Origin of the sequence: Rothia kristinae NBRC 15354 (assembly GCF_001570865.1) — a bacterium.
Classification (GTDB): Bacteria; Actinomycetota; Actinomycetes; order Actinomycetales; family Micrococcaceae; genus Rothia; species Rothia kristinae.
Genome location: NZ_BCSM01000002.1, coordinates 167,080 through 222,091, shown reverse-complemented (window position 1 = coordinate 222,091; position 55,012 = coordinate 167,080). Strand labels below are relative to the sequence as shown.

Sequence of the window (55,012 nt, the reverse complement as noted above, 5' to 3'; positions counted from 1 at the left end):
CAGGATGCCGACGACGAGGCTGGCCTCGAAGCCCTCGCGCAGGGCGATGAGCAGATTGGCGATGAACATGGACGCGACGATCCTCGAGGGAAGAGGGGATGTGAACTCGCTCGCCGCGTCTCCGCGGGGCACGCCGATGGACGGCGGCACGACGTCGGGGGCCCAGGCGGGCGGACTCAGTATAGCCTTACCTCGCCCTTGGCCGCCCCTGCTCACCGCACCGTTACGCACAACGGGAGATGCGTGACATTCCGGGGTGCTGCACGCCCAGGAATGTCACGCATCTCCAGTTCTGCGGGAGAAAAGAGGGAGGCTGGTCAGGTGCGGATCCAGACGTCGCGGCGGGCGCGCAGGCCCAGGGTCAGCCCGCGCAGACCCATGAACAGCCCGGCATATGCCGCCCAGAGCCACACGAATCCGGCGGGATCCGGCCCCGCACCGGTGCCGCTCGGACCGGCGGCCCACCCCACCGCCAGCAGACACGGCAGGTAGCCGAGCAGCGCGATCAGCGAGGCCACGGCCAGATACCGGACATCCTCCGCGCCGATCAGCACGCCGTCGAGGATGAACACGTAGGCCGCCAGCGGCTGACCCACCGCGACCACCAGCATCGCCAGCAGGAACAGCCCCCGCACCTGCGGGTCCTGCGTGAACGCCGGGCCCAGCACCCACCCGATCAGCGGGCACAGCAGCCCGGTCACCACCCCGAAGCCCAGGGACCAGCGGATCAGCCGGCCCATCAGGCGCCGCACCTGCGCCCGGTCCTGCGCCCGGCGCAGGTCCCGCGCCCCCATCTCCTTGCCGAGCATGGCCTGCGCGGCGATCGCCAGGGCGTCCAGGCCGAAGGCGAGGAAGCTGAACACGGACATCGTCAGCTGGTAGGCGGCCAGGTTCGCCTCGCCCTGGCGGGTCGCGACCACGACCGTCGCGAGGATCGCGATCCGCATGGACAGGGTGCGCAGCATCAGCCAGGACCCCACGGACAGGATCGCACCGAGGCGCCGCGGCGTCGTCGTCAGCGCCACGCCGTGCCGGCGGGCCCCGCCCACGATCATCACCAGGTACACCGCGGCCATGCCCCACTGCACCAGGGAGGTGCCCAGGGCGGAGCCGGCGATGCCCATCCCCAGCGGATAGACCAGCACCCAGTTGATCCCGACGTTCGCCGCCGCCCCCACGGCCGCGACGTACAGCGGGGTCCGGGTGTCCTGCAGGCCCCGCAGGATCCCCAGGGCCGCCAGGACCACGAGCATCGCGGGCAGGCCGGGCATGGACCAGCGCAGGTAGGCCACCGCGTGCTCCAGGGTGGGCCCGTGCGCGCCCACCGCGGCCAGCAGCGGCCGGGCGAAGCTCCAGCCCAGCACGGCCAGCACGACGCCGAGCCCGGCCGCCGTCCACAGCCCGTCCCCGCCCTTGCGGTAGGCCCCCGCCAGGTCCCCGCGCCCGTAGGCCCGGGCCACCGCGGGGGTCGTGGAATAGGAGAGAAAAACCATCAGCCCGACGACGGTGGTGACCACCTGGGAGGCCGCGGCCAGGCCCGCCAGCTGCGGGGTGCCCAGGTGCCCGACGATGGAGGTGTCCGCGAGCACGAACAGCGGCTCGGCGATCAGCGCGCCGAAGGCCGGCACCGCCAGGGCGAGGATCTGCCGGTTCAGGGAGCGGGGGTCCGCGGCCACAGACCCGGCCGGGGCGCTCGAGGCGGCGTCTGCGGCAGGGGCGGCGTCGGGCTGCTGCGGGGACTGGCGGGAGGTCACCGGATCAGTCTAGGAGCCGAGCGACACCCGGGCTGGCTCGGACTGCCCGGCGTCGGGAGAGATCAGAAGCTGCCGCTGGCCCCGCCGCCGGAGAACCCGCCGCCCCCGCCGAAGGAGGAGCCGCCGCCGGAGGAGGAACCCGCGTAGGACCCGTACGCGGGGGTCCAGGAGGATCCCCAGGCCGGACGGCCCGAACCGCTGTAGAGCCGGGGCACCTGCTGGTACAGGGCCAGCCAGGCGGGGAAGGTCGCGACCCAGATGGTCCGCACGGTGGGATCGACGGAATCCTGATCCCCCGGCCTCGGCATGTCGATGTAGTACGTGCGGTATCCCAGGTAGGCCTGGCGCGTGGTGCGCGAGACCCGCACCCCCGGGTGCTCCCGCTCGAAGCGGTCCATCTCCGCCATCGCGGTCTGGCCGCCGTCCGGGGTGCGGCGGGCCGGGTTGCGGTACCGGCGCGTGAGCACGACGATCGGCCAGATCAGGATCGCCGCGAGCATCCCGCCGGTGCCGAAGGCCATCACGCCGACCACGACGGAGGCGGCGGTGCTGCGGGGGTACGGGATCGGCGAGCCTTCGGCCCGGCGGTAGATCTGCTGGATCGTGGAGGACAGGGCCTGCCGGTAGCGCTCCTCCTTCAGGCCGGGGCCCAGGACGTCGTCCAGCAGCTCCTCGGCCGCCCGATCCGGGAGGATCTCGCGGGCACCGTCGGCCACCTCGATGCGCGTCTTGCGCCTGTCCATGTCCACGGCGATCAGCACGCCGTTGTCCCTGCCGGCATCACCCACGGCCCAGCGGGTGGCCAGCTCCCGAGTCCACTGCTCCCAGTCGCCGCTGGACTTCTCCACGATGGCGACGGCGACCCGCACCCGGTCCGTGGTGCGGTTGCCGTCTTCGATGAGCCGGTTCAACTCCCGCAGGTCCGCTGCGGAGATCACGTTCGGCTGGTCCAGCACGTTGCCGCCGGGCGGCCGCTGGGGCAGATCACCGGGCTCCCCGCCGCAGCCGCCCAGGGCCAGGATCAGCGCGGCCAGCAGCAGGGCGATGAGGGCCCTGAGTCTCATACCCATCTCCACCGCCCCTTCCCGGTCATCCGACGGTGCCCCACGATCCACAGGATGGGCCCGAGGATCAGCAGGAGCAGGGCGGGCAGGAGCAGCACGGCCGCCGTCTCACCGAAGACCCCGGGGGCGATGCCGTGGTCCGCGGTCCACATCCGGTGCGGCCCGGCCGCCGTCGCCTTCTTGCCGTCCGGGCAGGAGACCCGGTACGTCCCGGCCTCACCGGTGCGCACCGTCGCGACGGGACGCAGCAGGGCCTCCCCGTCCCACCCGGTGCTGGCGGTGTCCAGGGGCAGCGGGCGCACCCGGCCGTCCCCGCCCGCCTCCACCGCCTCCACGGTGCACTTCTGCGGATACGGTCCGGACATCCATTCGGCCCGGTAGATGCTGATCTCGGCATCCGCGGGCAGGGTGATCTCGCGGGACCCTGAGAAGCTCTGCCCGCCGGGGATCCCCGCCGAGGGGGTGAGCATCGCCAGCCCGATCGCGGTGAGGATCATGGCCCCGCCCAGCACGGTGAGGTTCCGGCCCGTCTTCTGCCGGCCCTCCCCGGGGCAGCGTCGACGTCGCGCGGAGCCGACCCCGCACAGCACCGCCCCCAGCGGCAGGCCGAGGAAGGCCCCCAGGAGGACGGCGACGTCCGCGTCGTTCTCACCCATCACCGCGGTGTTCTGCCGGTGCTGATCCGGGATCTGCTGGGGATCGGCCAGCAGCATGGGGTGCCCGGCCTCGCAGGAGAGCCGATACTCCCCGGCCGCGCTCACCCGGAAGGTGAGCACCGGCACCCAGAGGGCTTCGTCCTGCACCACGGCGCTGTCCAGGTCCAGGTCCTGGCGCAGCACCGCTCCGGTTCCGCCCTGCGGGGTCACGGTGCAGGCGTCCTCCAGCAGCAGCACCTTGCTGTAGATGTCGTAGGTATGCCCGGACTCCAGCCGGTAGGTCTGCGCGGAGCGGAACTGGGCCGTGGCGCTGCTGGGCGTCTCCCACGGCATCCGGCCCACCAGCGTGCCGGCGACGACGCCGAGCACGGACAGCGCCAGGACGAACAGCCCCACGGGCACGTGCCAGGAGGACCTCCACCGGGGCGAGGCGCGGACCGGGCGCGAGCGCGCCTGGCCGCCCGCGAGCCGGCGGTCTTCGGTCTGCGCGGACGGGTCCGGCGGGTTCCGCGGTCCTGGTCGTATCCGCCGGAAGCGGGATCGGGTCGGGCGGAGGGACCCGGGCGGTCCTAGGCTGGAGGATATGAGCGGACACCATGCTGAGATCAAGGTCCCCGGCGGCAAGCTCGTCGTCGCGGACGTGACCACCGACGCCGAGCGCATCACGGCCGCGACCATCTCCGGGGACTTCTTCCTGGAGCCGGAGGAGGCCTTCGAGAGTCTGGCCCCCGCCCTGGTCGGCGCCTCCGTGCACGAGGACGGCGCGGCCCTGACCGCGCGGCTGGATGCGGCGCTGGCGCCCTTCGGGCAGGAGCTGCACCTGCACGGCTTCTCCACCGCCGACGTCGCCCTCACGGTGCGCCGGGCGGTGACCGAGGCGCAGGACTTCTCCGACTTCTCCTGGGAGATCCTGCGCCCGGGGACCCTGCCGACGGCGCTGAACGTGGCCCTGGATCAGCACCTGCTGGAGCAGGTGCAGGCCGGGCGGCGCGGGCCGACGCTGAGGTTCTGGGACTGGGAGGACAAGGCGACCGTGATCGGCTCCTACCAGTCCTACGCCAACGAGCTGCACCCGGAAGGGGTGGCCGAGCACGGGATCGACGTCGTGCGCCGTATCTCCGGGGGCGGGGCGATGTTCATGGAGGGCGGCAACTGCGTCACCTACTCGCTGTACGCCCCGGATTCCCTGGTGGCGGGGCTGAGCTACGAGCAGTCCTACGCCTTCCTGGATCAGTGGGTGCTGCAGGCCCTCGGGGAGCTGGGGGTGCAGGCCTGGTACAAGCCGATCAACGACATCACCTCCACCGGCGGGAAGATCGGCGGAGCAGCCCAGAAGCGGGTGCCGGGCGCGATCCTGCACCACGTGACCATGTCCTACGACATCGACGCGGACAAGATGATGGAGGTGCTGCGGGTCGGGCAGGCGAAGATCTCCGACAAGGGCATCCGCAGCGCCAAGAAGCGGGTGGACCCGCTGCGCCGGCAGACCGGGGAGTCCCGGGAGGGCATCATCGCGGCGATGACGCGGGTGTTCCGCGCCCGCACGGGTGCCGCCGACGGTCAGCTGAGCCAGGAGGAGCTCGACGCCGGGCGCCGCCTGGTGGAGGAGAAGTTCGGCACCGAGGAGTGGACCCACCGGGTCCCCTGAGGCTCAGGCCGCAGCCCCCGTCCACCGAGGGCGGGGGCCGGGTCGGGTTTCGTGCTGAGATGCGGAGATCGTGCTTCAGATGCGTCCCGCCGTGCGGTATCTCAGCACGAACCCGGTATCTCAGCGGGGCGTCAGTCCTGGCGGGTGCTGGACAGCGCCCAGTCCACCAGCACGGGCTGGAAGAGCAGCCGCGCGGCGCGCTTGCGGTCCGTGTCCAGCCCGAAGCCGTCCCGGCGCTCCACGAACTGCGCGATGTTGCCGGGGAACACCCCGATGAACAGGCCCGTGGCCAGGTGACCGAACATCTTGGGCCGCTTCCCGGAGATCAGGCCCAGGCCCAGGGCGATCTCCACGACCCCGGAGCCCAGCACCACCAGATCCGGGTCCAGCGGGACCCAGGAGGGCACCTGCGCCTGGAACTCCTGCCGGGAGAACGTCAGGTGCCCGATCCCGGCGAAGGTCAGGAACCCGCCGAGGGCCACCCGCGCCAGACTGCGGCCCGGGTGCCCGGGCACCACGCGGTCCTCCCCCTGCGGCACTCCGGCGGCCTCCTGGAACCGCTGCAGCCGGCGCTCCTGCTGACGACGCTGACGACGCTTGCCCATCATGTTCGTGCCTTCCCTTCTCTTCTCGTGAACGGACCGCCGCGCGCTCGTCGTGCGGCCGATCCTGTCTCGGCTGCGATTCTTCTCCACACCGGAGCGCGGCGTCGGCCCCGGACCCGCCGATTAAGCTCTCAGCCGTCCCGGCACGGCAGAGGGCCACACGCCACCCTCGCGGTCGTGCGCAGGGTCCCGGTGGCCACGGGGATGACGGCTCGCGGAGGACGCGCTGCGGTGCCAGCTCCCTCCGCGGCTCAGCGAGCCCGCAGCCGATCCAGCTCGCGCCGCTCCTTCTTGGTGGGCCGCCCGGCCCCGCGCTCGCGCCGCGGGACGGGGGCGGTGAGCGCGCTGGGTCTGGGCGGGGAATGGTCCACGTAGCATTCCCGGGCCACGGGCGCCCCGACGCGCTTGGCGATCAGCCGGGTGACTTCGAAGACCCGCTCCCAGCCGGGCTGGCGGACCTTCACGACGTCGCCGACGCGCACCGGCTGGGAGGCCTTGACCGGCTGGTCGTCCAGCCGTACGTGCCCGGCCCGGCAGGCGGCGGTCGCGGCGGAGCGGGTCTTGAACAGGCGCACGGACCACAGCCACGCGTCCAGCCGGACGCTGCCGGGACCCTGCGGGGCGGGGTCGGTGGTGCTCATGGCGACCACTCTATCGACACCGCACCCGGGCCCCCGGCCCCCGGCGGCTCAGTTGGCGACGGTGAAGCGGCGGCCGGCGTGGGCGTCGGACTCCGCCTCGTCCACCAGGGCCACCGCGAAGTCCTCGGCGGAGATGCTCTCCCCGGCCGGCACGTCCAGCTCGGTCCGGTAGCTGCCGGTGCGCTGCCCGGGAGCGATCATCGGCGCGGGGGCGAGCATGCTCCAGTGCAGACCCTCGGATGCGCGGTACAGGTCCAGCACGTCGGAGAAGGTCTGGGCCTCCGTCCTGAACTGCTCGGGGAAGTCCGGGGTGTCCTTGAGGCGGGTCTGGGCATCGGCCTGCAGGGCCCCGGCCCCGCCGACCACCACGAGCCGACCCACGGGGGCGGCCTCGATGAGGGCCCGGTGGTCGGCCACGTTCTGGTCCATCTCCCCGCCGCGACCGGAGACGGCGGCGATCAGGGTGACGTCGTGCCGGCCGATCACGTCGATGACGGCGGCGGTGTCCGCGAGGTCCAGCGCCGCGGAGGCGTCCGCGCCCTCGACGGTGCGGCCGCTGCGGCTGTAGGCGTCCACGACGTGGCCGCGGCGCACGGCCTCGGCGACCGTGCGGGATCCGATCATGCCGGTGGCTCCGATGACGGCGATCTTCATGGCTTCCTCCTCGTCCCGGCCCTCACGGCCGATTGCTTTACGGATCAATCAACTCGCGGGGCGGGGACTCTATTCCCGGACGCGGCGGGGGGTGCGCGCAGGAGCGGGTCCCGCAGACGCCGACGGCCCGGACGCCGCGTCGTGGGAGACGCTGCGGCCGGGCCGTCGGTGGGAGCGGATTCGCGGTCCGCCCCTCATCAATCACTCGCACCTTCATGAGGTACTGATGACGATAGGGGCCGATCCTGTGGCCGCACCCCCAGGGACCTGGGAACCACCTGACAATACTGAGCTTGCCGAAGCATCCGGGGTCGGCGCGCACCCGACACGCACCCCCGGCTCGCCCCGTAGGCTGTCCCCATGAGCACCGAGCAGCACAGCACCCTCTCCGCAGATCTCGACGCCATCCAGGACGCGACCCAGCGCTCCGACCTGCCAGTCGTCGTCGTGACCGGCGCCAGCGGCGGCATCGGCTCGCGCATCGCCCTGGACCTGTCCCGGGACCGGCTCGTGGTGGCCGTCGGGCGCCGCCGCGAGCGCCTCGAGGAGCTGGCCGCCCGCGCCCAGCAGGGCCCCCGGCGCCCGGAGGCCGCCCCCGGGGCGATCCTGCCGCTGGTCGCGGACCTGACGGACCTGGAGGGCATCGACGCGGTGTTCTCCCGGCTGCCGCGCTCGGACGCCCTGGTGCACGCCGCGGCGATCGCCCCGCGCGCCACCGTGGCCGACGCCGACGTCCCCCACTGGCGGAGCATGCTCGAGACCAACGTGATGGCCCCGGCGGAGCTGACCCGGGTGCTGCTGCCCCTGCTGCGCGAGGCCGCGGCCCCGGTGGAGGCGGACGCCCTGCCGGGCACCGTGGTGTTCCTGGGCTCCGGGGCCTCCCGGGCGGTGAACCCGTACAACGTGGCCTACGCCGCCTCCAAGCACGCGGTCCAGGCCCTGGCCGACGGGCTGCGGCAGGAGACCGCGCAGACGGGGCTGCGGGTGGCGACCGTGGCCCCCGGGCCCGTGGACACCCCGATGGTGCAGTGGGATGACGACTACCCGAAGGCCGCCCCGGCCCGGCTGATCGAGCCGGAGACCGTGGCCCGGTCGGTGCGCCACGTCCTGGACGCCCCCGCGGACACCCAGCTGACCGAGGTGTGGGTCCGCCCGCGCGTCGAGGCGAAGTAGCGGACCCGGTCATGGCGGGAGGGCTCGCGGCGCTGCTGGATGACGTGGCGGCGCTGGCGAAGATGGCCGCGGCCAGCACGGACGACGTCGCGGCGGCGGCCGGACGGGCCAGCGCGAAAGCGGCCGGCGTCGTCGTGGACGACACCGCGGTGGCTCCGCGCTACGTGCAGGGGGTCAGTCCCGCGCGGGAGCTGCCGATCATCTGGAAGATCACCAAGGGCTCTCTGCGCAACAAGATCCTGTTCATCCTGCCGCTGGCGCTGCTGCTGAGCCAGTTCGCCCCGTGGGCGCTGACCCCGCTGCTCATGATCGGCGGCGCCTACCTGTGCTTCGAGGGCGCGGAGAAGATCTGGGAGAAGCTGACCGGGCACGCCCCGCAGGAGGAGCCGGCCGCGCACCAGGGTCCCGATGCGGAGCGGCAGGTGGTCTCCGGGGCGGTGCGCACGGACTTCATCCTCAGCGCGGAGATCATGGTGATCTCCCTGAACGAGGTGGCTTCGGAGGGGTTCTGGTCCCGCGCGGTGATCCTGGTGATCGTGGCCGTGGTGATCACGGTGCTCGTGTACGGGGTCGTGGGGCTGCTGGTCAAGGCCGACGACGTCGGGCTGGCGCTGTCCCGCCGCGGCGGGCCGACCTCCCGGCGCGTGGGGGCCGGGCTGGTGCGGGCGATGCCCGCGGTCATGACGGTGATCTCCGTGGTGGGGGTCTTCGCGATGCTGTGGGTCGGCGGGCACCTGCTGCTCACGGGCGCGGATGAGCTGGGCTGGCACACACCGATGGCGCTGGTGCACGCCGCGGAGCACCTGGTGCACGGCGCGGGGGCTGCGGCCGGGGCGCTGACGTGGCTCGTGGAGACGCTGTGCGCGATGGTCGCCGGGTTCCTCGCCGGCACGGTGGTGGTGGGCGCCGTCGCTCTGGTGCGCCGCACCCGCGGCTGAGGCAAGGCTGGGCACTGCTGACACGGAGCGGTTTCGCGGATATCGTCGGGACCATGAAGATGTCTGCAGATCTTGAGAAGAAGTTCCAGGCCCAGGTGACCATGGAGTTCGAGGCCTCCCTGACCTACCGTCAGCTGGCCATCGAGGCCGAGGAGCAGGACCTCCCCGGCATCGCCGCGTGGCTGCGCCACCAGGCGGACGAGGAGATCGTCCACGCCAACAAGTTCATCGACCACCTGGCGGACCGCGACAACCACGCCGCCATCGGGGACATCCCCGCCCCGGGCGTGAAGCGCGGGCTGTCCGTGCTGGAGATCTTCGAGGCCGCGCTGGCCCACGAGCAGAAGGTCTCCGAGTCCATCCGGGAGCTGTACCGCGAGGCCGACGCCGAGGGCGACTACGACTCCCGCCCGCTGCTGAACTGGTTCGTGGACGAGCAGATCGAGGAGGAGGCCACGGTCTCCGAGATCATCGGCCGCGTGAAGCTGGTCGGCGATGACGGCTCCGGCATCCTGCGCCTGGACGCCGAGCTGGCCCAGCGCCCCGAGGAGGGCACCGAGGCCGACGACTGATCCGGCCTCCCGAGGAGATCACCCCACCTCACCCCACCCGTTGAGATGCGGGGTTTCTGCTGAGATACCGCACGCCGGGACGCACCTCAGCAGGAACCCCGCATCTCAGCACATAGGCCGCATCCGGACCGCGAGAAGGGTCTCCAGACGCGAAGAACCGACTGACCGCCGAAGCGATCAGCCGGTTCCGACTGGTGCGCGAGGGGGGAGTTGAACCCCCACTCCGATTAAGGAACACGGACCTGAACCGTGCGCGTCTGCCTATTCCGCCACTCGCGCGTGGACCTTCGCAGCGACCCTGGAGGGTCGTCGCGAAAAGCAACGCTGTTGATCGTACCCAGCTCCCGGCGGCGCTGTCCAATCCGCGCGAGCATGAGCTGCGCCACCCCCGTCCCGGCCCGCACCATCCCGCGCCCAGCGGATCCCCAGGTCCGTCCCGGCACGGGGCGGCGCGGTCTCCTCTATCCTGGGACGAGGCCCGCGAGAGCCCTGCGCCGCGCAGGGCGCCCCCGACGGCGGCCCGGAGCGAGGAGGACTCAATGGGAGTCATCGAGAACATCGAGCGCGGCCTGGAGAAGGCCGTGCGGGGAGTCTTCAGCGCGGGCTCCAAGCACCGCCTGGAGCCCGTGGACCTGGCCAGCCGCCTGCGCGCGGAGATGGACAACAAGGCCTACGCGATCGCCGAGGGCCGCACCATCGCCCCCAACGTCTTCGTCATCGAGTTCTCCGAGACCGACTTCCCCCGCGCCCAGGACTGGGGTCAGGACCTCGCCGAGGAACTGTGCGACGTCGCGATCCGCCACGCCCGCGCCCAGGGCTACACCCTGCGCGGGGCCGTGCGGGTGAGCTTCACCCGGGACCGCACCGGCGAGCTGCGTCCCGGCGAGTTCGTGGTGACCTCCGGGCAGGAGCGCTCCGGGCGCCACCCGCAGGAGGCCTCCCGGGACCGGCGTCGGCCCCGCCCGGCCGCCGCGCGCCCCCGCGAGGACGGGACGCGCACCGCGTCCTCGGATCAGGGCCAGTACCGGCGTCGCGCCCCGCAGCCCCCCGACGCCGGGGCGCCCATCCCCGCGGAGGCAGCCCCCGCCGCCGCGGCCGCGGCCGCGGCAGGCTCCCTGCCCACCGGCTCCTCGCGCATCGCCCCGCGGGTGCCCAGCTCTCGGCGGGGTGCCGCCCGGGCCCAGGCCGCCGCTGCCGAGGGGCGCTCCGGTGCCGGTGCGGTGCGGCACCCGGAGGCGGCGCCCCGACCGCAGCCCGTCCTGGACATCAACGGGCAGCGCTTCACCCTGCGGGCCCCGTCGGTCGTCCTGGGCCGCTCCTCCACGGCGGACATCACCGTGGAGGACACCGGGGTCTCCCGGCGCCACCTGGAGATCCTCCACCAGGACGGGGTCTACCTCGCCGTGGACCTCGGCTCCACCAACGGCTCGACCGTGGACGGGGAGCGGCTGCGGGGGCGACGGGAGCTCACGGACGGGTCCGTCATTACAATGGGCAGGACCACGATCGTCTTCCGTCTGCTGACCCCGAGGAGTGGCACCGCATGGCCTCAGAGCTGACCGTCACCCTGCTGCGCTTCGGGTTCCTGGCCCTGCTGTGGGTCTTCGTCTTCGTGATCCTCGCGGCTCAGCGGCGGGATCTCGGCGTCGGGGAGGGTGTGCGCTTCACCGCTCTGCCGGGTCGCCGTCGCGCCCGCTCGGCCGAGGCCGCGCCCCCGGCGGAGAGCTCCGCGTCCGCCGGATTCCGCCAGCAGATGCCCCCGGCCCCCCAGCTGCCGGGCCAGCTGGTGATCGTGGACGGCCCGGAGGCCGGGCGGGTCGCGGCCCTCGGGCACGGCCCGGTGCTGCTGGGACGGGCCCCGGACTGCACCGTGACCCTGCAGGATGACTACTGCTCCGGGCACCACGCCCGCCTGTTCCCGCAGGGCTCCCGCTGGTTCCTCGAGGACCTCGGCTCCACCAACGGAACTTTCGTGGGCGATCAGCGCCTGAGCCGCACCGCCCGTCTGGAACCCGGGGAGCCGTTCACCGTGGGGCGCACCGTGCTGGAGCTGAGAGCCTGAGGCCCATGAGCATCGCCTTCCGCTACGCCGCCGCCTCGGACACGGGTCGGGTGCGGTCCAAGAACGACGACTCCGCCTACACGGGGCGCTACCTCGTCGTAGTCGCGGACGGGATGGGCGGGCACGTCGGCGGCAACGTCGCCTCCGCCGCCACCGTGCTGGACCTGACCCCCCTGGACCACCCGGGCTACCACGGCTCCGCCGGAACGTACCTGGCCGATGAGATCCAGACCGCCAACATCATCCTCAACCAGCTGGTGGAGCTGAACCCGCTGCTGGCGGGGATGGGCACCACCTGCACCGCGCTGCTGGTGGACGGGGACCAGATCGAGGTCGCCCACATCGGGGACTCCCGGGCGTACCGGCTGCGCGGGGAGGACTTCGAGCAGGTCACCACGGACCACACCTTCGTGCAGCGCCTCGTGGAGGAGGGCCGCATCCGCCCGGAGGAGGCCGAGCACCACCCTCACAAGAACGTGGTCATGCGGGTCCTCGGGGACACCGACGCCTCCCCCGAGCTGGAGCTGCTGCGGGTGGACGCCGTCCCGGGGGACCGGTGGCTGCTGTGCTCGGACGGGCTCTCCGGCGTCGTGCCGGAGGAGGAGATCCGCGCGGCCCTAGCCGGCGGCGAGGACCTGGACCGGATCTGCCGCACCCTGATCGAGCGGACCCTGGACGGCGGCGCCCCGGACAACGTGACCGTGGCGATCGTGGAGGTCATCCCGGACCCGGATGCCACGCAGCCCACGACCAGCCGCCTGCCCGCCCAGGATGCCCCGGCGCTGCCCACCGCGACCACCCGCACCCTGCGTTCCAGCCCGCCCGTGGACGCGGACCGGCGGGCTCCGGACTCGCCCGCCGAGGACGCCGCGACCGACACCGCCCGTCCGCCGGCCGAGCAGCCGGTCGAGCACTCAGGCGAGCAGCCGAGCGGGGACCCCGCCGAGCGCGAGGACCCGGAGACCGCGGAAGAGACCCCCGACACCGACGCGCAGCAGGCCGATGCCCAGCCCGGCGGACCCGAGCAGGCCCGGCCCCTGCGCCGGGTGGCCCCGTGGCGTCGTCGCCTGCCCCGCGAGCACGGAGCGATGGTCCGGCACACCCTGCGCCACGGCGCGTGGCAGGGCGACTCCTTCTCCGACGGCGTGCTCAACGCCATGACCCAGCGCTCCGGGATGGACCTGGAGGATGCCGGCACCCAGGAGCTCAGCTCCGCCTCGGCGCTGCGCACCGAGCTAGCCGAGCGCCCGCACGTGCTGGTGGGAGCGGCCTCGGAGGCCACCCGCACCGGTGCGATCCCCGCCGTCGCGGAGGTGACCGTGCAGCGTCGGGCCAGCCTGGCCCAGGCCACCGCGGCCGCCCCGGGTGAGGAGCTGCCGGAGGGACTCGTGGAGGAGACCCCCTCCCGGCGCCGACGCCGCTGGGTGCTGCCCCTGTTCATCGCCGCCTTCGCTCTGGTGCTGGTGGTGGGGGCGGCGTGGGCCGTGCTGCACTGGGTCAGCCAGCAGTACTACGTCGGCGAGTCCGAGGGCCACGTCGCGGTGTACCGCGGCGTGGATCAGTCCCTGGGTCCGATCCACCTGGACGACCTCGAGCAGCGCAGCGACGTGCTGGTCGCGGATCTGCCGGACTACGACCAGTCCCGGGTGCGCGCGGGCATCGCCGCCAGCTCCCGCGCGGAGGCGGATCAGATCGTGGGGGACCTGCGGCAGGAGGCCTCCGGTGCCGCGAAGCCCTCCGCCTCCCCCGCCCCGCAGGGCACGGTCTCCACCGCGCCCTCGTCCCCTTCCTCCTCCGCCAGCCCCTCCCGGACGGACGGTGAGCGCCCGTGAACGCGATGACCGCAGCCCCGAGCCCCCGCGCGGGCGAAGATCCGGACTCCGGCACCCCCTCGCGTCCACCGCGCCCGCGGCGGCTGATCGAGCTGCTCCTGCTGGTGCTCTCCTGGGTCATCGGCATCGGCGGGATGTGCCTGGTGGACCTGGAGCTGGCCGAGTCCCTGGACCATCGCATCGTCTCGGCCGCCGTCGTGCTGGTGGTCGGCTCCCTGGTGATCCACGTGATCCTGCGCGCCAAGGCCAAGTACGCGGACCCGTTCATCCTGCCCATCGCCGTCGCGCTGAACGGGATCGGGCTGGCCCTGATCTACCGGGTGGGCCTGACCACCTCCGCCAAGGTCATCGGCTCCCAGACGGTCTGGTCGGGACTGGGGATGGTGGTCTGCGCGGGCACGGTGTGGTTCCTCACCGATCACCGGGTGCTGCGCCGGATCACCTACATCTGCCTGGCGGCCTCCGTGGTGCTGCTCCTGCTGCCCCTGGTGCCGGGGCTGGGGCAGGAGATCAACGGGGCGCGCATCTGGATCTCCCTGGGCGGGCGCACCTTCCAGCCGGGGGAGATCGCCAAGATCACCCTGGCCGTGTTCTTCGCCGGGTACCTCTCCGCCAACCGGGACCTGCTGCTGCTGGCCGGTCGGCGCATCGGCCCGGTGCGCCTGCCCCGGTTCCGGGACTTCGCGCCGATGCTCGTGGCCTGGCTGGTCAGCATCGGGGTGCTGGTCATGCAGCACGATCTGGGCTCCGCGATCCTGTTCTTCGGACTGTTCCTGGCGATGCTGTACCTGGCCACGAACTCCCTGACGTGGGTCGGCATCGGGCTGGTGCTGGTGGCCGTGGGCGGGGTCTTCGCCTACCGGACCATGGGCCACGTGACCGTGCGCATCGACTCCTGGGTGCACGCCTTCGACCCGGAGGTGTACAACCGGGAGTTCGGCGGCTCCAGCCAGGTGGTGCAGGGCCTGTTCGGCCTGGCCTCGGGCGGGCTGTTCGGGCGCGGCCTGGGCAACGGTCGCCCGGACCTGGTGCCCTTCGCCAACTCGGACATGATCGTCTCCCTCATCGGGGAGGAGCTGGGCCTGCTCGGGCTGGGCGCGGTGCTCATGCTGTTCTTCCTGCTGGCCACCCGCGGGCTGCGCGCGGCTCTGGGCACCCCGGACACCTTCGGGAAGCTGCTGGCGGCGGGGCTGTCCGCGGTCATGGTGCTGCAGCTGTTCGTCGTCGTCGGCGGGGTCTCCCGACTGATCCCCCTGACCGGGCTGACCACCCCGTTCATGTCCGCCGGCGGCTCCTCGCTGCTGGCCAACTGGGTGATCGTGGGCCTGCTGTTGGCGATCTCCCACTCCGCCCGCGCCCCGCGGGTGGTCGACGACGCCGCCGACCCGGCGTCGGAGGAGCAGGGGCGCCCCGCCGTCACCGCCGAGGAGCTCGGGGCCACCGCGGCGATCTCCCACCTGGGCCGGACCCGCACAGACTCCCGCGGCGCTGACCCCACCACCTCCCCGCAACCGGATGGAGACCGTCGATGAACCAAGCGATCCGCCGCACCTGGCTGGCCGTGGCCGGGGTGTTCGTGCTGCTGCTGGGCTCCCTGACCTACGTCCAGTTCTTCGGCGCCGACTCCCTGGAGGCCAGCGCCTGGAACTCCCGGCGCCTGTATGACGAGTACGGCTCCGCCCGCGGCCCGATCCTCGTCGGGGGGCAGGAGATCGCCTCCTCCCAGCCATCCAAGGACGGCTTCAACTACCAGCGGGTCTATGCCGACTCCGAGACCTACTCGGATGTCACCGGCTACTTCTCCCTGGTGTACGGCGCCACCGGGATCGAGCAGGCCATGGACCAGGAGCTGTCCGGGGACTCGGACTCCCAGTTCTACGACCGCATCTCCCGGATCTTCTCCGGACAGCAGGCCCGGGGCGCCTCCGTGGAGCTGACCCTGGACGCCAACCTGCAGAAGCTGTCCACGCAGCTGCTGCAGGGCCACCGCGGGGCGATCGTGGCGATGGAGCCGAAGACGGGGAAGATCCTCGCGATGGCCTCCAGCCCCTCCTACGACGCCAACGCGCTGTCCTCCCACGATTCCAAGTCCACGATCGCCGCGTACAACGAGCTCAACGGGAACCCGGACAAGCCCCTGGCCAACCGGGCGATCGGCGGGGACCTGTACGCCCCCGGGTCCACGTTCAAGATCATCGACGCCGCCGCCGCCTTGGAGTCCGGGGAGTACGACAAGGACTCGGTGATCCCCAACCCGCAGAACCTGACCCTGCCGGATTCCACCACGACCCTGCCCAACTACGTCAACGGCCAGTGCCACACCCGCTCGGAGGCGACCATCGAGTGGGCGCTGGCGCAGTCCTGCAACGTGCCCTTCGCCCAGATCGGCATGAAGCTGGGCCAGCAGCGGATGCAGGAGGCCGCGGAGAAGTTCGGCTACGGCCAGCAGCTGGGCATCCCGCAGGAGGTCACCTCCTCGACGTTCCCGCAGAACATGAACGGCTCCCAGCTGGCGATGGCCTCGATCGGGCAGTACGACGTGCGCACCACCCCGCTGCAGGTCGCGATGATGTCCTCGGCGATCGCCAACGACGGCGTGCAGATGAAGCCGACCCTGGTCAGCAAGGTCCGCTCCTCCAGCCTGTCCACCCTGTACGACTTCAAGGCCCAGCAGCTGCGCCGCTCCACGACGGCTCCGGTGGCCCAGCAGATCAAGGAGTGGATGGTCAACGACGTGGACGACGGCATCGCCTCCGGGGCCAAGGTCCCCGGGGTGGAGGTGGCCGGGAAGACGGGCACCGCGGAGACCGGACAGGACGGGCTCAACGACGCCTGGTTCACCGGCTTCGCTCCGGCCGACGATCCCCAGGTTGCGGTTGCTATTGTCTATGAAGACGTAGATGCGACGACGGGCGCGCAGCTGACCTCGCCCGGCGCACAGAAGATCTTTGAGGCGGTGTTGGACAAGTGAGGCCCTCATCATCCACGACCCTGGGTGGTCGCTACGGGCTGACCGAGCGCATCGCCGTGGGCGGCATGGGCGAGGTCTGGAAGGCCAAGGACAAGGTCCTCGGCCGGACCGTCGCCGTGAAGATCCTCAAAGAGGAATACACCGGGGATCCGGGCTTCCTGGAGCGCTTCCGCGCCGAGGCCCGGCACACCGCCCTGCTGAACCACCCCGGCGTCGCCAACGTCTTCGACTACGGCGAGGAGGACGGCTCCGCGTATCTGGTCATGGAGCTGGTGCCGGGCGAGCCGCTGTCCAACATCATCGAGCGGGAGAAGACCCTGCCGGCGGATCGGGTGCTGAACATCATCGCCCAGACCGCCCGCGCCCTGGCCGCGGCCCACGCGCAGGGCCTGGTGCACCGGGACGTGAAGCCCGGCAACATCCTCATCACCCCGGACAACCGCATCAAGGTCACGGACTTCGGCATCGCCCGCCTGGCCGACCAGGTCCCGCTGACCGCCACCGGCCAGGTCATGGGCACCGCCCAGTACCTCGCCCCGGAGCAGGCCACCGGCCAGACCGCCACCGCCGCCTCGGACCTGTACTCCCTGGGCGTCATCGGCTACGAGTGCCTGGCCGGCAAGCGCCCCTTCACCGGGGAGTCCCAGATCGCCATCGCCCTGGCCCAAGTGAACGATCCGCCGCCGCCGCTGCCCAAGACGGTGCCGGTCCCGGCGCAGGCGCTGATCATGTGCCTGCTGTCCAAGGACCCCGCGCAGCGCCCGGAGAACGCGACCACCCTGGCCAGCGCCGTGGACTCGATCCGCCGCAACGACCTGCGGGCGGCCGTGAAGTCCGTGCCGGGGCTCGCCCCGTACCTGGACCTGGGCTCCGAGGATCCCACCCAGGCGATGACGGACCCCACCGAGGCCCTCGGGGACGCCCCCACCCGCACCTTCGGGTCCGGGGCCGCGGCCGGTGCCGCGACCCATCCGAGCACCGCCTCCCTGCCGGCGGTGGATCAGCAGCCGCGCTCCCTGGAGTACCAGGGCGGCTACGACGGTCCCGGCTCGACGGCCTCCGGCAAGGACGGGAAGCGACGGGGGCCCTGGCGGTGGCTCGTGCCCCTGCTGGTGCTGATCGTCGCGATCGCCGTCGGCGTGGCCCTGCTGCTGACCAACGGGGCCAGCGGCGACGACGACCCGGGCACCCAGCCCACCCAGGGCACGGTCACCTCCGCCTCCGCCGAGCCCACCCAGGCCCAGGAGAGCAGCTCGGGGCAGCAGACCGTGCAGGTGCGCTCCTCGGACTACGAGGGCCGCAAGCTCGACGTCGTCGTCTCGGAGCTGTCCGGGAAGGGGCTGAGCGTGAAGTCCTCCGGCCAGCGCTCCGACCAGGACGCCAACACGGTGCTCAGCGTCTCCCCCGAGGGCCAGCTGGCGGTGGGCTCGGACGTGACCGTCACCTACTCCACCGGACCCGGCTCGGTGACCCTGCCCTCCAGCATGGAGGGCCGGGACGCGGACACCGTGATCGATGAGATCACCTCCGAGGGGGTCAACGTGACCCGCCACGACGAGGCTTCGGACAGCGTGGGCTCCGGCAAGGTCATCCGCACCAGCCCGTCGGCGGGCAGCACCGTGGAGGTGGGCTCGAGCGTGGACGTGTACGTCTCCACCGGCTCCTCCTCCCGGGACTCCGGCGGCTCGGATCAGGACTCCGGCTCCGACCAGCGTTCCACCTCCCCCTCGGCCTCCCCGAGCCCGACCCCCACCGAGCAGGCCTCCCAGGACACTGACGGATGATGCACCCATGAACCAGCGCGTTCCCCGCATTCTCGATTCCCGCTACGAGCTGCACGACGTCATCGGCTCCGGGGGGATGGCCACCGTCTACGCCGCCGAGGACACGCGCCTGGGCCGGCAGGTGGCCATCAAGGTGCTGCGCCCCGAGCACGCGAAGGACCCGACCTTCCGTGCCCGCTTCCAGCGGGAGGCGGAGGCCGTGGCCTCCCTGAACCACCCGTGCATCGTCGCCGTGTACGACACCGGGGCCTTCGCCCCGCTGGACGAGGAGTCCCGGGATGACGGGGATCCCCAGGCCACCGCTCCCATGCCGGCGCTGAAGCCCGAGCTGGAGGGCGACCCGACCGTCGCCCTGGATGCCGGGGACGGGGCCGCGCAGGTCCCGTACATCGTCATGGAGCGCCTGCGGGGAACGACGCTGAAGGACCTGCTGGCCGAGCAGGGCGAGCTGAGCCTGGATGACGCCGTGAGCTACGCCGAGGACATCCTGGATGCGCTGGCCTACAGCCACGAGCACGGGGTGATCCACCGGGACATCAAGCCGGCCAACGTCATGGTCCTGGACCGGGACGAGGAGGATGAGTCCCTCGGGCGGCCCTCCCGCATCAAGGTCATGGACTTCGGGATCGCCCGCGCCCTCACGGAGACGGCGACCCCGCTGACCGAGACGCACACGATCATGGGCACCGCCCGGTACATCGCCCCCGAGCAGGCCCGCGGCGCCGTCGTGGACGCGCGCACGGACCTGTACTCAGTGGGCGTGGTGCTGTACCAGATGCTCGCCGGGCGCCCGCCCTTCGACGGGACCACCAGCGTGGAGGTGGCCGGCCAGCACCTGACGGAGCGGCCCGAGCTGCCCAGCACCCACCGCCCCGAGGTCTCCGAGGCCCTGGACGAGGTGGTGCTCACGGCCCTGCAGAAGACCCGCGCGGATCGCTTCCAGTCCGCCGAGGACTTCCGCTGGGCCCTGGACAACGCGGCCCGCGGACTGGTGGTGCGCGCCCCGGGCGCCTCCGCCGACGCCGCCGGGGCCCACGGCGCCGGGGCCGGTGCGGCCGCCGCGGGGCTCGCCGCGGCCGCGGCCTACGGCGGTCGAGCCCACGATCAGACCGCCGGCGGGTACGGCCCGGACAGCACCAGCATGGAGACCGTGGACGACCCGTACACCACCGCCACCGGCGAGCAGCCGCAGCTGGAGGAGGCCGGGGTCTCCGGGTTCTTCCCGCAGGCCCAGGACGAGTACTCCGAGGACGAGCTGTACGAGAACGAGCGCAACGAGGCCGTGGCCGCGAAGCGCCGACGTCGTGCGGCATGGAAGAACACCATCCTCGGACTGGTGATCCTGCTGCTGGCGGCCACCGCGGCCGGGGCCTGGCTGTACTACAGCCACGAGCTGAACAAGCCCGTGTACGTGGACGTCCCGGCGGTGCGCAACGTCGCCCAGGACCAGGCCGAGGAGTCCCTGCGCAACGAGGGCCTGAAGGTCACGGTCAAGAAGGAGTACGACGACTCCATCCCCTCCGGCTCCGCGATCAAGACGGACCCGCGGGAGGGCACGCAGGTGGAGAAGGACTCCACCGTCACCCTGGTCGTCTCCGAGGGCCCGGCGAACCTGACGATCCCGACGGACTTCGCCGGGCAGTCCGAGGCGTACGTGCGCTCCCAGCTGGAGAAGATGGGGCTGGTGGCCGGGTCCACGAAGACCGTGCACCATCCGTCCATCCCGGCCGGCATGGTCGTGGACACGGATCCGGCGCAGGGGCAGCAGGTGGCCAACGGATCCACCGTGAACCTCGTGCTCTCCGACGGCAAGGTGGCGGTGCCGCAGCTGGTGGGGCTGACCCGCGATCAGGCGGTCGCGGCCCTGACGGACAAGGACGTGCTGCTGAGCACCCAGATCGAGACGGAGCACTCCAGCCAGCCGGCCGGCACGGTGATCAGGCAGTCGGCCGCCGCCGAGACCGCGGTGGCCCAGGGCTCCACGATCACGATCACCGTCTCCCAGGGCCCGGCGGGCACCACCCGCACGGCCTCCCCGACGCCGTCGGCCTCGGCCTCCGCTGCAGAGGAGAGCACCGAAGAGGATTCCTCCGAGGACCGCAGCCCGGCCGGGGACGCCGCCCCCACCGCGAGCGCGACCCCCAGCCCGAGCGCCAGCCGCCGCGGCTGAGCCCCGCGGGACCGGGAACCGCCGGTCCGGCATCGATACGACGATGGGCCCGCCCCTCCTTCCGGGAGGGGCGGGCCCATCGTCGTCGGGTCCCGGTCTCGTCTGGTCCGGGCGGCGTCGGTCCGGCGGGTCAGGAGGCCAGCAGCGGGGACATGCCGCGGGCGCGGCCCGCCGCCCCGTGCAGCCCCGTCATCTCCAGCCAGTTGCCGACCATGAGGTAGCCGTCCTCGGTGAGCACGGACTCGGGGTGGAACTGCACCCCGTGGATCGGGGCGGTGCGGTGGGCGACCCCCATGATGATCCCGGATTCGGTCTGCGCGGTCGCGCGCAGCTGCTCCGGCAGGGTGCCGTCCTGGATGGCCAGGGAGTGGTAGCGGGTCGCGGTGAAGGGCATCCGCACCCCGGAGAACACCCCGGTGCCGTCGTGGGTGAGCACGGAGGTCTTGCCGTGCATCAGCTCCGGGGAGTGCGAGACGGTGCCTCCGTAGGCCTCCGCGATGGCCTGGTGGCCCAGGCACACCCCGAACAGCGGGGTCCCGGTCTGCTCGGCCCAGGGGATCAGGTCCATGCTGACCCCGGCCTCCGCGGGGGCGCCGGGCCCGGGGGAGAGCAGGACGCCGTCGTGCTCGGCGGCCAGGGCGCGGGCCTCGTCGGGGCTCAGCGCGTCGTTGCGGATCACGGTGGTCTCGGCGCCGAACTGCTGGACGTAGCCGACGAGGGTGAAGACGAAGCTGTCGTAGTTGTCCACGACGAGGATCCGGATGCTCACGGGTTCCTCCTGGGTCGGGGTGCGATGGGCGGGGGCCCGGCGGGCGGGTCAGGCGCCGTCGGGCTGGTCCACGGTGACGTCCGGGCTGAGCGGGCTGTACTCGGCCAGCCACGGGAAGACCCACTGCATCAGCGCGAGGACGACCGCCAGGATCAACAGTATCGCGAGCAGGATGCGCACCCACAGGGGTCCGGGCAGGTGGCGGAAGATCCAGGCGTACATCTAGCGCTCCTCGGCGAGGTGGTGGGCGATCTCCTGCGGCGGGCCGGCGGAGGCGGGCTGCCAGCGCTCCAGCACCGCGTAGACGATGAACCGCTCGGTGCTGCCGAAGCGGGGGTTGCAGCTGGTCAGGGTCAGCAGGCGGTCCGCCGGCTCCTTCCCGGGCTCGCCCGGTACGGGGGCGATCACGGAGGCGTCCGAGGGCAGCACGATCTCCCGGTTGCGCACGGCGTAGGTGTAGTACCCGTCCGCGGTGCGCACGTAGATGCGGTCCGCGGGGCTCAGCTCGTCGATGCGGTCCAGCACCTTCCCGTTGGTCTGCCGGTGCCCGGCCACGGCCACGTTGCCCACCGCCCCGGGCATGGCCGAGGAGTCATAGTGGCCCAGGCCCAGGGTGTCCAGCACGTCCTGGGAGGTGCCCTGCACCAGGGGGCGCTCGTAGTCCTCGCCGAAGCGGGGGATGTAGACGATGCCGAAGGGCTGCCCGTGGGCCGGGGCCTTCCCGACGACGGGCTCGCCCCAGTCCTTCTGCGCGTCCGGCTGCGGGGTGGTGGGGCCGCTGAACTGCTCGTTCAGCCGCTGCACGGCCTGCGCCTGGGCGCGGTCGGCGTCGATGTTGGTCCACCACAGCTGCCAGCCGACGAACAGCAGCAGCACCAGGCCCAGGGTGATCAGCAGCTCCCCGAGGATCTGCACGGTCCAGCCGACGACGCCGCGCGGGGCCCGCGGGGCGGCGGGACGGCGTCGGGAGGTCATGCGGCTCCTTTCCTGGGGCGCGGTACGCATCGGCGCCCCGGCGGCATCGGACGATGCGGTGGGTCCGCCCCGGTCGTGCGCCCGGGGCGGGGCCCGCGGGCGAGCCCGGTGCGGGTGCCCGCTCGGCTAGACTCGGGGCAGAGACGGGCGGGACGCTCCGCACGCACGGTCGCGCCCCTACGCCCCACCAGATTACCGTGCGCCGCGCCGTCGCCATCGGCCCGGCGCGTGATGCCCAGGAGGATCCGTGGCCCGACGCAAGAAGAAGCACGTCCCCGAGATGATCCCGGAGGAGGAGACCGCGGGATCGTCGTCCGCGGCCGAGGCCGAGCCCAGCGTCGACGAGCCCGCCGCCGGGGGGAAGAGCGGGAAGAAGACGATGACCGTGGCCGAGGAGCTCGAGGAGGAGCGCCTGCGGCGGATCGCGGAGGAGATGACCGCGAACGTCGGGGAGGTCTCGCGCACCCCCACCTGGTACCTGGCCCTGATGTTCGGGTTCATGGTCATCGGGCTGCTGTGGCTGATCACCTTCTACATCACCGAGACCGTGTACCCGGTGCCCGGCATCGGGTACTGGAACATCGGCATCGGGGTGGGGCTGATGATGATCGGGCTGATCATGACCACCAGGTGGCGCTGAGTGCCCGCCGAGCACCCTGAGCGGGCATCGGCCTCGGAACCCGAGGAGGAGCCCGCTGGGCCGGAGAGCGGGGAGCGCCCGAGCCCGGGCTGGAAGGGTCGCGACGGCTCCCGACGGGCCCGGAAGCGGGCCGACGGCCCGGTGGGCGAGCTGTCCGATCCCACCCCCGGCGGGGAGTCCGCGGCCCGCGCGAGCACCGGGGCGCATCAGCGGGTGCCCGAGGACCGTCCGGACATCCGCGCGGCGAAGCTGGAGACGCGGGTGCGCCGGTGGGCCCTGGCGCTGCTGATCGCGGTGCCGGCGGTGTGGTTCCTGGTGCAGAAGCTGACCTGAGGCGACGGCCGGCCGCCGGCTCCCGGCTCAGGCGCCGATGAAGCGGGTGATCCCGGCGTCGGCGGCCAGGTACAGCGGCACCAGCCAGGCCACGAGGATCTGCGCCACCGGGTATCGGCGGCGCCATCCCAGCAGGCTCGCCCCGACGGCGACGAGCACCGTGACACCGGCGCACACCACGGCGACCGGTCGCGGATCCAGCAGTACCAGCACGGGCAGGGGCAGCTTGGCCAGCAGCACCGCGCCGATGCCGCACACCACCCCGATGATGCCCAGACCCAGGGTGCGCCGCGCGAGGGTCTGCGCCCGCGGATCGGGCGGGGTCTGCGGGGCGGTCTCCCGCCGGTCCCGGACCGCCGGGTCCGCCTGGTCGGGGTGTGACTGCTCAAGATGGGACCGCTCGGGGCGCTGCGAGGCGGCCTCTCGACGTCGGGCCGCGGCCGCGCGCAGGGGCAGCGCGATCAGCCCCAGCAGGACGAGGCCGAGCAGGCCCCAGCAGATCAGGACGGCGAGGTTCAGCCGCAGCGGGGCGCCGAGGATCCACCCGCGCACGGCGTAGACCCCGACGAACAGGACCATGGCCTGCAGCACCACGGGCAGCAGGCCGCGCAGCAGCTCGGCGCGTCGGCGCTGACCCGGGGAGATCCCCAGGTTCCAGGCGTAGCCGGCGGCCGGGCCCAGCACCCGGGCCGGGTCCCCTCCGGCGGCCCGATCCCGCGCCGTCGACAGCTCCGCGGCGATGCGCTGGGGCGCCACCCGGGAATCGCGCAGGGTCAGGACGAACTCATCCGTCCACTCCCGATGCCGTGCCGTCCAGTCCTTCAGCGTGCTCACGCCGGCACCCTACCGCACCCGCCCCTATGTCCCGCACCGTCCCGACCGCCGCACCCTTCGACGCGGGGAGGCGACTTGGGAGCCCTCCGGTGTTTAGGGAGCACTCCCAGCGCTCCCGAAACACCCCGCGGCTCCCGAAACAGGGGGTGCGGCGGGGCGGCATGCGGGGAGCGGTGTCGGGCGTGGGCGACGATGCGGGCGGATGGGTGCGCGGCGTGGTTCAGCGCGGTGGGAAGATCGGCTGCATCCGGGCCACCCGGCGTCGGACCCGGTCCAGGTCCAGGGGTGGCAGCCCCAGGCGCAGCTGCTGGGCCAGCAGGCAGTGCGCCAGCTCCACGAGGAAGTCCCGCGGCCCGCGGGACTGCTCGTGCCAGCCCGTGCGCCGGATCAGCCACCCGACGTTCTGGATGCGCTTCTCCCGCTCCCTCTCGGCGATCAGCACCTCCTGGGTGGGACCGTAGTCTGTGTACTTGATCCGCCCGTCCACCTCCACGGCCACCCTCAGCTGCGGCCATCCCAGATCCAGGAAGCTGCGCCCCTGGGAGGTGCGCACCTCGATCTGCAGCTCGGGCTCCGGCAAGCCCGCCTCCCGGAGGCGCCAGCGCGTCAGGGTCTCCGCCGGGGAACCGGCCCGCGCATCCGCCGCGCTCACCGCGAGCAGAGCCTGCTGGTTGCCGTGGGTGCCGGGACTCGTGCGCAGCAGATGCGCCAGCCGCGCCAGGTCGACGCGGCGCGCAGCCAGGTGATCCAGTACCACCAGGGCGTCGAGCATCGGCAGGGTGCGGGCGCAGGCCAGGGCCGTCTGCTCCAGGGAGGTGGCCGGCAGATCCAGGTCGGTGCGCACCCGGTGCCTCGCGACGTCGGGAAGCCGGTGGGTGCGCAGGCTCCGATGCCGGTATCCGGGCTTGGGGTCCCCGGCCAGGTGCAGCTCTTGGGGCACGCGCAGCAGGGAGATGCCGTACGCCAGCGCCGCCGAGGTGTGGGAGTAGATGATGCGGGCGCCGGTCTTGGCGTGGAAGGCGTAGTGGATCGCGAGGGCCCTCTGCTGCGGGATGAGCTCCTCCCACAGCTGCGTGGGGATGTAGCAGGCGGGCCACAGGCGCGTCAGCCGCCCGGCGGCCACGGCGGCGCGCAGCGCGGAGGCGGGGGTCCCGAGGGCTCGCGCCTGGGCGGCGGTGCGGATGTCCTCGGCGGTGACGATGCGAGAGGGGTCCATGAGGACACCCTCCCCGCTCATCGGGTCGAGCGCACCCGCCGGCGGGGCGGCTGTGGATAACCCGCGCCGCCGTCGGGCGTGCCGCGCCCGGCCGACGCGGATGCGGCTCCCGAAACGGCCGGGGCGACGGCGTCGATCAGTTCTGCGGGGCGGTGAACTCCGCGTCGATCTCGATCTTCACCTTGTCCGAGACCATGACCCCGCCGGCCTCCAGGGCGGCGTTCCAGGTGATCCCGAAGTCCTTGCGGGAGATCGTGGTGGAGGCGGAGAAGCCCGCGCGGGTGGTCCCGAAGGGATCCACGGCCACGCCGCCGAACTCGCCGGTGAAGGTCACGGGGCGGGTCTCGCCCTTGATGGTGAGGTTGCCGACCAGGGTCAGGTCCTCGCCGTCGGCGGTGATCTCGGTGGACTCGAAGACCAACTGCGGGTGGTTCTCGGCGTCGAAGAACTCGGGACCCTTGACGTGCCCGTCGCGGCCCTCGTTCTTGGTGTTGATGGAGGCGATCTGCACGGTGGCGCGCACGGAGGAGTCCTGCGCGGTCTCCCCGGCGTGCAGCTCGGCCTCGGTCTGCTCGAAGATGCCGCGGACCTTGGAGATCCCGGCGTGGCGGACGGTGAAGGCCACCTCGGAGTGTGCGGGGTCCAGGGTCCAGGTGCCGGCGGTGAGTCCTTCGAATGCGGTCATGATGTGCTCCTTCGATGTCGATCGTGCGTTCGTCGATTACTTTACGCATCAACTGTTTACGGCGCAAGGGTATTCCCAACCGTGTCCGCCGCGCCGACCGGATGACCTCCGATGGCTCCGCATGACATCCGCACACCCCGGCCCCGCTGGCCCGGTCCGCCCCCGGTTAGGCTGGATCCACCGCCGTCCCCGAGCCCACGGAGGATCCGTGACCCCCGCGCACAGCACCCCCGCAGACCAGAACCCCTTCCCCTTCCGCGAGCGCGCCGAGAGGCACGAGGCCGACGTCGTCGTCCTCGGCGGGGGTGGTGCCGGCATCGCCGCCGCGCTGGCCGCCGCCGAGGCCGGGGCGCGGGTGGTGGTCCTGGAGAAGGGCAACAAGCCCGGGGGTGCTGCGATGTTCGGCGGCACCGGCTACGCCGCCTACGGCTCCTCCGCCCAGCGCGAGGCCGGGGAGACCTTCTCCGCCGAGGAGGCCGTGCAGGCGATCCTCGAGCACACGGAAGGCCGGGCCGACGAGGCCCTGGTGCGCGCCGTCGTCGCCCGTTCGGGGGAGACCGCGGACTGGCTGAGCGCCCACGGGCTGAAGGCCACCCTGGCCGAGGCCCCGCACGATCCCGCGGATCCGGGCGAGGACTCCGGGCTGCTGGCTCGGCACCGGCGGGCCCGCACCTACCACCGCTACGCCTCCAAGTTCGGTGGCTTCAAGAAGCTGCTCAAGGCCATCGAGGAGGCCGGCGGGCTGGTGATCCCCGAGTCCGCCGCGACCGAGGCCGTCACCGACGAGCAGGGGCGCATCCTGGGGGTGCGCGCCGAGCGGACCGAGGCGGGCAAGCCGCTGTCCCCGGAGCGCCGCGAGCAGCTGCGGGCTGACGGCGTCCCGGAGACCATCGACGTCGCCGCCCCGGCCGTGGTGGTGGCCACCGGCGGGTTCGTCGGGAACCAGGAGCTCGTGGGGCGGGCCGCCCCGGAGCTGGAGACCTCCCGGCTGCGCTTCACCGGGGAGCGCAAGTCCGTGGGCACGGGCCGCAGCGTGGTCCAGGCCCTGGGCGGTGCGGGCGCGGAGCCGGCGGCCCTGGATGCCCCGGCCTTCAGCGTGCCCGGGCGCTATTCCTCCAAGGCGCTGGCGGTGCTGGCGAACCTGCCGCTGCTGTGGGTGGACGACGACGGCCGGCGCTTCGCGGACGAGGCCTCGACCTACCGCTTCGGGGACCGGGGCCGGGCCGGCCTGGAGCGCGGGGGCCGGTTCTGGATGATCCTGGACTCCGCGACCGTGCAGCGCCTGACCGAGCAGGGCCTGGAGCTGGCCCCGGCCGAGGACCACGGGGCGCCGCTGCCCCCGGGCACCGAGGGCACCCCGGCCCAGCCGCAGCTGGTGGAGGCCCTCGAGGAGGCCGTGGAGCAGGGGGCCGCCGTCCTGGGTGCGGCTGCGGATGATCTGGCCGGGGCGGCCGGCTTCCACCCGGAGCGATTCGCCGAGACCCTGGAGCGCTACAACGCCGCGGTGCAGGCCGGCCGGGACGAGCAGTTCGGCACCCCGGCAGCGATCCTGCGCCACCCGGTCCAGGAGGGTCCGCTGTACGCGGTGCAGGTGGTGAGCACCGTGCGCGGGACCCTGGGCGGGGTGCGCATCGACGAGTCCGCCCGGGTGCTGGACGCCGCCGGGCAGCCGGTGCCGGGACTGTATGCGGTGGGCAACGAGGCCTCGGGGTTCTGGGGCGGACGCTACCCGCAGATCGACGGGCTGACCCTGCTGTTCGCCTTCAACTCGGGACGCATCGCGGGAGAGGCCGCGGCGAGTCTCCCGCACTGACCCCCTCCCCCCTCCGCAAAACTGGAGATACCGCCTGAAACGGGACGCCACACGTCCCGTTTTAGGCGGCATCTCCAGTTTTGCCTGGGGAGGGGTGGTTTCTGATGAGAATGATTCTTGCAGAGTTCGACTCCTCGAACTTATGGTGAGGGGGCCGGGCGCGGTGGTGTGGATCCGATCCAGCAGAACCCACTGAGCCCACCCCGCCCGGCGCCCCCGACATCGTCGTCCCAGAAAGGCGCCCGCCATGCGCGCTGCCCGCCGCCCCCGCCGCCATGTCCTGCGGCTGCCCGCCCTGCTCGGCGTCGCCCTCCTGCTGCTCACCGGCTGCGCCGCCGGAGCCTCCGAGGGCAAGCCCAACCCGCACGCCTGGATGAGCCCGCGCGCCGCCCAGCGGTACACCGACACCATCGCCGAGGCCCTGGCCGAGCTGAGCCCCGAGCACGCCGAGGAGTTCCGGGAGAACGCCCGGAGATACCAGGAGCAGCTGGAGCAGGTGCACACCGAGGTGCAGGACGCCGTGGCCGCCCTGCCCGCGGATCACCGGGTCCTGCTCACCTGCGAAGGCGCCTTCAGCTACCTCGCCCGGGACACCGGCCTGACCGAGCACTACCTGTGGCCGGTGAACTCCGATGACCAGGGCACCGCCCAGCAGATCCGCTCCGCCATCGACACGGTGAAGCAGCGCGGCGTCCCGGCCGTGTTCTGCGAATCCACCGTCTCCGACGCCACCATGCGCCAGGTGGTGGACGCCACCGGCACCCGCTACGGCGGCACCCTCTACGTGGACTCCCTCTCCGAGGAGGGCGGCCCCGTGCCCACCTTCCTGGACCTGCTGCGCCACGACGCCCGCACCATCACCGCCGGGCTGAGCGGCGATCAGGGCGGGGAGGGCTCCTGATGCCCTTCCCGCACGCCCGCGCCTCCCGCCGCACCCGTCGCATCGAGGCGGCCCACGCGGCGACACCCCGGCCGCCCGCCGACCACGGCCCCGGCGCCGAGCTTCCCGACGCCGGGCTCACCGCCGAGCTCACCGCCGACCGGAACCCCGACGCCGCGCCGCGGGATCAGCCCCCGGCCCTGGAGATCCGGGACCTGACCGTCACCCGCGCAACCGTGCTCGCGGTGCAGGACGCCAGCCTCACCCTGCGGCCCGGCACCGTGACCGCCCTGCTCGGGGTCAACGGCTCCGGCAAATCCACCCTGATGGACGCCGTCGCCGGCTTCGCTCCGGCCCGACGCGGCGTCGTGCGCATCCGCGGGATGCCGGCCGAGACCGCCCGGCGCCACAGCCTGCTGGCCTACATGCCGCAGAGCGAGGGCGTGGACTGGGACTTTCCGCTGAGCGTGGCGGATCTGACCATGCAGGGGCGGGTCGGCTTCCAGGGGCTCACCCGCCGACCCCGCCCGCAGGATCGGCAGGCCGCGGCCGAGGCCCTGGCGCGGGTGGGGCTGACGGCGCTGGCGCACCGGCAGATCGGGCAGCTCTCCGGCGGGCAGCGGCGCCGCGCCTTCCTCGCCCGCGCCCTGGCCCAGGGGGCTCCCCTGCTGCTGCTGGACGAGCCGCTGGCGGGGGTGGATCGGGTCTCCGCCGTCGCGATCGGGCGGATCCTGCGCGAAGCAGCCGACGCCGGTGCCGCCGTGCTGTTCTCCGTGCACAGCATCGAGGGCCTGGAGGCCGTGGCCGATGACGCGGTGCTGCTGCGCCGGCGCATCCTGCTCACCGGGCCCACCGCCGAGGTGCTGCGCCCGGAGCACCTCGCCCTGGCCTTCGGCTCCCCCGACGACGAGGCCGCCCCGTGGACGCGCTGAACGCCGTCGGCCAGCTGCTCGCCGACCCGCTGACCTACCCCTTCCTGCGCCGGGCCTTCGCGGCCGCCCTGGCCGCCGCCGTGGTGTGCGCGGTGCTCTCCTGCTGGCTGGTGCTCACCGGGTGGTCCCTGCTGGGGGACGCCGTCTCCCACGCGGTGCTGCCCGGGGTGGTGCTGTCCTACATCCTCGGGCTGCCCTTCGCGCTCGGGGCCACCGTGTTCGGGCTGCTGGCGGTGTGGCTGATCGGCGGGCTGCGGCGGACCAGCCGGGTCAAGGAGGACGCGAGCATCGGCATCGTGTTCACCACGCTGTTCGCCCTGGGGCTGGTGCTGGTCTCCGTGACGCCCTCGCAGGTGGACCTGCACCACATCGTCTTCGGGAACCTGCTGGGGGTCTCCCGCACGGACCTGGTGCAGGTGCTGGTGCTGGCGGCGGCGTGTCTGACGGTGCTGCTGATCCGCCGCCGGGACCTCACCCTGTGGGCCTTCGACCCCCGGCACGCCCGGGTGGTGGGGCTGAATCCGCGGGTGCTGGCCGGGATCCTGCTGGGCTGCCTGGCGCTGACCTGCGTGGTGGCGATGCAGACCGTCGGGGTGGTGCTGGTGGTGGCGATGCTGGTGATCCCCGGGGCCACCGCGCAGCTGCGGACCCGCCGCTTCCCCCGGATGCTGGGGATCGCCGTGGCCTCCTCCCTGGTGTGCACGGTGACCGGCCTGTACCTCTCGGTGGCCCTGGACGCCTCCTCCGGCGGGTGCGTGGTGCTGTGCCAGGGCATCTGGTTCGCGGTGGTCTACGCGCTCACCCGGGTGCGCACCCTGCGGCACTCCCGCCCGGCGTCGGCGCAGTGACCGCTGCCGGGGTGGGCACCGGCGGCACGACCCGTTTCTGGAGCCTCGCGGGGGTTCGGGAGCGCTCCGCGTGCTCCCGGAACACCGGAAGACTCCCGAACCGCCCCCGGCGGGGGTGAGACACCGGCGCTGGGGCGTCGGGCGCGTGTCGGATCAGCTCAGCGAGACGTAGAGGGCGGCCGCGGCCTCCCGCGCGAGCGTGCGGTGCCGCCCGGCGTCGGCCGCCAACCGGACGGCGACGGCGCCCGGGCGGTCATCCGCGTGCCGGCCCGCGGCGTCGGCATCATCGACGCCGCCCGTCTCCGGTGCGCTCGGCACGCGCATCCGGGTGCCCACCCCGATGCCCGCTGCGGCCAGGTCCCGCAGCACGGCCGGGTCGGCGTCGGAGATGCGCGCGACGGTCACGCTCAGCCCGTCCGCGGCCTCCCGGCGACGCCGCGCCGAGGGATCGGCCAGCAGCTCGGGCAGGGGCCGGGCGTCGGGGCGGGTGACGGTGCCGTCGGCGGCGGGGATGGGGTCCCCGTGCGGGTCCCGCTCCGGGTGGCCCAGCACGGCCGCCATCCGCTCCACCATGAAGTCCGAGACGGCGTGCTCCAGCGCCTCGGCCTCGTCGTGGACCTGGTCCCAGCGGTAGCCCAGGGTGCGCACCAGGAAGGTCTCGATGAGCCGGTGCCGGCGCACCATCACCAGCGCGGTGGCCCGCCCGGTCTCGGTCAGGCGCACCGTCCCGTAGGGGGCGTGCTCCACCAGGCCCTGCCCGCGCAGCCTCTTGAGCCCGTCGGAGACGGTGGAGCGGCGCAACCCGAGGGCCTCGGCCAGGGCCGCGGCGGTCACCGGCTCCTCGCTCCACTCACCCAGGGACCAGATGGTCTTCAGGGAGTTCTGCGCGGCCTCGCTGAGACCGTCCACCTGCTCGTCACCCATGGGCTCCATCCTCCCAGACCGGCCCCATCGCAGAACGGGAGATGCGCTGCATTCCGGGACGTGTCATGCCCAGGAATGTCACGCATCTCCCGTTGTGCGCCGGGGAAGGGGCTACAGCAGCGCCCCGGCGTAGAAGATCACCGCGGCCACCGCGAAGCCGATGACGCCGATCAGCGTCTCCAGCACCGTCCACGTCTTGAAGGTGGTCTTCACGTCCATCTGGAAGAACCGGCCCACCAGCCAGAACCCGGAGTCGTTGAAGTGGGAGAGCACCACGGACCCGGCGGCCACCGCGACCACCAGGGTCGCCAGCTGCACGTCGTTGTACCCGGCGGAGGCCACGCCGTCGGAGATCAGCCCGGCCGTGGTGGTCAGGGCCACGGTGGCCGAACCCTGGGCCACCCGCAGGATCGCGGAGATGAGGAACCCGGCGAAGATCAGCGGGATGCCCCACCCGCCCAGCACCTCGGTCAGGGAGGCGCCGATCCCGGAGGTGCGCAGCACCCCGCCGAACATCCCGCCGGCCCCGGTGATGAGGATGACCGAGCACACCGGGGGCAGGGCGCCCTCCATGATGGACTGCACCCCGCCGTGCTCGGTGCCCAGGCGCCGCCCCAGCACGAAGGCTGCGACGATCAGCGTGATCAGCAGCGCCACCGGCGTCTCCCCCAGCAGCACCAGGCCCTGGAACCACTCGGTGCCGCTCGTGGCCTCATCGATCACCCCGGACTTGGCCAGGGTGGTCAGTCCGGTGTTGAGGAAGATCAGCAGCATCGGCAGCAGCAGCAGCGCCACCACGGTCTGCCACTTCGGCGGATTCTGGGGGTCGTGGACCTCCTGGTCCCCGAAGACGCTGGGCACCGGCAGGTCGATCCGCCGCCCGATGACCTTGGAGAACAGGTACACGGCCAGGTACCAGGTGGGGATCGCGACGACCAGACCCACCAGCAGCACCGTGCCCACGTTCGCGCTGAACAGGGTGGCCGCGGTGACCGGGCCCGGGTGCGGCGGCACGAACACGTGCATCACCGAGAACGCGCCGACAGCGGGCAGGCCGTAGAACAGCATCGATCCGCCCACCCAGCGGGCCACGGAGAAGACCACCGGCAGCATGACCACCAGGCCGGCGTCGAAGAAGATGGGGAAGCCGAACAGCAGGGAGGCCACGCCCAGGGCCAGGGGCGCCCGGTCCTCCCCGAATACGCTGATCATCTTGTGCGCCAGCACCTGGGCGCCGCCGGAGACCTCCAGCAGGGCCCCGAGCATCGCACCCAGGCCCACCAGCAGGGCCACGCTGCCCAGGGTGGTGCCGAAGCCGTTGGTCATGACCTTCACGACCTGCCCCAGCGGGATCCCCGTGGCGACGGCGGTCAGCAGGCTGACCAGGATCAGGGCCGGGAAGGCGTGCATCTTGAATCTGACGATCAGCACGAGGAGCACCACGATGGCGCCCGCGGCGATGGCCAGGAGGGGGCCGGCGGTGAGCGTCTGGCTCCAGCCTTCGATCTCCATGGGGTACCTGCTTCGGTGAGAGGGGATGGGGAGGGTGCGCTTGGCGCGCGGTCCCGGCGTCGGGCCCGAGGGATCGACGTCGGCAGCTTCAGGGGAGGGCGCGGCGCGGCACCCCGGGGTGCGGGCTAGGCGCGGCGCTCGGCCAGGCGCAGCAGGAAATCGGGGAGGGTGTCCAGGATGTCCTGGACCTCCTGCTCCACGGTCCCCCGGATGTCCACGGTGAACCCGGGCTCATCCTCCTGCAGCGGCTGCAGGGTCTGGAACTGCGAGTCCAGCAGGGAGGTGGGGAAGAAGTGCCCGGAGCGCTCGGCCAGGCGCTGGGCCACGACGTCGTGCGGGCCCTGCAGGTGCGCGAAGACCGTCACTGCGCCGTTGTCCGCGAGGATGTCCCGGTAGGCGCGCTTCAGCGCGGAGCAGGTGATGACCAGGCCGCGGCCGGTGGCGGCGGATTCCTGCATCCGCTCCACGATCCGGGCCAGCCAGGGCCAGCGGTCCTCGTCGGTCAGCGGGTGGCCGGCGGCCATCTTGGCCCGGTTGGCCTCGGGGTGCAGGTCGTCGCCTTCGACGAAGCCGACCCCCAGGCGCTCGGCCAGCTGCTGGGCCACGGAGGTCTTCCCGGTGCCGGACACGCCCATCACGACGATGTGCAGGGGCTGTTCTATGGTGGTGTTCATCGCCTTCGATTGTCTCGCTCTCGCGGGCCGGGCGCGCACCCCGTCTCGCCGGTGCGCCGGTTGGGGGGTCCGCTGCGGCGGCGGTGCCCACCGGGGATTCCGGGGCGATCCCCCCGATCTCCGCTCAACACCGCGACATCTGTGTGTCACATCCGCGGTTGACCTGTGTATATGAGGTAGTCTTCATACACAGGGTTGCCGTGTCCTTCCCCCAGGACGCGTGCGCTCCGCCGTCGTGTCCCCCCAATGTCGACGGCGTCGAGCATCGTGCCGCTCCCCGGGACCGTTCCACCCCCCCAAGAGGAACGCGGAAGGACGCGGCAGCCCGTTCCCGTCGGATGACCCCGCGTCTCGCCCGAGCGGTCCGATCCTGGGCGCCCGGCGGTGCGGGACCTTAGAGTGGGCGCATGACCCAGGACACCTCCGCCACCACACCCACCCCCGAGAACCCCACTCCTGAGAACTCCGCCCCCGAGACCGCCGGCACCGAGAAGACCGGACTGCCGGCCGCCTGGCCCTGGATCGAGCGCCTGCTGCGCATCCCCACCGTCTCCTACGAGTCCGACGAGGCCCTGCTGGAACTCATCCGCGCCGAAGCCGAGCGCCTCGGGCTCACCGCGCACCTGACCTGGGCCGACGAGCACAACCGCGCCAACCTGCTCATCACCGTGTCCGCCGCGGACGGCGCCACCTCCGGGGGCGTGCTGCTGTCCGGGCACACCGACGTCGTGCCGGTGCAGGGTCAGCCGTGGGACACCGATCCCTTCGAGCCGGTGATCCGCGACGGGCGGCTGTACGCCCGGGGTGCCGCGGACATGAAGAGCTACGTCGGGGTGATGCTGTGGCTGCTCGGTCAGGCGGCCGAGGCCGAGCTGGCCGAGCCGCTGCACTTCGCCTTCACCTACGACGAGGAGCCCGGCTGCCTCGGGGCCCCGCGGCTGATCGCGGACCTGGCCGAGCGCGGCATCCGCCCGGACTTCGCCCTGGTCGGGGAGCCGACGCTGATGAACATCGTCGTCGCCCACAAGGCGCCCTTCCGCGGGAAGGTGACCTTCCACGGGGTGCCCAAGCACTCCTCCCTGGCCCCGTACGGCATCAACGCGGTCTCCGCCGCCGCCCGGTTCATCGCGTTCTTCGACGACCTCGTGGAGCGCGAGCGCACCGACGGCCCCCAGGCCGAGGGCTTCAACATCCCCTGGACCACCGGCGGGGTCAACGTGATCCGCGGCGGCGCAGCCCACAACATCGTCGCCGAGGAGGTGACGCTGGAGTACGACCTGCGCATCGTGCCCGCCACGGACCCGGAGGAGCTGCGCGCCCGGATCCAGACCTTCCTGGACGAGGAGATCGAACCGGCCCTGGCCGAGGAGGTCCGCCGGGTGCGGGAGCTGGGCGGGGCCGATGAGCAGGCCCTGGCCCGGGTGGGCACCGAGCACGAGGTGCTGGCCAGCGTGCCCGCGCTGAGCGAGTCCCCGGAGGCCCCCGTGGTGCGTCTGGCTCAGGAGCTGGGCGCGGTGCTCGACGGCGGCGGGGAGGTCCCGTACGTCTCCTACGGCACGGAGGCCGGTCAGTACTACGAGGCCGGGATCCCCGCGATCGTGTGCGGACCGGGATCCATCGCCCAGGCGCACACCGCGAACGAGTGGGTGGCCCTGGAGCAGATCGAGGCCTGCCAGCGCTACCTGCTGGCGGTCCTGGAGCGAGCCCGGGGCTGAACCCGGGGGGAGGCTTCCCCCGGGGTGCCGTCCGCGACGCCCTCCCCCGCGGCTCCGTCCCCGGTGCCGTCCTCGACGGCGGCGCGCACCAGCGCCGCCGCCAGCGGGTGCACCGCGCCCGGGCGGACCACCGCGCGGATCGGGCGGACCACGGCCACCCCGGGCACGCGGATCTCCCGCAGCGGCGCGGCCACGGCCCGGCGCGGCACGAAGGCCGGGATCCCCGTGGCCCTGGACGTGGAGATCAGCGCGGACAGCGAGCCCAGCTCTCCGGCAGGCTCGGCGAGCTCGGGCAGGGCCCGCTCCACGGCCACCCGGGTGCCGGAGCCCTCCTCCCGCACCAGCACTCCGGTGCGGGCCAGCTCCGCCCGGGAGACCTGTCCGGCGCGGGCCCAGGGGTGTCCCGCGGGGGCCGCCAGGACCACCGCGTCCCGGGCCACCGTGCGGAACAGCAGACCCCGGTCCGGATCCGGGCCCGCCGGATCGACGGCGTCCAGGGTCGCCGGGCTCTCCACGAAGCCCAGCTCCGCCAGTCCCTCGCGCACCTGGCGCAGCACCTCCCGGGAGTTGACCGCGTGCACGTCCACGCGCGCCCCGGGGTGTCCGCCCAGCACCGTCTGCAGCCACGAGGGCAGGTAGTGCTCCGCCACGGTGTTGCTCACGGCCACCCGCAGCCGAGCGGCCGCCCCCGCACCCACAGCCCCCACCGCCTCGGCGAGGGACCGGGCCGCGTCCAGGTAGGGAGCGGCGGCATCGAGCACGGCCCGACCCTGCTCCGTGGTGCGGGTCCCGCGCGGAGAGCGCGCGAAGAGCGCAACGCCGAGGACCCGCTCGGCCGCGCGGACCCTGGCGGAGGCCGCCTGCTGGCTGAAGCCGGCCCGACGCGCCGCCGCCCCCACGCTGCCCAGGCGGTCCACGGCGTCGAGCAGGAGCCAGGTGGGCAGATCCGGGAGCTTCTCGACGCGCATGGCCCCACCCTACCCCGGCCACAAACCCAGGTTGTGGGGGGACAGGCAGCTGCTCTCTACCGGACCCGCCGGGGCCTCCCTAGCGTGGGGAGCATGAAGACCTCAGCCGCCGCACCCACGACGGCGCGCCCCGCTCCGACGCCGCAGGAAGCCCCCTCCTCCGACGACGCATCCCGGCCCCTGCCCCCCGGCTCCGGCGGAGCCCGCTCCTACCCCGAGGATCACCCGGAGGCCGCCCCGAGCGGGCGGCGCGAGCCCCGTCGGGCTCCCGCCCTGGTCCCGCCCGCCGGGCCCGGCTGGTACGGCGCCGTCATGGGCACCGGCATCCTCGCCAACCTCTCCTTCACCCATGCGGGGCTCATCCCGTCGGTGCCGATCCTGGTGATCGGGTGGGTGATCCTGCTGTGGCTGAGCATCGGATTCGCCGCCCGCTGCCTCAGGGATCCGGAGGTGCTGCGCCGGTCCGTCGCGGATCCGGGGCAGCTGCCCGCCTGGGGCATGGTCTCGATGGGCATCCTCTCCGTGGGCTCGGCGACCTCCGCCGTCGTGCCCGCGCTGGCCCCTGGCCTCACCCGCGCGGCGTGGACGGTCGACTGGGTGATGTGGATCCTCGGCACCGTGATCGGACTGTTCTCCTGGGTGGCCTTCACCCTGATGCTCACCGCGAAGGACTGCGGGCGCCCGCACTTCACCTGGGGTCTGCCCATCGTGCCGCCCATGGTCTCCGCGACCACCGGCGCCGCCCTGATGAGCCACACCCCGAACGAGCTGACCCGGATGCTCGTCAACGTGATCTGCGCCGGATGCTTCTTCGCGGCCCTCTCCCTGGGCATCTCGATCTTCGGCATCGCCTACCACCACCGCTGGCTGCGCGACCCCCTGGGGCACGACGCCGCGGCCACGACCTTCATCCCGCTGGGGGTGATCGGCCAGTCCACCGCGGCCGCGCAGGCGCTGGTCACCGCGACCCGGAACTTCCTGCACCCGGACGCCGTGCAGGCGCTGCACCAGATCGCACACGCCTACGGCATCGTCATGCTGGCGATCGGCGCGCCGCTGCTGGTGTGGGCCATGATCCGCACCTACTCGGCGTGGGCCCACGGGGCGGGGTTCGTGCCCGGCTGGTTCGCCACCACCTTCCCGGTGGGCACCTGCGCTCTGGGGTCGCACCTGATGGGCTGGGATGCGGTGTCCATCGCGCTGACCCTACTGCTGGCCGCGCACTGGCTGATCGTCTCCTGCGCCGCCGTCATCGCGCTGCTGCGGCGGGTTCGCACGGCGCCGGCCGCGGGCTGAGCCGGGGGCTCGGACGGGAGTCCCCGGAGGGGAGATCCCGGGTCACAATCGCGCGCCGTGTTGAGCGGCCTGGGCGGCGGTGATTGGATATAGGCAATCATTCCCACTCGAAGCCACATGACCCCACACGTGGGGGTTGCGGAGGTCCGCGATGTACGAGATCAATCCCTACGCCGCCGAGTTCCTCGGCACGATGATCATGTGCATCATCGGCTGCGGCGCCATCGCCACCGTGGAGCTGCGCCGCTCCAAGGGGCACGGAGACAACTTCTTCACCATCGCCTTCGGCTGGGGCTTCGCCGTCGCCTTCGGCGTGTACGCCTCCCACCACTACTCCGGCGGGCACCTGAACCCCGCCGTGACCCTGGGCCTGGCCGCCTACGGCGAGTTCCCGTGGGCCCGCGTCCCCGGGTACATGCTCGCCCAGCTCGGCGGGGCCATGGTCGGGGCCGGCTTCGTCTTCCTGAACTACCTGCCGCACTGGAAGGCGACCGCGGACCCCAAGATCAAGCTCGGCGTGTTCGCCACCGTCCCGGCGATCCACAACTACTTCACCAACTCCCTCTCGGAGATGATCGGCACCTTCATGCTGGTCTTCTCCGCGCTGTACACCGGCGTGAACTTCACCCCGGGCCTGGGGGGCTCCGCGCTGACCCTGAACCTCAACGACGTCCTCAAGCCCCTGGCCTACGGGTTCATGGTCGCGGTGCTGGTCGTCGGGCTGGGCGGGCAGACCGGGTACGCGCTGAACCCGGCGCGCGATCTCGGCCCGCGGATCATGCACGCGATCCTGCCCATCCACGGGAAGGGCTCCTCCCGCTGGTACTACGCCTGGGTGCCCGTGTTCGCCTGCCTGTCCGGCGGGTTCATGGGCGGGGCGTTCTTCTCCCTGTACTACCGCGGCCAGTTCACCCCGTGGCTGTGGATCTCGATGGCGTGTGCGGTGGCCGTGCTGCTGTTCGGGATGTGGGCCAACACCCACATGCCCCGCTCCGCCTCGGCCGAGGTGGTCCCGGAGGGCGAGACGACCGTGGCCACGGCGGCCGCTGGGGCGGCCACCTACATCCCCACCGGGGCGATCCCGCGGGTGGTGGTCCAGCAGGCCGGGGACGACGCCGGGGACGCCTCCCCCGAGGAGGGCTCGGATCCGGCCGATCGTCGTCGGGCGGTTACCGACCGGGAGGGTCTGCGCCCGGGTCCGGCCGGGGGCACGCGCGGGGTCCGCTCCGGGGATCCGCACCGGCCCGACGGGCGGGGTCCGCTGGACTGAGCGGCGGGGCCGAATCCGGTGTTCGACGTCGGGCGGGTGTGAAAGGATGGGCGCATGAATCCCACTCCTGTCCAGGACCTCCGCCATGCCCTGCGCGAGGCCGGGGCCCAGTCGGTGCGCGGCGAGCAGCTGCAGGTGGGTGACTGGATCCTGGCGGGCGGCTCGGTCGCGTGCATCCAGAAGATCACCCCGCGGGTCATCCAGACCGGCCCGGACACCTACCTCCCCTTCCACGACGACGAGGAGTACCTGCAGATCCCGGTCGGCTTCCTGCCGCCGCAGGCCACCGGCCGCACCCGGCGCCCCGCGGATCAGACCGGCTCCCCCTTCGACCTGCCCGCCCCCGCCGCACCGACGACGCCGGCCGGTGACGCCGATCGCGGGTCGGGCCCTTCTGCCGCAGAGCCGGGGCCGGACGCCGAGTCCCGCCGCTCGTCGGGATCCCCGCGCGAGGCCGCTCCGTCCTACCTGGACCCCTTCCGCGTCAGCTGACTGGCCCCTCCCCTTCCCCGCGGCCGCTCCCGCCGCGTTGGGGAGGGGTTTCGGCGTTTGGGAGCCTCGAGAACGCTCCCAAACACCGAAACCACTCCCACAGAATCGTCGATCACCCCGCCGAGGAACCGCACCTTGAGATCTTGCACCCCATCACGTCCCTGGCTCGCCCTGACCATCAGCGCCGCCCTGCTGCTCGGTGCGGGCGCGCCAGCAGCCGATGCGGCCCCGCCGAGCGGGCCGATCCCCTCGGCGCAGACCGCCCAGTCCGACACGTCGGGGCCCACACTGGCCCGCACCGCCGAAGGTACGGGCAAAGCCGAGCAGGCCAGCACTGAACCGGATACGGACCGGATCCTCGTGGACTTCGCCGATGGGGTGGATGATGCGACGAAGCAGCGCGTCATCGCCGAGACCGACGCCGAATCCCAGCCGCTGCGGGACGCCAAGGAGATCAAGGAGACCGCCACCGGACAGACCGTCGTCGCCTCGGCGGAGAAGCTGACCCCCACCGAGCAGAAGAGCGTGGTGCGAGACCTGCAGGCTGATCCCGCCGTCGTCTCCGCCGAACCGGACACCATCGTGCACCGCGCCACCGCCGCCTGGCAGGACAACCCGTCGGACTCCTACTTCTCCTCCCAGTGGAACCTCCGGGATATCGATGTCCCCGCGGCCTGGAAGCTGGCGACAGGGAAGAACGTGACCATCGGGATCACGGACACCGGCATCACCTCCCACCCGGAATTCAGCGGCAAGACGGGCACCGGCTACGACTTCGTCAGCGGAGACTACGACCGGGACGGCACCGGCGGGCGGGATGGGGACCCCACCGATCCCGGTGTCCTCAACAGCAGCGAGAACTGGCACGGCACCCACGTCGCCGGCATCGCTGCGGCCAAGACCAACAACGGCCTGGGGATCGCCGGGGTCGCCCCCGACGCCAGGATCTCCATGGCACGTTCTCTCGGGACCGGGGCCAGCGGCTACCAGTCGGACATCGCCGACTCCATCGTCTGGCTCTCCGGAGGCACCGTCCCCGGGGTGCCCCGGAACCCCAACCCGTCGGGCGTCATCAACGCCTCCATCTCCTGGCCCTCAGGCACCTGCCCGCAGATCATGAAGAACGCAATCGACTCCGCCCACGCGCGCAATGTGCCCGTGGTCGTCGCGGCCGGCAACACCGGGACCAACGCCGACTACGCCACCCCGTCCAACTGCCTCGGCGCGATCGTCGTCGGCGCGACGACCACGAACGACATCATCACCGGCTACTCGAACTGGGGTTCCATGCTGGACATCATGGCTCCCGGCGGGGCCGTGGGAGCAGGACAGGTCTTCTCCACCTGGAACAACGGGTGGTCTCAGCCCGGCGCCGCCTCCTACCGCTACATGAACGGGACCTCGATGGCCGCGCCCCACATCACCGGGGTGATCGCCCTGATGAAGGAGCGCAATCCGAGCCTGAGCGTCGAGCAGATCCGCAGCATCCTGTACTCCACGGGCACCTACAACGCCGGGTACCGCACGGTGGATGCCCGGGCGGCCGTCGCCGCCGTCACCCCGCAGTATCGCCTTGAGGGCAACATCAAGCGCTTCTACGACGCGAACGGAGGAGCCGCCCGCTTCGGGGCTCCGACCATGAACGAGCTCAGCGTCACCAACGGGGGCCGCACCCAGAACTACGCCAACGGGTATGGCATCTACTGGACGCAGCGCACCGGAGCGCACAGCCTCAGATGGGGCAGCGCCATCCCCAATGCCTTCGCCGCGGCGGGATGGGAGAACGGGTGGGGGTATCCCGACTCCGAGGAAGCAAGCGCCGGTGCCGGAGCGCGGTACCAGTCCTTCGACAAGTGGTTCGATGACGGGAAGAAGCCCATCGCCTTCTGGAAGTCCGGCACGGGGACCTTCACGGTGGAGCGCCGTTACAACATCGGGAAGTACTGGACCTCCCACGGCGCCCAGAGCGGCCTGGGAATGCCCGTCTCACAGGAGAAGCGGATCGGAGATACCGGGGCCTACCAGTTCTACCGATCCCTCGACGGCCAGTGGAAGTCCACCCTGGTCATGTGGACCCCGCAGCGCGGGGCGCACGCCATCAAGCAGTACGGCGCCATCGGGGCCTCCTGGGCCGCCGGCGGCCGTGAGACCGGGAAGTACGGCTGGCCCGTGAGCGACGAATACCGCAGCGGCAACACCATGCGGCAGGACTTCTCCAAGGGCTGGTCCCTGGAGTACGACCTGACCACTCACAACACCCGAGCCGTCAGAAGCTGATCCGGCCCCAGGCCGTTGCCCGGTGCCTCATATGGGAGCGGTTGCGGTGTCTGGGAGTGTTCTCAGCGCTCCCAGACACCGCAACCGCTCCCCAACCCGCGTCGCGGACGGGGTCAGGGGGTCACGACCCCGCCTGCGTGGCGTCGGTGAGGTCGTAGACCGTGGTGCCGTCCACCGTCGTCGAGGTGAAGTGGGCCTGCACCCACTCGTCGATCTGCTCGGCGGCATCCGATCCGCTGGAGGAGCCGCCCATCCCGGAGCTGATGGTCCCGGCGATGTAGTAGTGGATCTTCCCCTGGGCCACGAGCTTCTGGAACTCCTCCAGGGTGGGGGCGGGGTCCGTCCCGTTGTACCCGCCGACCGGCATCACGGACTCCCCCGAGGCCAGCTGGTACCCGGCGGCGTTGTTGGAGCCGACCACCGCCAGCATCCACTGGTAGCGGTCCGCGTCCTGGGAGAGGTAGCTGATCAGCTCGTCGCTGGGCTCGGAGGTGTTCAGCATCAGCCCGACGCCGCCCATCCCGCCGCCGGCACCGCCCGCGGCGCCCGGTTGGGTCGCGTCCTCCCCGGAGGAGGTTCCGGCCTGGCCCGCGCTCGACGATCCCGCTCCCGTCTGCCCGGAGCCTGACGCACCGGCGGTGCCGCCGCCCGTACCGCCGGCTCCGGCTCCCCCGGCGCCGCCGCCGGATCCCCCGGGGCCGCCGCCCGTCGCGGCACCGCCACCGCCGCCGGGGGCGCCCATCCCGCCGCCACCGGGTCCGGCGGTGATGATGGACCCGGTGTGTCCGGTGTTCAGCGTGGCGGCCGTGTATGCGGTGGGTCCGGCCAGGGAGGCCAGCACCGCCCCGGCCACCGCCAGACCCAGCAGCTGCCGGTGCAGCTGCGCCCCGAAGGCCAGGGCCGCCCCGCTGATCAGCGCGAGGAACAGGATCACCCAGCGCAGCAGCGGCAGGTACCCGTCCCGACCCAGCAGCACGAAGGCCCAGACCCCCGTGATCGCCGTGCAGAACCCGAGCACCGCGAACTGCCACGTGCCCCCGGCCAGGGCCTCCCGCCAGCTGCCCACCCGTTCGGGCGCCTCGCGCCGCTGGGCCTGCCCGACGTCGGCCCGGTGCAGCGGGGCCGTCTGCGGATCCACTGCGACCTCCACCTCCGGCGCACCCGCCGCGCCCTTCACGGTCGGTGCGTCGGCGACGTCGCGGGCGAACCACCGCTCAGCCCGCGCCGCATCCCACACGATCGCGGCACCCGTGCCGATCATCGCGGCGATCGCCGGGGCCAGGGCCACCGAGTAGTAGGCGTGCTGGATGCCCTGCATGATCGAGAACACCACCCAGGTGGTGAGGAACCACGAGCCCCACACCACCAGCGTCGCGCGGCGTCGGTCGGTGCGGGCGGCCCGCCGGGTGATCCACAGGGCCGCCGCGGTGAGGATGATCGCGGCCGGCATCAGCCAGGAGATCTGCCCGCCGAAGGAGGAGTCGAACATCCGGAACATCGTGGGGCTGGCGGTAGCGCCCCCGCCGACCGACCCGGTCTCCTCCCCGGAGATCCGTCCCAGGCCGTTGTACCCGAAGGTCAGATCCCAGAAGCTGTTGGTCTGCGATCCGCCGATGTACGGCCGATCCGACGCCGGGGTGAGCATCACCAGCGCGACCCACCAGCCGGCCGCGACCACCAGGGCCGCGAGCGCCGCCGCGAGCCCTGCCAGCCGGCGTCGGAGCGTGCCCCGGGCCAGCACCAGGTACGCCAGGCCGAAGCCCGGGACCACCAGCAGACCCTGCAGCTGCTTGGTGAGGAACGCGAAGCCCAGGGCGGCACCGCACAGCACCATCCAGCGGATCCGCCCCGAGTCGATGGCCCGCACCGTCGCATAGGCCGCCAGGGACATCAGCAGCAGGAGCAGGGCCTCCGGGTTGTCGTAGCGGAACATCAGGGCCGCCACCGGGGTGGCCGCCAGCGCGTACCCGGCCAGCAGCCCCGGGCCGCGCCCGACGGCGCGCGCCACCGAGGCGTACACCAGCGCCACCGAGGCGACCCCCATGAGCACCTCGGGGACCATCAGGGACCAGGTGGACAGCCCGAACAGCTTCACCGATAGCGCCATCGGCCACAGGGAGGCCGGCGGCTTGTCCACGGTGATGGAGTTGCCGATGTCCGAGGAGCCGAACAGGAAGGCCTCCCAGTTATCCGCCCCCGCCTGGGCGGCCGCGGCGTAGAAGCCGTTGCCCCACCCGTTGGCGCCGAGGTTCCACAGGTAGGCGGCGGCCGTGAGCGCCAGCAGCAGCCACACCGGCCAGGACCAGCGGACCCGCGCGGTGGTGGCGGTGGGAGGCTCGACGGCGTCGTCGTGACGGCGGAAGCGGCGCGAGCGCGCGATCCGCGGGGATCGGGCGGGGCGCTTCGGGAGGGACTGGGTGGCCACGAGGGTCTCCTTGCACGGGGTTGCGGAAGCGGAATCTGCCTCCACGGTGGCGCCCGCGCGTGTGCGCCGCACCGGCCGCGCCTGTGGCCCTCCTGTGCACGGGGACCTCCGCCGCCCCCCTCCCCCCCCCGCGGGGACTCCCGCCGCATTTGGGAGGGGTTTCGACGTGTGGGAGCGTCCTCGTGGCTCCCAAACACCGAAACCCCTCCCACACCGGGCGGGGCAGGCGGAGTAGGGGGCGAGGCGGGTCAGCCCTGGGCGCCGGTGGGGTCCCCCGCGGGGGTGGCGACCGCCAGGGCCTCACCGCCGGCCGGGGCGTTGTGGAACTCCACGAGGTCCCAGCCGCTGTCCGGGTCCCCCTCGGCGATCACGTACCCGGTGTTGGCCAGCGGGGTGTCCTCCATCCGCGCCACATCCAGACCGCGGATCCGGGCGGAGGACCAGCAGCGGATCGCCGCGCCGTGGGAGAACACCACGGCGGTGCCCTCCGGGCCGACGGCCGCCGCGGCGCGGGCCGCGGCGTCGTCGTACCGGGCGAAGAACTGCACACCCGTGGGACCGCCGGGCATCGCCAGCTCCCTGTCCCCGCGGGCCCAGGCGAAGGCGGTGCCGATGTAGGTGCGCTGGTTCTGCGCGGTGTTGGTCCCCTCCAGGTCCCCGGCCTGCACCTCCCGGAAGCCGTCCAGCTCCACGGGCTCGACGCCGCGGGCGCGCACCAGCGGGGCCGCCGTGAGGTGGGTGCGCACCAGGGTGGAGACGAAGATCCCGTCCACCGCCTGCCGCGCGAGCGCTTCGGGGACGGCCTCGGCCTGCGCGACGCCCAGCTCGGTGAGACCGGGACCGGGGGCGTCGGTGTCCAGCAGGCCGTGGATGTTGGAGGGGGTCTGCCCGTGGCGGATGAGGATCAAGCGCATGACTCCGATCCTTTCACGCCCCGCCCGCCGAGCCCTCCGGCGATGCCCAGGCGATATGGGAGCCGTGCGATGTCTCGGGAGCACTGCGAGTGCTCCCAAAACACCGGACGGCTCCCAAAACGACAGAGCTCCTGAGAGCAGCCCCTACGCCAGCGGCTCCCCCTGCACCGGCCCCTCGGTGTTGGGCTTCCAGCCCAGCTCCGGGGCGATGTGCTCGGCGAAGTTCCGCAGGATGTGCACGTTCAGGTCCACCCCGATCTGCGAGGGGATCGTGAGCATCAGGGTGTCCGCGGCCTGCACGGCGGCGTCGTTCTTCAGCTGCGCGACCAGCTCATCCGGCGCGCCCGCGTAGGTGCGGCCGAAGGTGGCGCGGTACCCGTCGATGATGCCGATCTGGTCCCCGTCCGTGCCCCCGGCGCCGAAGAGCATCCGGTCCCGCTGATCCACCACCGGGAACACCGACCGGGAGACGGACACCCGGGGGCTGCCCTCGTGTCCGGCCTCCTTCCAGGCGGCCCGGTAGCGCTGGATCTGCTCGGCCTGCAGGTCCCCGAAGGCGTCGCCGGTGGCCTCGGTGAGCAGGGTCGAGCTCATCAGGTTGACCCCCATGCGCCCGGCCTGCTCGGCGGTGTCCCGGGAGCCTGCGCCCCACCAGATGCGCCGATCCAGCCCCGGGGAATGCGGCTCCACCGTCAGCTTCCGACCGGGCCCGTACTGCTCCGGGTCCGCCGTGGCCAGGGCCTCCCCGCGCACCGCGCGCAGGAAGAGGTCGAACTTCGCCCGGGCCAGGTCCGCCCCGCGGGGATCCTTCGACCCCGTGTATCCGAAGGTCTCCCAGCCGCGCAGGGCCGGCTCGGGGGATCCCCGGGACACCCCCAGGGCCACCCGGCCGTCGGAGAGCAGGTCCAGGGCCGCGGCCTCCTCCGCCAGGTGCAGCGGGTTCTCGTACGACGAGCGGATGGAGCGGGTCGACATGCTGCGGGCGCTGGGCAAGCAGCTCGAGAACGAGGCGCTTCGTCATGAGGACGAGGCGCGCAGGATCACCGGCAGGGTCCGATGATGGAGATGACGGAATGCCCCGGCCAGGGCCGGCCGGGGCTATCGGTGAAGAGGGAGAGGTCCATGCTCGGCAGGTGCGCTGGGCCGGTCGTGATCTTGGGTCAGGTGAGTTCGGTGATGAGGTCGCGGATGCGGGATCCGATCTCGTTATGGATGGGGTGCACCGCGTCGAGCTCAAGTCCTGCGGGGTTGTTCAACTGCCAGTCCTCGTAGCGTTTGCCGGGGAAGATCGGGCAGGTGTCGCCACATCTCGTCGTGCTCACTGCAGCCGAGGTCTGCGCGGTATCGGTGGCGAGCAGCGTGGCATGGTCGAAGGGTTGGATTGCGCACACGGCGAGGGCCTCGCCAGTGGCGAGGCCCTCGTGGCTGTTCCTATGACACAGCATCGAAGTTCCGTGGGAAGGATCAGCCTTCTGTCTTGGCGTCCTGGCAGCAGCTCATGTCTGCCTGCCGAGGTGCTTCAGTGTTGGTGTTCTGCTGCTTATCGTCTTCGTCGGCCGGGACGATCTCGACGTTGCAGCAGTCCGACTGCTCGTTCTTCGAGCGTCCGGTGAACAGGTCCTTCAGTCCCATGGTGGTTCCTTTCCTGTGGTGGGTTTACGGGGACAGTTGTCGGGATCAGGCTGTGATCGTGAGGATGTAGCCGCCGGCGATCGCGACGGCCAGGATGGTAACGACGAATGTCACGAGAAGCCGTGGCTTGAAGACCGCCGTGAGCATCGAGACCTCTGGCGGGGAGGCCCCGGCCCCGCCGATCATCAGGGCGAAGATCGGGCCGAGGGCCACACCGGCGGACTGGAGGGCCAGCCCGATCGGGAGCATGGTCTCCAAGCGGATGTAAAGTGGGATGCCGATGATCGCCGCGAGGGGCACCGCCCACCAGATGTTGGCTCCGGCGAAGGCGGTCAGCTGATCCTCGGGGACGAACTCGTAGATCGCGGCTCCGATCGCCACGCCGATGAGCATGGGCACAAGCAGGGGGCGCAGATCGGTCCAGGCTTGGCGGAGCGCTCCGGGCATCTCGTCGCGCATTCCTTTCCACGGCTCGGGCGTCTTCTCGCCCTGTACGCGCACGCGCTTGAGCGCCTTCTCCAGGCCCAGGCCGCGCCATACCCACGGGGCGAGCAGTGAGACGGCCAGGGTGAAGAGCGTGTAGACGATGGCGGTCGTCCACCCGAAGATGATTCCGATGCCGCCGACGATGATCGGGTTGAGCAGCGGTGAGGCGATGAGGTAGGTCATCGCTGTCTGGAAGGCGACCCCGGCGTTGAGCATTCCGACCAGCATCGGCAGTGTCGAGCAGGAGCAGAATGGAGTCACCGCCCCCAAAAGTAGTCCCTTGATGGGTCCGGGGACTTTCCCGCTGCTCATCCAGTCGCGCATCTTCTCCGGGCCGAATCGCCGGTTGATCAGCGCGACGACGGTCGAGACGACGAGGAAGAGGGCCAGCAGCTCGCCCAGCAGCAGTGCGAAGGTGCCGAGCGTGTCAGTCAGCATCGGTCACCACACTGCGTGCCGGGATCTCGGCCTCGGTGCAGCAGGCTCGCTGTCCGGCGGGAGTCAGGGTTGCAAGGTGGGCCAGCCATTGGACTGGGGCGGCCAACTGTTCGCAGCAGATCGAGATGAGGTTCGACCGGCCCTGCGGGGCCACTTCGATCAGTTCCGCTTTGAGCAGGGCGGAGACGTGGTGGCTGACCAGTGCCTGGCTGAGGCCGGTGGCCTCCTGCAGCTGCTTGTTCGTCTTGGCGCCATCGGCGAGGCACAGCACGATTGTCAGACGGTTCTCGTCGGCCAGAGCCGAGAGGGTGGGGGCCAGGTAGGCGGCGCGTTCTTTGGCCGAGAGGTCCGAGGCCACGGCCGGAATTTGTATCGGTGAAGACATACCTCCACACTAACAAGCGACTGCTTATGACACAAACGACGGCTTATCTATTATGGGGGTGACGCCGCGGGGAGATGGCTGGTGATGTCATGGACTGCGTCCTTGGCCGTCCTGCCCGTCCCGATCAGGGTGGCTGAGGCGAAGCCGGTCCAGTCCCCGTACCCGAGCAGGTGCAGGCGGGGCTCGTCGGCGGAGCGTGTGCCGATGGTCTTGGGCACGCCGTTCTCGCGCCTCAGGCCCAGGGAGGCGAGATGGTTCAGGGCGGGACGGAAACCGGTGCACCAGATGATCGCGTCGTAGGGATCCATGGTGCCGTCGCTCCAGGCCGCTCCCTCGGCGGTGAGCCGGTCGAACAGGGGGCGGGGACGCAGCACGCCGCGGTCGCGGGCAGCACGGACACTGGGGACCATGACGATGTCGCCCAGACCGGAGACCCCATCGGCATGTGTTCCCGCCTTCCGGGCGGCTTCTTCTCGGGTGGCGGTGTCGAAGAGCACGCGGCCATCGACATCATCGGGCATGAACCGGGGCGGGTGTCGGGTCGCCCAGGTCGTCTCCGCGATGGTGGAGACCTCGGCGACGATCTGCGCGGCGGAATTGCCGGCACCGACGACCAGCACCCGCTGGCCGCAGAATCGCTCCGGGACGGAATAGTCGACCGTGTGTAGCTGCTCGCCCGCGAACTCGGCCATGCCCGGATAGGCGGGCATGAAGGGGGGTTTCCCAGGTGCCGGTAGCACTGATGACAAACGCGGCGTGCCAGGTGCCCCGGTCGGTCTCAACGCTGAGCCCGCGGCTGTGGGCGCGGACGTCGCTGACCTGGACGGGCCGGTGCACGGGCAGCTCGTAGCGCTGTTCGTAGTCGTGCAGGTACTCGACGACGTGACCGGCGGTGGGGAACCTCTCGCCCCGCTGGCGCGGCATCGGCCAGCCCGGCAACGGGCTGTACTCGGCCGGGGAGAACAGTCGCAGCGAGTCCCAGCCGTGACGCCAGGCGCCGCCTGCACGGTCCTGCCGGTCGAGGATCACGAAGTTCAGCCCCGCCCGGCGCAGATAGTAGCCGGCGGCCAGGCCCGCTTGGCCACCGCCGATCACAACGACGTCGGCATGCTCACTCATCGGTCTCCTGAGGACCGAGCAGTTCGGCGATGAGGATGCGGACGCGGGTCTCGATCTCGTTCCGGATAGTGCGCACTTCCTCGAGCCCAAGCCCTGCGGGGTCGTCGAGCTGCCAGTCCTCGTAGCGCTTGCCGGGGAGAAACGGGCAGGTATCGCCGCACCCCATCGTGATGACCACATCAGCGGTCTGCACCGCGTCGGGGGTCAGCAGCTTCGGACGCTCGGCCGTGATGTCGATGTCGACCTCGCGCATGGCCTCGACCACGGCCGGGTTGAGCTGGTGGGCGGGCTCCGACCCAGCGGAGCGGACCGCGATGCGGCCCGCGGCGTGGTGGGTTAGGAAGGCGGCGGCTATCTGGGAGCGCCCGGCGTTGTGGACGCAGACGAACAACACCGTCGGAGTGGTATCGGTGGTCATCGGGGGCTCGTTTCGTTCTGGTAGGGGTCGGTGCGGAACCAGCGGCGTGCAGCCCACAGGGAGACGTAGACGAGAGCGACGAGGACAGGCACCTCGATCAACGGGCCGACCACCCCGGCCAGCGCCTGCCCACTGGTTGCGCCGAAGGTGCCGATGGCGACGGCGATGGCGAGCTCGAAGTTGTTGCCCGCCGCGGTGAACGCCAGCGTGGTGGATCGGGCGTAGCCGAGGCCGATGCCCTTGCCGAGCAGGAGGCCTGTGAACCACATGAACGCGAAGTAGACAAGCAACGGCAACGCGATCCTCGCGACATCGAGGGGATTATGCGTGATGGCTTCGCCTTGGAGGGCGAAGAGCAGCACGATCGTGAACAGCAGCCCGTAGAGCGCCCACGGCCCGACGCGCGGGATGAACTTCTCCTCGTACCAGGCGCGGCCCTTGCGTTTCTCACCGATCCAGCGGGTCGCGAACCCCGCGACCAGCGGTACGCCGAGGAAGACGAGCACGTTGAGGGCGATCTGCCCGACCGAGACGTCCAGACCCTGGGTGTCGAGGCCGAGCCAGCCGGGGAGGGTCGTGAGGTAGAACCAGCCGAGGAACGAGAACGCGATGACCTGGAAGATCGAGTTGATCGCCACCAGCACGGCGGTGGCTTCGCGGTCACCGCAGGCGAGGTCGTTCCAGATCACGACCATCGCGATGCAGCGGGCCAGGCCGACGATGATGAGGCCGGTGCGGTACTCGGGCAGATCGGGCAAGAACAGCCAGGCGAGGGCGAACATGACCGCGGGGCCGAGCAGCCAGTTCAGCACCAGCGAGGACACCAGGAGTTTCTTGTCGCCGGTGACGGCGGCGATCTTGTCGTAGCGGACTTTCGCGAGCACCGGGTACATCATCACCAGCAGGCCCAGTCCGATCGGCACCGAGATGCCCGCGACCTCCATCCTCGTGAGCACGTCAGCCAGGGCGGGGATGAAGCGGCCCAGGAGGAGGCCGGCGATCATCGCCAGCCCGATCCAGACCGGCAGCCACTTATCCAACGTCGACAACTGCCGCCTCGCCGCAGGCGCAGGCGCTGGGGTATTCGTGCTCGTGGTGTTCGGGGGTGCGGGCATCGTGCTGCTCAGTCTCCTCGTTAGCTCGGGGTATGCGGTTAGTTCGTAGGCTTAGTGGCGCGGATGATCGCGGCGTGCATCCCGTCCGCGGCCTCGTGCGTGAACTCCACGCTCGCACCCGTGAACCCCACCTTGGCGAGGCCGTCGAGGGACTCGGTCTTCGACAGGGCTCCGGCGATGCACCCAACGTAGGAACCGCGGTCAGCACGCTCTTCGGGGGTGAGGCGGTCTTCGGCGACGACATCGGAGACCCCGATACGGCCACCCGGCGCGAGGACGCGGAACATCTCGGCAAGGACGGCGGGCTTGTCGGAGGAGAGGTTGATGACGCAGTTGGAGATCACCACATCCACCGACCCGTCCGAAAGCGGTATGTCCTCGATGGTGCCCTTGAGGAACTCGACGTTCTCCGCCCCGGCCTCGATCTTGTTCTTCTCGGCCAGGGCGAGCATTTCGTCGGTCATGTCCACGCCGTAGGCGAACCCGGTCGGTCCGACACGGCGTGCGGAGAGCAGCACATCGATGCCGCCACCGGAGCCGAGGTCGAGCACCCGCTCACCCTCGTGCAGCTCAGCGACCGCCGTGGGATTGCCACAGCCCAAGCTGGCCTCGACCGCCTCCAATGGGAGTCCGGCGGCGGTCGCCTCGTCGTAGAGACCCGCGCCGAAGCTCCGCTCGGTCGGAGCGCAGTACGAGTCGTCGGCCGCCTCATTCGATCCCTCTGTGGCGGAGGTGCTGGAACAGCACGAAGAGACAGACGCCTCTTCGACCAGGAGATCAGCGTTGCGGGTGCCGGTGGTGACCGCGGTCGCGGCCTGGGCGTAGCGGGCGCGGACTTGTTCGCGCAGCTCGGTGTTCTCGTTCTCGCTCATTGCCTGCTCCATTTCCCGCGGGGCGCCCCGACAACATATTGATGCTCGTCGATGCATCGACAGTTGTCAATGCATGGCGTAGGGTCGAGGGCATGCCGATCTCACTGCCGCTGGTCGCGACCGACACGGGAGGATGTTGCGCCCCCGTCACGGGTGGGGTGCTCGCGGTCGAGGATGCGCAGCAGTTGGCGCGGTTGTTCAAGGCGCTCGGTGATCCGACCCGTGTGCGGCTGTTGTCGATGATCACTGCGCAGTCCGGCGGGGAGGCGTGTGTGTGCGATCTGACCGAGCCTGTCGGCCTCTCCCAGCCCACGGTCTCGCATCACATGAAGCAGCTCGTCGACGCCGGCCTGGTGACGCGTGAGCAGCGCGGCAGGTGGGCCTACTACGCGGTCGTTCCCGAGATCCTGGGGATGCTCTCGGCCGCGCTCGACCCGCAGACACTGAGCACTGACACTCCCGCGGGCTCCTGCTGAGGAGATTCGGGGTTCAGCGGCGCAGGGCGGCGTAGCGGTGCCACGATGCTCCCGCGAGGGTTCCGGTTCGTCGGCCTCATGCTCAAGGCAGCGCTGCTGGTGCTGCCGGAGGACGACGGCCCCGACTCCCGCGAGACGAAGGGTGCGCTGCGCACGGCATGGCGGGAGTTCCAGGCGTTCCAGGCCCGCTCGCCCATCTGGCGGCTCGCGCTCATGGCCGTGCTGTACACGGTCGGCTTCATGGTCGTGCGGCTGCTGCTGACGCAGGCGATGGGGATCTTCCAGAACGTCTGGATCGCAGGCGGCATCTCGGCGCTCGTCGCCTCGGTGATCGTCGCCCCGACGCTCATCAGCAACCTCATCAAGGGGGTCGGCTCCAAGACGGGCGTGAAGGTCACGAAGGACAAGAGCGACCGCGATGTCGAGCATGTGCGCCGGGACGAGGGCGTGAAGCCGTCGCCGGCCGACGAGGCCGGGTTCATCCCTGAGGTCCCTGAGGACGACAGCGACTGGAGGCAGTCTGCGTGAGACCCGCACTCCGTTACCTCCCACACGGCAAGCGCCCCGGACGAGATGTCCGGGGCGCTTCTGTGTGTCGTGGGGGCTCAGGTGGTCGCGTAGGCACCGGAGCCGCTCAGGGCGGCGTAGAGGGTCGTGCGTGACACACCCAGCTCCCTGGCCACCCGAGCATGGGCGACGCCCGCCTCGACCCGCTCGCGGGCCTCAGTGATCTGCTCGGGGCTCAGGCGCACCGTCCTGGCATAGGTGCCCTTCTTCTTGGCGATGGCGATGCCCTCGGCCTGGCGCTCTCGGATGGTCGCCCTCTCGAGCTGTGCCATCGCAGCCAGCACGGTGAGCATGAACTCTCCCTGCGGCGTATCGGTGTTCAGCGCAGGATTGTCGATGAACTCGATCTGGACGTCCTTGGCGCGCAGTTGCTCGACGAGGGCGAGCAGGTCGGTGGTCGACCGGGCGAGGCGGTCGGGGCTCTTGACGAGCACGGTGTCGCCCTCGCGGAGGTACTCGATCATCCGGGTCAGCTCGGGGCGCTCCCGACTGCTGCCGGAGATCTTCTCCGTGAAGATCTTGTCGGCCCGGCTGAGCACCTCGAGCTGCCGGTCGAGGTGCTGGTCGGCCGAGCTGACCCGCGCGTAGCCGACGAGCTTACCTGTGGTGTTCATATCGTCTAGACCCCCTGTGCAGATGTGTCCATCCTATCAAAATGCGACCCTGGTGAACAGATCGTAGTCAGGGACTCGCCCCGTGTTCAACGGGTACACCTCGCTGGACAGGTGCTCAGCTGGTAGGTGACCACACTGTGGATGTGATGGCTTGGTGGCGGGTTTCTGTGATTGCTCAGTGGCGGTGCAGGCGCGGTCAGGTGTCGGCCGTGGTGCGGCGCAGCTCGCGGTAGATGGTGGTGCGGGAGACGCTGAACAGCTCGGCGAGCTCGGCTTGGGTGTGTTCGCCGGCCGTGTGCAACGTCAGCAGGTGCTTGCGCTGAGAGGGCGAGAGCTTGGGCTTCTTGCCTTTGAGTTTGCCCTTGACGCCTGCGACCGAGTATTCACTGCGCGCTGTATAGTTCACTGCATGCTGACTATTGCTTCGCGTCTCGACGTGATGAACCGCCTGGGTCGTGCACTGGCCGACCCCACTCGATCCCGGATCATCTTGACCCTGCTCGACCATCCCGCTTACCCGGCGGAACTGGCCCGAGATCTGGACCTGACACGCCCGAACGTGTCCAACCACCTGGCATGCCTGCGCGATTGCGGGATCGTCGTCTCCGAGCCCGAGGGTCGTCGGACACGATATGAGATCGCCGATTCGCACCTGGCGCAGGCGCTGACGGCACTGGTCGATGCCACCCTGGCAGTGGACGAAGACGCCCCGTGCATCGATCCCGCCTGCTCGCTTCCCGGATGCGACGCAGCTGGGGAGGGCGCATGATCCTCACCTCGGTCTTGCAGGCGATGGGCCTGTTCGCAGCGACCAACATCGACGACATCATCGTGCTCTCCCTCTTCTTCGCGCGAGGGGCAGGCCAGCGCGGCACTACCGCCCGCATTCTGGCCGGCCAGTACCTCGGATTCGCCGGCATCCTCGGTGCCGCGGTCCTGGTGACCATCGGTGCCGGAGCATTCCTGCCCTCGGCAGCCATCCCGTACTTCGGTCTCATCCCTCTGGGCCTCGGCCTCTGGGCCGCATGGCAGGCCTGGCGCGGAGACGATGACGACGATGACGACGAGGCCAAGGTTGCCGGCAAGAAGGTCGGCGTGTGGACAGTCGCAGGCGTCACCCTTGCCAACGGCGGCGACAACATCGGCGTCTACACCCCTGTCTTCCTCAGCGTGGAACCTCTCGCAGTAGTCGCCTACTGCATCGTCTTCCTCGCGCTCGTCGCGGTCCTGGTGGCCCTGGCAAAGTTCGTCGCCACCCGCCCCCCGATCGCCGAAGTTCTCGAACGCTGGGAGCACATCCTCTTCCCCATCGTTCTCATCGGCCTCGGCATCGTGATCCTCGTCAGCGGCGGAGCCTTCGGACTCTGACGTAGCGGCAGCGATCCAAACGGCCCCGACCGTGCGCACCCCTCTCGGTTCAGACCGCGACACCTACCTGCAGCCAGTCCTGCGTGATCGCGGCAACAAGACCGCCACAGAGCGCTGCAAAAACCCCGCCACCAAGCGAACGAAGCCACAACCACACCTCCCGATGCCCGGTGATCCGACGAAGGAGGATCGACGGGCGCCCTGTTCTGCGTGCGGGGCCTCAGCCGTCCTCGAGTCGACGCAAGATGTTCGCCAACAGAATCACGGCATCCGCGGTGATGCCGGTCGTGGTCCGGTCGGCCTTCGGTGAGTGCTTCATCTTGTGGGCGAGAGCCGATGCCTTCTTGGTCAGCCCCCGCAGCTCCTCATTGGACTTGCCGGGCAAACGGTGGTCGATGTACGCGCCGATGCGGATGTCGGTCTTGTCCACCGGAGGCTCTGAGAGTCCCGGTGGGCAGTGCACCTCAGGGTCGTAGACATGGGCGCTGAGCGCCTCGAGGACGCCGACGCAGCGGTTGCCCACGTCCTTGTAGTCGACAGGCGTGGAGGCTGACCTGAAGCGATGCCGCAGCTGTGAGATGTGATCGTAGACGTCAGTCCAGCCGA

Annotated in this window: 57 protein-coding genes, 1 tRNA gene and 1 pseudogene (2 of these 59 running past the window's edge); 26 read left to right on the top strand and 33 right to left on the bottom strand. The window is 71.6% G+C overall.

The genetic code is table 11. From position 1 onward, the window contains the following. The 4 genes from efeU to KKR01S_RS02275 form a co-directional block, all read right to left on the bottom strand. Positions 1-69: the 5' end (the start) of an iron uptake transporter permease EfeU gene (gene efeU, locus KKR01S_RS02290; protein ID WP_081101474.1), read on the bottom strand. 825 nt of this gene lie to the left of the window's left edge; only the first 69 of its 894 coding nucleotides appear in the window; it begins with the start codon at positions 67-69; the stop codon falls past the left edge of the window. Positions 70-317: 248 nt separating this feature from the next. After that, a complete protein-coding gene (locus KKR01S_RS02285) occupies positions 318-1,754 on the bottom strand; it encodes an MATE family efflux transporter (protein WP_081101473.1) in 1,437 nt (478 codons plus the stop codon). Positions 1,755-1,816: 62 nt separating this feature from the next. Further along, positions 1,817-2,818, bottom strand: a complete 1,002-nt coding sequence (locus KKR01S_RS02280; protein WP_061225197.1) for a TPM domain-containing protein — start codon at positions 2,816-2,818, stop codon at positions 1,817-1,819. Next, positions 2,815-3,876, bottom strand: a complete 1,062-nt coding sequence (locus tag KKR01S_RS02275) for a hypothetical protein (RefSeq protein ID WP_061225196.1) — start codon at positions 3,874-3,876, stop codon at positions 2,815-2,817. Before KKR01S_RS02275 ends, KKR01S_RS02280 begins: the two co-directional genes overlap by 4 nt. 181 nt (positions 3,877-4,057) lie before the next feature. On the opposite strand from KKR01S_RS02275, the gene KKR01S_RS02270 reads away from it, so the two are divergent. Next, entirely contained in the window at positions 4,058-5,122 is a 1,065-nt protein-coding gene (locus KKR01S_RS02270; protein WP_058731037.1) for a lipoate--protein ligase family protein, read from the top strand. Between the two features lie 131 nt (positions 5,123-5,253). Here KKR01S_RS02270 and KKR01S_RS02265 read toward each other — a convergent pair whose 3' ends face one another. The 3 genes from KKR01S_RS02265 to KKR01S_RS02255 form a co-directional block, all read right to left on the bottom strand. Beyond that, positions 5,254-5,730: a DoxX family protein gene (locus tag KKR01S_RS02265; RefSeq protein ID WP_224799558.1), complete on the bottom strand. Its 477-nt coding sequence runs from the start codon at positions 5,728-5,730 to the stop codon at positions 5,254-5,256. A 248-nt stretch (positions 5,731-5,978) separates the two neighbouring features. Continuing rightward, positions 5,979-6,368, bottom strand: coding sequence for an RNA-binding S4 domain-containing protein (locus KKR01S_RS02260; RefSeq protein WP_058731036.1), 390 nt, complete (start codon positions 6,366-6,368; stop codon positions 5,979-5,981). Between the two features lie 48 nt (positions 6,369-6,416). Continuing rightward, positions 6,417-7,022 carry an NAD(P)-dependent oxidoreductase gene (locus KKR01S_RS02255; protein WP_061225195.1) on the bottom strand — a complete coding sequence of 202 codons (606 nt, stop codon included), beginning with the start codon at positions 7,020-7,022 and terminating at the stop codon, positions 6,417-6,419. Positions 7,023-7,382: 360 nt separating this feature from the next. Between KKR01S_RS02255 and KKR01S_RS02250 the strand changes: the two genes are divergently transcribed. Genes KKR01S_RS02250 through KKR01S_RS02240 form a run of 3 tightly spaced genes read left to right on the top strand, consistent with a single transcriptional unit; the run spans position 7,383 to position 9,705 of the window. After that, on the top strand, positions 7,383-8,195 hold the full coding sequence (locus KKR01S_RS02250; protein WP_061225194.1) for an SDR family NAD(P)-dependent oxidoreductase: 813 nt from the start codon (positions 7,383-7,385) through the stop codon (positions 8,193-8,195). A gap of 11 nt (positions 8,196-8,206) precedes the next feature. Continuing rightward, a complete protein-coding gene (locus KKR01S_RS02245; protein WP_061225193.1) occupies positions 8,207-9,133 on the top strand; it encodes a DUF808 domain-containing protein in 927 nt (308 codons plus the stop codon). 53 nt (positions 9,134-9,186) lie between these two features. Beyond that, the gene (locus tag KKR01S_RS02240; RefSeq protein WP_061225192.1) at positions 9,187-9,705 is read left to right on the top strand and encodes a ferritin; all 519 of its coding nucleotides are present in this window, start codon (positions 9,187-9,189) and stop codon (positions 9,703-9,705) included. A 192-nt stretch (positions 9,706-9,897) separates the two neighbouring features. On the opposite strand, the gene KKR01S_RS02235 is transcribed toward KKR01S_RS02240, so the two are convergent. Then, positions 9,898-9,984 (bottom strand) — tRNA-Leu (locus KKR01S_RS02235). 260 nt (positions 9,985-10,244) lie between these two features. Between KKR01S_RS02235 and KKR01S_RS02230 the strand changes: the two genes are divergently transcribed. From KKR01S_RS02230 to pknB, 7 genes are read left to right on the top strand one after another with little or no spacing between them, the layout of a single operon-like run. Further along, the gene (locus KKR01S_RS02230; RefSeq protein ID WP_061225191.1) at positions 10,245-11,264 is read left to right on the top strand and encodes an FHA domain-containing protein; all 1,020 of its coding nucleotides are present in this window, start codon (positions 10,245-10,247) and stop codon (positions 11,262-11,264) included. Next, positions 11,249-11,767, top strand: coding sequence for an FHA domain-containing protein FhaB/FipA (locus KKR01S_RS02225; protein WP_061225190.1), 519 nt, complete (start codon positions 11,249-11,251; stop codon positions 11,765-11,767). The genes KKR01S_RS02230 and KKR01S_RS02225 overlap by 16 nt, the downstream gene beginning before the upstream one ends. Positions 11,768-11,772: 5 nt before the next feature. Next, the gene (locus tag KKR01S_RS02220; RefSeq protein ID WP_081101471.1) at positions 11,773-13,599 is read left to right on the top strand and encodes a PP2C family protein-serine/threonine phosphatase; all 1,827 of its coding nucleotides are present in this window, start codon (positions 11,773-11,775) and stop codon (positions 13,597-13,599) included. A 5-nt stretch (positions 13,600-13,604) separates the two neighbouring features. Then, positions 13,605-15,131 (top strand): FtsW/RodA/SpoVE family cell cycle protein, encoded by a 1,527-nt coding sequence (locus KKR01S_RS02215; protein ID WP_081101493.1) that lies wholly within the window; start codon positions 13,605-13,607, stop codon positions 15,129-15,131. Beyond that, the gene (locus tag KKR01S_RS02210; protein ID WP_061225189.1) at positions 15,128-16,570 is read left to right on the top strand and encodes a peptidoglycan D,D-transpeptidase FtsI family protein; all 1,443 of its coding nucleotides are present in this window, start codon (positions 15,128-15,130) and stop codon (positions 16,568-16,570) included. Before KKR01S_RS02215 ends, KKR01S_RS02210 begins: the two co-directional genes overlap by 4 nt. Further along, on the top strand, positions 16,567-18,354 hold the full coding sequence (locus KKR01S_RS02205) for a protein kinase domain-containing protein (RefSeq protein WP_061225188.1): 1,788 nt from the start codon (positions 16,567-16,569) through the stop codon (positions 18,352-18,354). The genes KKR01S_RS02210 and KKR01S_RS02205 overlap by 4 nt, the downstream gene beginning before the upstream one ends. 7 nt (positions 18,355-18,361) lie before the next feature. Then, the gene (pknB, locus tag KKR01S_RS02200) at positions 18,362-20,524 is read left to right on the top strand and encodes a Stk1 family PASTA domain-containing Ser/Thr kinase (protein WP_061225187.1); all 2,163 of its coding nucleotides are present in this window, start codon (positions 18,362-18,364) and stop codon (positions 20,522-20,524) included. A 130-nt stretch (positions 20,525-20,654) separates the two neighbouring features. On the opposite strand, the gene KKR01S_RS02195 is transcribed toward pknB, so the two are convergent. The 3 genes from KKR01S_RS02195 to KKR01S_RS02190 are packed head-to-tail and all read right to left on the bottom strand — an operon-like array spanning position 20,655 to position 22,268. Next, positions 20,655-21,293: an anthranilate synthase component II gene (locus KKR01S_RS02195; RefSeq protein WP_061225186.1), complete on the bottom strand. Its 639-nt coding sequence runs from the start codon at positions 21,291-21,293 to the stop codon at positions 20,655-20,657. 48 nt (positions 21,294-21,341) lie between these two features. Beyond that, a complete protein-coding gene (locus KKR01S_RS10900) occupies positions 21,342-21,515 on the bottom strand; it encodes a hypothetical protein (protein WP_165590132.1) in 174 nt (57 codons plus the stop codon). Continuing rightward, complete coding sequence (locus tag KKR01S_RS02190) at positions 21,516-22,268, bottom strand: class E sortase (protein WP_058731759.1); 753 nt, start codon at positions 22,266-22,268, stop codon at positions 21,516-21,518. A 247-nt stretch (positions 22,269-22,515) separates the two neighbouring features. On the opposite strand from KKR01S_RS02190, the gene KKR01S_RS02185 reads away from it, so the two are divergent. Both KKR01S_RS02185 and KKR01S_RS02180 read left to right on the top strand, forming a co-directional pair. Beyond that, entirely contained in the window at positions 22,516-22,908 is a 393-nt protein-coding gene (locus KKR01S_RS02185; protein ID WP_061225185.1) for a cell division protein CrgA, read from the top strand. Then, entirely contained in the window at positions 22,909-23,241 is a 333-nt protein-coding gene (locus tag KKR01S_RS02180; protein WP_058731757.1) for a hypothetical protein, read from the top strand. A gap of 27 nt (positions 23,242-23,268) precedes the next feature. Here the strand turns inward: KKR01S_RS02180 and KKR01S_RS02175 are convergent, their stop codons facing one another. The 3 genes from KKR01S_RS02175 to KKR01S_RS02165 form a co-directional block, all read right to left on the bottom strand. After that, a complete protein-coding gene (locus KKR01S_RS02175) occupies positions 23,269-24,075 on the bottom strand; it encodes a hypothetical protein (protein WP_058731756.1) in 807 nt (268 codons plus the stop codon). Positions 24,076-24,295: 220 nt separating this feature from the next. After that, positions 24,296-25,291, bottom strand: a complete 996-nt coding sequence (locus KKR01S_RS02170; protein ID WP_061225184.1) for a hypothetical protein — start codon at positions 25,289-25,291, stop codon at positions 24,296-24,298. Positions 25,292-25,427: 136 nt separating this feature from the next. Then, a complete protein-coding gene (locus tag KKR01S_RS02165; protein WP_061225183.1) occupies positions 25,428-25,976 on the bottom strand; it encodes a YceI family protein in 549 nt (182 codons plus the stop codon). 208 nt (positions 25,977-26,184) lie between these two features. Between KKR01S_RS02165 and KKR01S_RS02160 the strand changes: the two genes are divergently transcribed. The 4 genes from KKR01S_RS02160 (at position 26,185) to KKR01S_RS02145 (ending at position 30,449) form a co-directional block, all read left to right on the top strand. Then, positions 26,185-27,789 (top strand): FAD-dependent oxidoreductase, encoded by a 1,605-nt coding sequence (locus KKR01S_RS02160; protein ID WP_061225182.1) that lies wholly within the window; start codon positions 26,185-26,187, stop codon positions 27,787-27,789. A 247-nt stretch (positions 27,790-28,036) separates the two neighbouring features. Next, entirely contained in the window at positions 28,037-28,690 is a 654-nt protein-coding gene (locus KKR01S_RS02155; protein WP_061225181.1) for a metal ABC transporter solute-binding protein, Zn/Mn family, read from the top strand. Further along, a complete protein-coding gene (locus KKR01S_RS02150) occupies positions 28,690-29,601 on the top strand; it encodes a metal ABC transporter ATP-binding protein (RefSeq protein ID WP_081101469.1) in 912 nt (303 codons plus the stop codon). The genes KKR01S_RS02155 and KKR01S_RS02150 overlap by 1 nt, the downstream gene beginning before the upstream one ends. Beyond that, positions 29,589-30,449: a metal ABC transporter permease gene (locus tag KKR01S_RS02145; protein WP_408015184.1), complete on the top strand. Its 861-nt coding sequence runs from the start codon at positions 29,589-29,591 to the stop codon at positions 30,447-30,449. The genes KKR01S_RS02150 and KKR01S_RS02145 overlap by 13 nt, the downstream gene beginning before the upstream one ends. Before the next feature lie 153 nt (positions 30,450-30,602). On the opposite strand, the gene KKR01S_RS02140 is transcribed toward KKR01S_RS02145, so the two are convergent. The 3 genes from KKR01S_RS02140 to KKR01S_RS02130 form a co-directional block, all read right to left on the bottom strand. Beyond that, entirely contained in the window at positions 30,603-31,373 is a 771-nt protein-coding gene (locus KKR01S_RS02140; protein ID WP_061225180.1) for a metal-dependent transcriptional regulator, read from the bottom strand. Positions 31,374-31,484: 111 nt separating this feature from the next. Further along, complete coding sequence (locus tag KKR01S_RS02135) at positions 31,485-32,885, bottom strand: GntP family permease (protein WP_058730562.1); 1,401 nt, start codon at positions 32,883-32,885, stop codon at positions 31,485-31,487. Between the two features lie 125 nt (positions 32,886-33,010). Then, entirely contained in the window at positions 33,011-33,559 is a 549-nt protein-coding gene (locus KKR01S_RS02130) for a gluconokinase (RefSeq protein WP_058730561.1), read from the bottom strand. 407 nt (positions 33,560-33,966) lie between these two features. Between KKR01S_RS02130 and KKR01S_RS02125 the strand changes: the two genes are divergently transcribed. Next, the gene (locus KKR01S_RS02125; protein ID WP_081046376.1) at positions 33,967-35,274 is read left to right on the top strand and encodes a M20/M25/M40 family metallo-hydrolase; all 1,308 of its coding nucleotides are present in this window, start codon (positions 33,967-33,969) and stop codon (positions 35,272-35,274) included. Here the strand turns inward: KKR01S_RS02125 and KKR01S_RS02120 are convergent. Continuing rightward, positions 35,238-36,242, bottom strand: a complete 1,005-nt coding sequence (locus KKR01S_RS02120; RefSeq protein ID WP_061225179.1) for a LysR family transcriptional regulator — start codon at positions 36,240-36,242, stop codon at positions 35,238-35,240. The two genes, KKR01S_RS02125 and KKR01S_RS02120, sit on opposite strands and share 37 nt — an antisense overlap. A 93-nt stretch (positions 36,243-36,335) precedes the next feature. On the opposite strand from KKR01S_RS02120, the gene KKR01S_RS02115 reads away from it, so the two are divergent. The 4 genes from KKR01S_RS02115 (at position 36,336) to KKR01S_RS02100 (ending at position 41,577) form a co-directional block, all read left to right on the top strand. Next, positions 36,336-37,538, top strand: coding sequence for a TDT family transporter (locus KKR01S_RS02115; protein ID WP_061225178.1), 1,203 nt, complete (start codon positions 36,336-36,338; stop codon positions 37,536-37,538). 151 nt (positions 37,539-37,689) lie between these two features. Next, positions 37,690-38,808, top strand: coding sequence for an MIP/aquaporin family protein (locus tag KKR01S_RS02110; RefSeq protein WP_081101467.1), 1,119 nt, complete (start codon positions 37,690-37,692; stop codon positions 38,806-38,808). 54 nt (positions 38,809-38,862) lie between these two features. Beyond that, on the top strand, positions 38,863-39,300 hold the full coding sequence (locus KKR01S_RS02105) for a hypothetical protein (RefSeq protein WP_058730558.1): 438 nt from the start codon (positions 38,863-38,865) through the stop codon (positions 39,298-39,300). A 135-nt stretch (positions 39,301-39,435) separates the two neighbouring features. Beyond that, the gene (locus tag KKR01S_RS02100; RefSeq protein WP_131797936.1) at positions 39,436-41,577 is read left to right on the top strand and encodes a S8 family serine peptidase; all 2,142 of its coding nucleotides are present in this window, start codon (positions 39,436-39,438) and stop codon (positions 41,575-41,577) included. Between the two features lie 121 nt (positions 41,578-41,698). Here KKR01S_RS02100 and KKR01S_RS11250 read toward each other — a convergent pair whose 3' ends face one another. The 12 genes and pseudogenes from KKR01S_RS11250 to arsM all read right to left on the bottom strand — a co-directional run bounded on the left by KKR01S_RS11250 (position 41,699) and on the right by arsM (position 51,381). Next, positions 41,699-44,002, bottom strand: a complete 2,304-nt coding sequence (locus KKR01S_RS11250; protein ID WP_061225177.1) for an ArnT family glycosyltransferase — start codon at positions 44,000-44,002, stop codon at positions 41,699-41,701. Positions 44,003-44,250: 248 nt separating this feature from the next. Continuing rightward, entirely contained in the window at positions 44,251-44,916 is a 666-nt protein-coding gene (locus tag KKR01S_RS02090; RefSeq protein ID WP_061225176.1) for a histidine phosphatase family protein, read from the bottom strand. Positions 44,917-45,060: 144 nt separating this feature from the next. Next, complete coding sequence (locus KKR01S_RS02085; RefSeq protein WP_061225175.1) at positions 45,061-45,891, bottom strand: LLM class flavin-dependent oxidoreductase; 831 nt, start codon at positions 45,889-45,891, stop codon at positions 45,061-45,063. 185 nt (positions 45,892-46,076) lie between these two features. Beyond that, positions 46,077-46,307, bottom strand: a complete 231-nt coding sequence (locus tag KKR01S_RS11585) for a low molecular weight phosphatase family protein (RefSeq protein WP_174520361.1) — start codon at positions 46,305-46,307, stop codon at positions 46,077-46,079. Between the two features lie 73 nt (positions 46,308-46,380). Beyond that, on the bottom strand, positions 46,381-46,548 hold the full coding sequence (locus tag KKR01S_RS10895; protein ID WP_165590097.1) for a hypothetical protein: 168 nt from the start codon (positions 46,546-46,548) through the stop codon (positions 46,381-46,383). A gap of 45 nt (positions 46,549-46,593) precedes the next feature. Continuing rightward, positions 46,594-47,472, bottom strand: coding sequence for a permease (locus KKR01S_RS02075; RefSeq protein WP_061225174.1), 879 nt, complete (start codon positions 47,470-47,472; stop codon positions 46,594-46,596). Continuing rightward, entirely contained in the window at positions 47,462-47,830 is a 369-nt protein-coding gene (locus tag KKR01S_RS10510) for an ArsR/SmtB family transcription factor (protein ID WP_224799551.1), read from the bottom strand. The genes KKR01S_RS02075 and KKR01S_RS10510 overlap by 11 nt, the downstream gene beginning before the upstream one ends. A gap of 77 nt (positions 47,831-47,907) precedes the next feature. Further along, positions 47,908-48,549, bottom strand: coding sequence for a hypothetical protein (locus KKR01S_RS11535; protein WP_369472968.1), 642 nt, complete (start codon positions 48,547-48,549; stop codon positions 47,908-47,910). 55 nt (positions 48,550-48,604) lie between these two features. After that, positions 48,605-48,976, bottom strand: a pseudogene (locus tag KKR01S_RS11530) (FAD-dependent oxidoreductase); the annotation flags it as partial. Beyond that, positions 48,969-49,394, bottom strand: coding sequence for an arsenate reductase ArsC (locus tag KKR01S_RS02065; RefSeq protein ID WP_061225173.1), 426 nt, complete (start codon positions 49,392-49,394; stop codon positions 48,969-48,971). The gene KKR01S_RS02065 and the pseudogene KKR01S_RS11530, both read right to left, overlap by 8 nt. Next, positions 49,391-50,509, bottom strand: coding sequence for an ACR3 family arsenite efflux transporter (arsB, locus tag KKR01S_RS02060; protein WP_061225172.1), 1,119 nt, complete (start codon positions 50,507-50,509; stop codon positions 49,391-49,393). The genes KKR01S_RS02065 and arsB overlap by 4 nt, the downstream gene beginning before the upstream one ends. A 38-nt stretch (positions 50,510-50,547) precedes the next feature. Then, positions 50,548-51,381 carry an arsenite methyltransferase gene (gene arsM, locus KKR01S_RS02055; RefSeq protein WP_061225171.1) on the bottom strand — a complete coding sequence of 278 codons (834 nt, stop codon included), beginning with the start codon at positions 51,379-51,381 and terminating at the stop codon, positions 50,548-50,550. A 92-nt stretch (positions 51,382-51,473) separates the two neighbouring features. Here arsM and KKR01S_RS02050 point away from each other — a divergent pair, with 92 nt between their 5' ends. Together KKR01S_RS02050 and KKR01S_RS02045 are read left to right on the top strand one after the other, a co-directional pair. Then, on the top strand, positions 51,474-51,857 hold the full coding sequence (locus tag KKR01S_RS02050; protein ID WP_081101466.1) for an ArsR/SmtB family transcription factor: 384 nt from the start codon (positions 51,474-51,476) through the stop codon (positions 51,855-51,857). 78 nt (positions 51,858-51,935) lie between these two features. Continuing rightward, the gene (locus tag KKR01S_RS02045) at positions 51,936-52,385 is read left to right on the top strand and encodes a hypothetical protein (protein WP_131800570.1); all 450 of its coding nucleotides are present in this window, start codon (positions 51,936-51,938) and stop codon (positions 52,383-52,385) included. Between the two features lie 77 nt (positions 52,386-52,462). On the opposite strand, the gene KKR01S_RS02040 is transcribed toward KKR01S_RS02045, so the two are convergent. After that, a complete protein-coding gene (locus tag KKR01S_RS02040; protein ID WP_061225168.1) occupies positions 52,463-53,038 on the bottom strand; it encodes a recombinase family protein in 576 nt (191 codons plus the stop codon). A 196-nt stretch (positions 53,039-53,234) separates the two neighbouring features. Next, positions 53,235-53,444 carry a helix-turn-helix domain-containing protein gene (locus tag KKR01S_RS02035; RefSeq protein ID WP_439709791.1) on the bottom strand — a complete coding sequence of 70 codons (210 nt, stop codon included), beginning with the start codon at positions 53,442-53,444 and terminating at the stop codon, positions 53,235-53,237. Between the two features lie 3 nt (positions 53,445-53,447). Here KKR01S_RS02035 and cmtR point away from each other — a divergent pair, with 3 nt between their 5' ends. Both cmtR and KKR01S_RS02030 read left to right on the top strand, forming a co-directional pair. Further along, positions 53,448-53,807, top strand: a complete 360-nt coding sequence (cmtR, locus tag KKR01S_RS10505) for a Cd(II)/Pb(II)-sensing metalloregulatory transcriptional regulator CmtR (RefSeq protein ID WP_006590980.1) — start codon at positions 53,448-53,450, stop codon at positions 53,805-53,807. Further along, positions 53,804-54,406 (top strand): cadmium resistance transporter, encoded by a 603-nt coding sequence (locus KKR01S_RS02030; RefSeq protein WP_016997609.1) that lies wholly within the window; start codon positions 53,804-53,806, stop codon positions 54,404-54,406. Before cmtR ends, KKR01S_RS02030 begins: the two co-directional genes overlap by 4 nt. A gap of 220 nt (positions 54,407-54,626) precedes the next feature. On the opposite strand, the gene KKR01S_RS02025 is transcribed toward KKR01S_RS02030, so the two are convergent. After that, positions 54,627-55,012: the final stretch of a hypothetical protein gene (locus tag KKR01S_RS02025; protein WP_061225167.1), read on the bottom strand. The gene runs 463 nt beyond the window's last position; 386 of the gene's 849 nt are visible here — the last part of the coding sequence; the start codon falls outside the window, past its right edge; the stop codon is at positions 54,627-54,629.

Bases quoted from the DNA above. Each gene is read 5' to 3' on its own strand.
- KKR01S_RS02280 (WP_061225197.1), bottom strand. From the start codon at position 2,818: ATGAGACTCAGGGCCCTCATCGCCCTGCTGCTGGCCGCGCTGATCCTG.
- KKR01S_RS02270 (WP_058731037.1), top strand. From the start codon at position 4,058: ATGAGCGGACACCATGCTGAGATCAAGGTCCCCGGCGGCAAGCTCGTC.
- KKR01S_RS02265 (WP_224799558.1), bottom strand. From the start codon at position 5,730: ATGATGGGCAAGCGTCGTCAGCGTCGTCAGCAGGAGCGCCGGCTGCAG.
- KKR01S_RS02260 (WP_058731036.1), bottom strand. From the start codon at position 6,368: ATGAGCACCACCGACCCCGCCCCGCAGGGTCCCGGCAGCGTCCGGCTG.
- KKR01S_RS02255 (WP_061225195.1), bottom strand. From the start codon at position 7,022: ATGAAGATCGCCGTCATCGGAGCCACCGGCATGATCGGATCCCGCACG.
- KKR01S_RS02250 (WP_061225194.1), top strand. From the start codon at position 7,383: ATGAGCACCGAGCAGCACAGCACCCTCTCCGCAGATCTCGACGCCATC.
- KKR01S_RS02245 (WP_061225193.1), top strand. From the start codon at position 8,207: ATGGCGGGAGGGCTCGCGGCGCTGCTGGATGACGTGGCGGCGCTGGCG.
- KKR01S_RS02240 (WP_061225192.1), top strand. From the start codon at position 9,187: ATGAAGATGTCTGCAGATCTTGAGAAGAAGTTCCAGGCCCAGGTGACC.
- KKR01S_RS02230 (WP_061225191.1), top strand. From the start codon at position 10,245: ATGGGAGTCATCGAGAACATCGAGCGCGGCCTGGAGAAGGCCGTGCGG.
- KKR01S_RS02225 (WP_061225190.1), top strand. From the start codon at position 11,249: ATGGCCTCAGAGCTGACCGTCACCCTGCTGCGCTTCGGGTTCCTGGCC.
- KKR01S_RS02220 (WP_081101471.1), top strand. From the start codon at position 11,773: ATGAGCATCGCCTTCCGCTACGCCGCCGCCTCGGACACGGGTCGGGTG.
- KKR01S_RS02215 (WP_081101493.1), top strand. From the start codon at position 13,605: ATGACCGCAGCCCCGAGCCCCCGCGCGGGCGAAGATCCGGACTCCGGC.
- KKR01S_RS02210 (WP_061225189.1), top strand. From the start codon at position 15,128: ATGAACCAAGCGATCCGCCGCACCTGGCTGGCCGTGGCCGGGGTGTTC.
- pknB (WP_061225187.1), top strand. From the start codon at position 18,362: ATGAACCAGCGCGTTCCCCGCATTCTCGATTCCCGCTACGAGCTGCAC.
- KKR01S_RS10900 (WP_165590132.1), bottom strand. From the start codon at position 21,515: ATGTACGCCTGGATCTTCCGCCACCTGCCCGGACCCCTGTGGGTGCGC.
- KKR01S_RS02190 (WP_058731759.1), bottom strand. From the start codon at position 22,268: ATGACCTCCCGACGCCGTCCCGCCGCCCCGCGGGCCCCGCGCGGCGTC.
- KKR01S_RS02170 (WP_061225184.1), bottom strand. From the start codon at position 25,291: ATGGACCCCTCTCGCATCGTCACCGCCGAGGACATCCGCACCGCCGCC.
- KKR01S_RS02165 (WP_061225183.1), bottom strand. From the start codon at position 25,976: ATGACCGCATTCGAAGGACTCACCGCCGGCACCTGGACCCTGGACCCC.
- KKR01S_RS02155 (WP_061225181.1), top strand. From the start codon at position 28,037: ATGCGCGCTGCCCGCCGCCCCCGCCGCCATGTCCTGCGGCTGCCCGCC.
- KKR01S_RS02150 (WP_081101469.1), top strand. From the start codon at position 28,690: ATGCCCTTCCCGCACGCCCGCGCCTCCCGCCGCACCCGTCGCATCGAG.
- KKR01S_RS02140 (WP_061225180.1), bottom strand. From the start codon at position 31,373: ATGGGTGACGAGCAGGTGGACGGTCTCAGCGAGGCCGCGCAGAACTCC.
- KKR01S_RS02135 (WP_058730562.1), bottom strand. From the start codon at position 32,885: ATGGAGATCGAAGGCTGGAGCCAGACGCTCACCGCCGGCCCCCTCCTG.
- KKR01S_RS02130 (WP_058730561.1), bottom strand. From the start codon at position 33,559: ATGAACACCACCATAGAACAGCCCCTGCACATCGTCGTGATGGGCGTG.
- KKR01S_RS02125 (WP_081046376.1), top strand. From the start codon at position 33,967: ATGACCCAGGACACCTCCGCCACCACACCCACCCCCGAGAACCCCACT.
- KKR01S_RS02120 (WP_061225179.1), bottom strand. From the start codon at position 36,242: ATGCGCGTCGAGAAGCTCCCGGATCTGCCCACCTGGCTCCTGCTCGAC.
- KKR01S_RS02115 (WP_061225178.1), top strand. From the start codon at position 36,336: ATGAAGACCTCAGCCGCCGCACCCACGACGGCGCGCCCCGCTCCGACG.
- KKR01S_RS02110 (WP_081101467.1), top strand. From the start codon at position 37,690: ATGTACGAGATCAATCCCTACGCCGCCGAGTTCCTCGGCACGATGATC.
- KKR01S_RS02105 (WP_058730558.1), top strand. From the start codon at position 38,863: ATGAATCCCACTCCTGTCCAGGACCTCCGCCATGCCCTGCGCGAGGCC.
- KKR01S_RS02090 (WP_061225176.1), bottom strand. From the start codon at position 44,916: ATGCGCTTGATCCTCATCCGCCACGGGCAGACCCCCTCCAACATCCAC.
- KKR01S_RS02085 (WP_061225175.1), bottom strand. From the start codon at position 45,891: ATGTCGACCCGCTCCATCCGCTCGTCGTACGAGAACCCGCTGCACCTG.
- KKR01S_RS10895 (WP_165590097.1), bottom strand. From the start codon at position 46,548: ATGGGACTGAAGGACCTGTTCACCGGACGCTCGAAGAACGAGCAGTCG.
- KKR01S_RS02075 (WP_061225174.1), bottom strand. From the start codon at position 47,472: ATGCTGACTGACACGCTCGGCACCTTCGCACTGCTGCTGGGCGAGCTG.
- KKR01S_RS11535 (WP_369472968.1), bottom strand. From the start codon at position 48,549: ATGGCCGAGTTCGCGGGCGAGCAGCTACACACGGTCGACTATTCCGTC.
- KKR01S_RS02065 (WP_061225173.1), bottom strand. From the start codon at position 49,394: ATGACCACCGATACCACTCCGACGGTGTTGTTCGTCTGCGTCCACAAC.
- arsB (WP_061225172.1), bottom strand. From the start codon at position 50,509: ATGCCCGCACCCCCGAACACCACGAGCACGAATACCCCAGCGCCTGCG.
- arsM (WP_061225171.1), bottom strand. From the start codon at position 51,381: ATGAGCGAGAACGAGAACACCGAGCTGCGCGAACAAGTCCGCGCCCGC.
- KKR01S_RS02050 (WP_081101466.1), top strand. From the start codon at position 51,474: ATGCCGATCTCACTGCCGCTGGTCGCGACCGACACGGGAGGATGTTGC.
- KKR01S_RS02045 (WP_131800570.1), top strand. From the start codon at position 51,936: ATGCTCAAGGCAGCGCTGCTGGTGCTGCCGGAGGACGACGGCCCCGAC.
- KKR01S_RS02040 (WP_061225168.1), bottom strand. From the start codon at position 53,038: ATGAACACCACAGGTAAGCTCGTCGGCTACGCGCGGGTCAGCTCGGCC.
- cmtR (WP_006590980.1), top strand. From the start codon at position 53,448: ATGCTGACTATTGCTTCGCGTCTCGACGTGATGAACCGCCTGGGTCGT.
- KKR01S_RS02030 (WP_016997609.1), top strand. From the start codon at position 53,804: ATGATCCTCACCTCGGTCTTGCAGGCGATGGGCCTGTTCGCAGCGACC.